Here is a 56,416-nt window from a genome sequence, read left to right on the forward strand (position 1 = left end):
CCGTCCAGCGAGTAACCGGAGGCGTTAAGGATACGTTTTAGGCCGGTTTGGCCTTTGAAAGGTGACATAGAGTGGGCAACTGACCAAAAAAGAGTGGGGAAGCTAGATCAACCAAAGTCAAAAAAGCGTGAATAAGCCAATACTCAGTGGCTTGAAATTGACTCAAGTTGTTGCAGAAGCAAGGCCGCCTGGGTGCGAGTCCGCACATTCAGCTTACGAAAAATCGCCGTGACATGCGCCTTGATCGTCGCTTCGGAAACGCTCAGCTCATAAGCAATCTGCTTGTTCAGCAAGCCCTCACAGACCATGGTCAACACCCGGAACTGTTGGGGCGTCAGGCTGGCGAGGCCTTCACTGGCGGCCTTGGCTTCAGCGGAAACGCTCACCGCTTCGAACGCTTGAGGTGGCCAGAATACATCGCCGTCGAGCACCGCGCGCACGGCTTTCTGGATGACACTGAGGTCACTGGACTTGGGAATGAAGCCACTGGCGCCAAATTCGCGGGACTTCACCATGATCGAGGCCTCTTCCTGGGCCGAGACCATGACCACCGGAATCTGCGGGTACTGGCCGCGCAACAACACCAGACCGGAAAAACCGTAAGCCCCCGGCATGTTGAGGTCCAGCAGCACCAGATCCCAATCGGCCTTTTCGTCCAGACGGGTTTCCAGCTCGGCAATACTCGCCACTTCCACCAGACGGACATCCGGGCCAAGGCCCAGGGTCAACGCTTGATGCAGCGCGCTACGAAAAAGAGGATGGTCATCGGCAATCAGGATTTCGTATGTGGCCATTTTTCAAATGATCCTGTTTTTCAAACAACTCCAGGTGCAGCCACGCAGATGCACCAACAGGGCACGTTCAACGCCAATCACATGGCTATTCACGTAAAAATACGGCGTATCAAACGATGGCCGCGCCCCAATCGGCGCCAAGCATGCCCAGCGAAACCGGGGTGGTCAAGATGCATAACCGGTACAGTTCTTTGCAGTATGGGCGACAATCAGGACATGGCGGGGACGTCGTTATGAATAAACGGCATCAGCTCGGCGTGGGCCGGTGTGGCGAGGTTCATGTCCAGCTGGTTTTTCGCGTCCAGATAATGCTGACTGAACACATCAAAATAAGCGTCCAGCGCTGACGCGGCCGCGGTATCACCGGCCAGATCGAGACACAGTGCAGCCACTTCAGCGGTGCATAAATGTTCGCTGCGGGTGGAACGGCGCAGTCGATAGCGTGACAGCTTCTCGGGCAGCAGGCTCAAGATCGGCAAGCGATCAAAATACGGGCTCTTGCGAAAGATCTTGCGGGCTTCGGTCCAGGTGGCGTCCAGCAGAATGAACAGCGGACGCTTGGCGCTATCGGTCTCGACGCTGTTGGTGACGCGTTCGGGCTCAACGTATTCGCCCGGAAAGACCAGATACGGCTGCCACTGCGGATCTGACAACAGCGCCAACAGTTGCTGATCGACTTCAGTACGCGACCAAATGAACGCATGGTTATCGCGCACCACATCGGCAATCAGCCAACCGGTGTTGCTCGGTTTGAAAACTTCCTTGTTGGTCATGATCAGGCACACACCCGAGCGGGCCTCGACCAACGGACGCCAGGCACATAGGCAGTGACTTTCAATCACGCGGCAATCACGGCATCGCGGCGCCCTCCAGCCACGGGCCTGAATCGGCTTGATGCCCTCCTCTTCACGCTGATCGCGCAAGCGGGCGACGGCGTTTGCGGCAAAGCGCGGGGTGGCAGGGTTCATCGCAGGCGGCACCACAGGGGATGGAAAATCGACACGCAAAACACTCGCAAGGGCAAAAAGTCGCGGCAGTTTATCAGAGCAACCGGTACAAGCCTGTACCGCCCAGACCTCCTCCCCTATAATTCTGCGCCACTGAACGCACAGTCATGTGACGGGTCGAACCACCAGTCACTGAACCAGGAGAGTTTCATGCTGCGCCTTATCGTTCCCACCGCTGCCATTTTGCTGGCGTCGTCCTTTAGCGCTCAGGCTGCATCCTTGAGTGAGCAGAATCTCAACAGAGAGCTGCAAAATGTCGCCGTACAAAGCAGTGTTGGCACTCCACGGGCGATCAACGAAGACATTCTTGATCAGGGCTACACCGTTGAAGGCAAGACGCTGATCAATCACTTGAGCGTGCAAAGCAGCCACGCCGATAAGATGCGTGCCGACCCCAAAGCGGTGTATTTCCAGCTTGGCGCCTCTGTGTGCAACAACCCCTCGTACCGCAAACTGATGGCCAAGGGCGCAGTCATGCGTTACGACTTCACCGAGGTGAAGACCAACCGCGCCGTTGGCTCCGCCAGTTATCAGGAATCGGATTGCCCGAAAGCAACCCCGGCCAAGAAGAAGTAATCATCGGGAATTGGCGCGCCGTTGTTCATCCTCGGCGCGCAGTTCTGCCAACAGCGCTTGCAGATAACGTGAACGCCGGTCGGCCCCCTCCAGACGCCGGCAGCACTCTTGCTCGAGACTCAAATGATTGGTCTCGGCGGATGCCTTCAACAATCGATACAGTTGCGTATCGATCTCCAGAATGACTCTGGCCATCGCTTCCAGCCTCCCTGCACCTCGCCCCTTCGAGCGAAAAATCCTTGAACTGCATCAACCGATGCGTCGCGCCTTTGACGCAAAGCTGTCGTGTCACGCCTGTAATTTAGTAAATCAGAGCGCCAGACGCTTGGCTTGCGTTCAGACGAACGGTGAAATCACCTTGCAAATCGTTAATAAGCGGTTGCCAGGAAAGACTTTGCGGCGCAATCATCAAGCCAGCGAGAATCTCTGCAAGGGTCTAGATTCAGAGTATTAACGATCATCTTTCGTGGCAGAAAAGGGGCTGCCCGGCCTACGTCTAAATTGTGCGAATGTTTCTTTCTCCAAGGGAACAACAAAGCCTGTATGGAAGGAGAAGTTGAATGCCTTACCAACCGAATGACCTCCTGAGCCGTCATTTTGAAGAAAGCGGCCACGACCTCATCAGCAAGGTCGAAGAACAACTCAACCTGGTTTCACCCAACAGCCCCAACACCCCGATTTACCGCGACATGATCCTGACCGTGCTGCGCATGGCCCAGGAAGATCACAACCGCTGGAATGCAAAAATCACCCTGCAAACCCTGCGCGAACTGGAACACGCCTTCCGGGTGCTCGAGCAGTTTCGGGGGCGACGCAAGGTCACCGTATTTGGCTCGGCCCGCACACCGATCGAACATCCACTGTATGGCTTGGCCCGAGAACTCGGTGCGGCACTCGCGCGCTCGGACCTGATGGTCATTACCGGTGCCGGGGGCGGCATCATGGCGGCTGCCCACGAAGGTGCGGGCCTGGAACACAGTCTGGGATTCAATATCACCCTGCCCTTCGAGCAACATGCCAATCCCACTGTCAAGGGCACCGCCAACCTGCTGCCGTTCCACTTTTTCTTTACCCGCAAGTTGTTCTTCGTCAAAGAGGCCGATGCGCTGGTCCTGTGCCCCGGTGGTTTTGGCACCCTGGATGAAGCGCTCGAAGTGTTGACGCTGATTCAGACCGGTAAAAGCCCGCTGGTGCCTGTGGTGCTGCTGGACTCGCCGGGCGGCACCTTCTGGCAAGGCGCGCTGGACTTCATTCACCATCAACTGGAGGAAAATCGCTACATTCTGCCAACCGACATGAAGCTGGTGAGTCTGGTCTACAGCGCTGAAGAAGCGGTGGAGCAGATCAATCAGTTCTACAGCAACTTCCACTCCAGCCGCTGGCTCAAGCATCAGTTCGTGATTCGCATGAACCACAAGCTCAGCGACCGGGCGCTCGAACACATGCAGGAAGCCTTTGCCGACCTGTGCCTGAGCGATCATTTCCATCAGCACGCTTATAGCGGCGAGGAGCATGACGAACCGCAGTTCAGTCATCTGGCGCGACTGGCCTTCAACTTCAACGCCCGGGATCATGGACGCCTGCGGGCACTGGTGGATTACATCAACCTGCCGGAAAACTGGGCCCATTCAAAACCCCAGCCGCAACAGCGCACGCGCGAACCGTCCAAGGTGACGTGAGGCACAAAAAAACGGCCCGCTATCGAAATAGCGGGCCGTTTTTATTAATCATCCATTCCTCGACCACTGAACAAGCGGCTGATCATTTCCATGGAGTATCCCCGATAACTGAGGAACCGCCCTTGCTTGGCGCGCTCCCGGACGTCTATAGGTAGATGCCCGGCAAATTTGCGCCGCCAGGTATCTTCCAGTTGCTCCTGCCAGTTGATACCGCTCTCGCGCAAAGCGAGTTCAATATCTGCACGTTGCAGGCCGCGTTGGCTGAGTTCTTCGCGAATACGCAAAGGCCCATAGCCGGAACGGGCGCGGTAGGAAACGAAACTTTCGAGGTAACGGGATTCGGACAGCAGACCCTCTTCCGTCAAACGATCAAGTGCGGTGTCGATCATTTCAGGGAGAGCGCCGCGCTGACGCAACTTACGCGTCAGCTCGACTCGACCGTGCTCGCGTCGCGCGAGCAGGTCCATTGCGGTTCGCCGCACCGCGACGAGTGTATCGAGTACGGCGGTCATCGGATCAATCAGATATCAGCGTCAGCCAGGTCATCAGCAGTCTCTTTGACTGGCGATGCTTTGACATCCGGCGCTGGGGTCAGCAACTTGTCACGCAGTTGCTTCTCGAGCTTGGCGGCGATTTCCGGATTGTCTGCCAGGAACTTGGCCGAGTTGGCCTTGCCCTGACCGATCTTGGTGCCTTCATAGGCATACCAGGCACCGGACTTCTCAACGAAACCGTGAAGCACACCCAGGTCGATCATCTCACCGTTGAGGTAGATGCCCTTGCCGTAGAGGATCTGGAACTCGGCCTGACGGAACGGCGAAGCCACCTTGTTCTTCACGACTTTAACGCGGGTTTCGCTACCGACGACTTCATCACCTTCTTTCACCGCGCCAGTACGACGGATGTCCAGACGTACCGAGGCGTAGAACTTCAGCGCGTTACCACCGGTGGTGGTTTCCGGGCTGCCGAACATCACGCCGATCTTCATACGGATCTGGTTGATGAAGATCACCAAGCAGTTGGCGTTCTTGATGTTACCGGTGATTTTACGCAGCGCCTGGGACATCAGACGGGCTTGCAGGCCCACGTGCATGTCGCCCATTTCGCCTTCGATTTCAGCCTTCGGAACCAGCGCGGCCACGGAGTCGACGATGATCACGTCAACCGCGTTGGAACGCACCAGCATGTCGGTGATTTCCAGGGCTTGCTCGCCGGTGTCCGGCTGGGAGACCAGCAGGTCGTCGACGTTGACGCCCAGTTTGCCGGCGTATTCAGGATCGAGTGCGTGTTCGGCGTCGACGAATGCGCAGGTCGCGCCGGCTTTTTGAGCCTGGGCGATCACCGACAGCGTCAGCGTGGTTTTACCGGAGGATTCAGGACCGTAGATTTCAACGATACGACCTTTTGGCAGACCGCCAATGCCGAGCGCGATGTCCAGACCCAGAGAGCCAGTGGAGATAGCCGGGATCGCCTGACGGTCCTGATCGCCCATACGCATTACGGCACCCTTGCCGAATTGACGTTCGATCTGACCCAGGGCCGCAGCCAAGGCTTTCTTCTTGTTGTCGTCCATTAAAGTCCTCACGTAATCAATAAGGCCTGACGGCCAACACCTGTATAAGTAGCCAGTATTATTCCACAGCGTTTCAGGATCGCCTACCCCTGATTTGAGATTTCTCCCGCGGCATGGCGCAGCAGCCCCTCTAGCGCGGCCTTAACCGTTTGTCGGCGGACCTCATCGCGGTTACCGACGAAGTGTTGCTCCTCGCTGAAGACCTGCTCGCCCACGCCCCAGGCCAGCCACACCGTGCCCACCGGTTTACTCGGAGAACCGCCATCCGGCCCTGCCACACCGCTGACCGCCACGGCAAAACGCGCGTGGCTTTTGTCCTGGGCACCGCGAACCATCGCCTCAACCACCTCGCGACTGACCGCACCGACCGTCGTGAACAACTCGACCGGCACATTCAACTGTTGGGTTTTCTGGCGATTGGAGTACGTCACATAACCGGCCTCGAACCACGCCGAGCTCCCCGGGATACGGGTGATCGCCTCGGCGATGCCGCCGCCGGTGCAGGACTCGGCTGTAGTGACGTGGGCATTGAGAACCTGCATGCGCCTGCCAAGCTCAGCGGCCAGCTGGGTGATTTCTTTCACGGGCTTCTCCTGATCGAGCGGAATGAGAACTACCGTACACGAGCAGATGGCGCTTGCAAGGCGCAGGATTGATCAAAATGTTAGCGAGTGACGGCTCTGATATAAGCCTGACACGCCTGCAAGGCAATCAATCCGCTGTCACCGGCGTCGGTGATGGCGATAATTCGTTGAGCATGCGCCGGGTCAAGTCGGGCTCGCGCAACTCCATGATCCACGCTGCTGGCGCTGGAGGTGGCTGGCATTGAACAGCCTGAGGCAGCGTCATCGGCGTCGAGGAGGACCGACAAGCGCACATCAGCAGTGGCAAGACGATCGCGCAAGCGACCTTGATCACGTTGGGCATCGCTAAGCGCTCGAAAATGGACTTGTTCACTGATTGAAAGGCGCTGTTCAAGCGCCTGACGCTTGTCCTGCTCGGCCTGTTGCTGCGTTGCTGCAGCCATTGCCAGCCGATTCAACGCTTCGGCATGCACGCGGGCCTGTTCCGCCAGTTGCCGGCCATACCGCCAATCCTGGAAGTGCCAGGCCAGCGCCGCCGAGCTTGCGGCCAACACAGCCAGAAACACAACAAGCCCAATTGCCCGGCAAGAAACCGGCATCAGACCGAAGACTGGCATAGCACCGCCCTCGCCCGTGCCCACAACAACAGACGATCTTGCAGACCGTTGAGCCCACCGTTGATACGACGTGTGATGCTGTTGAACTGGTCGCGGTCGGCCAGTTCGTTGAGGCCGTTTTTTTGCCAGAACCACGCGGCGGATTCGGCGGCCCATTGGGGTTTTTCCAGGAGTTCTGGCAGAAATAGCAAACGGTCATCGCCGAACAGTCCGAGACTGCATTCACGGTAATTGTCGCGGCCAGTAATCTGGATCAGGCCCCTGCCACGGTACTTTTGACCATCACCGTCGGGGGCGGGCGTATTGCCCAAACGGGCGGCCAACGCGCCGGTGTCGTACTTGCTCAGATATTGCTCGCTGCCAAGCTCACGCACGTACTGCAACTGCCCGGATTCATGGCCGACTTGCGCGAGGAAAGCGGCAATGCGTTTCGGGGTATTGATGTTGAAGCGAGCCATCGCGTTGTTGAGTGCGCAAATGAAAACGCCCGCTTGGGGGCGGGCGTTGGGCATGACGGTTTCCAGCAGTTGTTGCGTAACAGTCATGATGACCTCCATGGAAAGGATGGAAAGTTACTCGGCCGTCATCGGCACAAAGCACTCAATGCGCCAAGGACCGAGCGTCCAGGCAGGTCGCCTCGATGGAACAGCGATAGCTGTTCTGACGACTGCCACTGGCCGTAACCTTGTCGATTGACCAACGACCGCGCATGAAATCGGGCCACGTACTGTCCAGCAGCACCAGACCTTCGGCGGACAATCCTGGATTGCCGGGACACTCGATCTTCACCTTCAATGCTTCACGCATCATCCGGCGCACCTCGCCCTCAGCGGCGGCCCGGGCGTCGTTTGCACTTTGATAGCGTTGACGAAGGGTCTTGAACGGCGCGATGCCGCTTTCCTCGACACGCACTTTCCCGGCGGCTGCATCCCACCAACCGGTCTTGCAGCCCTGATATTTCGCCCGAGCGGTTTCTTCGAGGGTTGCCGCGATAAAAGCCTCCTCGCCCGGACGATTGTCAGTCGTCACGGAGAGCTTTATGTCCGGCATGACGTTGCCCGACAGCGACTTCGCCTGCCCACGTCGCGCCAGCACATACAAATCGTTGATCGGCTTGGCGACACCGTCATGGAGAGTGGCCAGGCGGGTCAGAAACCCCATGTCCGTCTCGTTGGACTGGTCGATGTGTTCAATCTGGATCTGCGCCAGTTCAGGGGCGACGCGCGGTGAAAATCCGTGCCGGGATGTCAACTGGCGAAACAGCGTCCCCACGGTGGTCGGACCATGGCTGACTGATCGGCGTTGCTTGAAGCCGGTTTCATCCGCAGCACTGAACGGTGCCGCCGTGGCCACCAGCGTCATACGCAAGGGAAACAGCGTCGGCGTGCGCCGGGTGATCACGAATTCACCTTTATCAACCAGGCCCGACTCCACATAGCCCACTCGCAAGCCGATTTTTCCGCCCAGGCTCGGTAAACCTTCGAGCCCATCCAGATTAATGGTCAGCGTCAGTTGATCGGACTCTATCCCCGCCGCATCGATGTGCTGCCATGAAATCAATCGCTCGTTGAGCAGCGCAGCATTCGCGCCGTAAATCTCCACCGAGGGTGTGAAACCAAGTGACATGCCGCCTCCTTAATCCCAGGCCGATGCCGGCTTGGGTGCAATGGGTTTTGAGTCCAACTCCGGCAGGAGCACCCGCACACCCGCCGGCAATACCGGACCATATTCGGCGAGCCCCGGATTGAGGCGCCAAAGCGCCTCTTCGGCGATATCGTCACAGCGCTGAAGCGCCCGGTAGAGCAACAGATTCACTGAGTCACCGGCGATACTTCGAACATTACGCATTGGCGTACTCCATCAAATCGATGAACCAATCGACCACCATCGCGGTGCCGTCATCAATCACGTTCGACTGGGTTTCTGACACCGTGACGATCTGCCATAGCCCCCAATTGCGGCCGGTGCCGTCAACCAATGGCACCGCGACGTGCCGCGCCTGCATAGCCCGCAATTCGTCAAGCCGTTCCATGGCCGTCGCGTACATCGATTTGCCCGTTATCTTCAGTTTTTGCAGGCCTTCGCCGGTCTGGCTGGAAAGGGGCTTACTGCTGGCAGTTTCGATAACCTTCCAGCCACCATCCGAATTACGTATCAAGTTGTGGTAAGCGAAGTTTCTGGACAGGCCGAAAATGAAAGTGCCCAACACCATTTGCTGACGCATCAGCTACCTCCATCGGTCAGGGCCGCGTCACTTCGCATGGCGAGTGAGTTGGGCATGGTCATAAGTCCGAATTGGCCCGTGATCTGTTGCACAACCAGATTCGCCAACTGACTGGCGCTGGCCTGATCCTGGCCATTGATGTAAATGTTCGCCGTCATCGAGTTCTGCTGATTGCTCGTTTGGGCGCTAGTCAGGTCTTTGCTGACCTGGTCCGGAGCGGCGAGTTGATCGGCAGGTGCGGCGAGTTTTTCGCCCAGCCAACTACCCCCCTCCCCACCTACCCAGCTCCCTGCCAGTCCGCCGACGACCCCGCCTACCGTTGCGCCAATGGCCGTGCCGAGGAGCGGACCGAACAAGGTACCCACAGCAGCGCCCATGGAAGCACCTGCAGAAGCCCCGGCCCAGCCGCCCGCGGCACCCAGGCCAGTGCCGAGCATCTTGGGGTCGCCGTTCATCGTGCCTTCAATCACATCGGGGGCAGCGCTTAACGCAAATGCTCCAGGTAAAAAGCGCTTAAATACGCCCAATGAAGCACTCAAGCCTTTCAGAGAATTGCCGGGGAGACGGGGAGCCTCGCCGCCCAATACTCGCTTGGCAGCCCGACTGGTCATCTCATCCATGACAGCTTTGAACAGCGCCCCCACCAGCGGTTTGATCGCGGCTGCAACGAGCACAATTGCAGCAGTGGCTTTCGGTGAGGTTTCAGCAGATTCGCTCAAGCTATCAACCAGGGATCCAAGCGAGTGAAGCAAGCTATTCGTCGCAGGTGCCAGCGCATTGCCCGTCGTCACCGACAGGCGATCATTGCGTGCGCTCATAACGTTCAGCTGGCCTTGCCGGGTTTTTGACAGCGCGAGTGCGTCTTGCCTTACCGAGCCGCTGTTACCCAATTCCGACGTCGCGTACTGAGCAGTGTCTTTCACCTGCCAGAAGGCGCCATTCACTTCGGCAAGGTTTTGCGCCATGCGCAGTGCCGCTTTATCACCATTGCCAAACAGGGTAAAGGCAAGCGTCGGGCGTTTCTCGGCAGGTTGCGCGTTCAAGGCCGCAAGCACCGACATCACCGTGCCAGGTGCTGTCTCCTTGTCACGCAAGCCGCTCGCCATCGCTTTCGGCTCAAGACCCAGCTGCTTCCACGCTGCCCGCTCGGTTTTGGAGGCTTGATCTCCCTTGCCCATGGCAGCGGCGATGTCTTTCAGCGCTACGCCGGCTTCAGCCATCTGCGTACCGGTATTCAACAATGCCGTCGTTAACGCGGCGGTATGCGCGGGTGCCAGGCCTGCTGCTGTAGCAGCACTACCATCACGCTGCAAAACGGCGCCGATGTCAGCCGCTTTCGCACCACCGGGTATCTTGCCCAGATGGTTGACTGTATCCGCCAGGTCAAAGGCTTGAGTACCATTGAGCTTCATGGAAGTGCGCCAGCCGAGCATCATCTCTGCGACATCCATGGCCGGCATTTTGAACGCCGACGCGGCGACGCCAGCATCACTGGCGAAGCGCAGCAGCTCAAACTGTCGGTCGGAAGCATTGGGCAGATCACCCGCAATTCCTGCATTGGCGGCCAGCGTTGCAATCCTCACCAAATCAGCCGCTTCGGTCCCTCCGGCCGCCACCAGCGGAGCGATAGCGATTTGCTGGGTTGACTGCACCATCTCTTCTCTCTGGCGCGGGGTAAACTGGCCTGCCTGCTTCAGATCGGCCCTGGCCAAATCCATCGCTATCGCGGGTTTAAGCAAGTCCGGCGGTTCGATACTGCTGCTCGACTTTCCCGCACTCTTTTGCTCGCAAGTCGACTCACACTTTTCACCGGCTCCCATTGCCTGCGGTAACAAACGTTGCGACGAAAGTTTGAGGGTCAACGACTCAATAGCCGCCGTCAGCAGCCCGAGCTTGATTCCGACATTTTCCAGCACCAGACCAAGGCCCAGCATTTGATCCCTGACGGAGGGGCCCGTACCTTGTGCTGACATAACGCTCGTGGCAGCGGTAGTCAGGCTGGTATTTGCGAACGCCAGCCCACTGTTATCGATGGCTGCGTATTTGAGTGAATATCTATCGTCCGCCATCCCGCTCTACTCCTTTTTCACGCCAAGGCGAGTGATCGCAATGTCGTATCGGCGCAATGCCTTGCCGGCGTCCCATTCCAGAATTTCCGCCTCACTTATCGAGTAAATGAGCGGCACGACATCGAGGATTACTTCGATGTCGCGCTCCGAAAGAAGTCCGCCGGTTTGTTTAAAAAATCGTCGATGCGTACCTGAAGCTGTGTCCAGTCGGGCACGGTCAACAGGTCCAGGTCGGGAAGCATCAAGCCGGTGCAATGGGCGGTGATGAACTCGGCGCGTTCCTTGGCCGTTTTCAGTTTTTTCATCGCTTTAGTGGCGCGTAGTACGGGCATTTCCAGCGTCAGGGAGGTCAGGCTGCGGCCGGCCACTTTGAGTGGTTGCAGCAGTTGCACTTGATCGGGATCGCCCACGGCTTCGGCTTCGGCTTCGATATCCGGCTGTAGAAAATATGACGCCGGACGGGTCGACATCTCATGCACGTACTGCGCGATGCTCACGTAGTCCGGGCGTTTGAGCTGGTCGAGTTCCTTGACCGAAAGACCGGTGGCCAATTTGGCCAGTTCGAAAAACTGGTCGTCCTCATCATCGCCAGCACGTGCCAGGGCATCTTTCTGTGCGGCGTAGTACAACGGCTTGAGTTGAATCTGTTCGATGGCCGACTGATCGTCGCCGGTGATTGGCGACAACAGGGCATGAACGGGAGGTGTCCAGGACATGGAATGAATTCCTTGGGTGTGCAACCTGTGGGAACCGGCTCGCTCGCCACAGGAACTGCGTTTAGCTGAGTTGTATTGAGGTAGTGCGAGGGGTTATGTGATCAGCACTGCGCGACGGGCATCACCGAGAATATCCACGCCGTTGAGCATGAACTTCTGGGTACGCACGTCGATGTCGATCACAGGAATGCCGTTTTCGAGACGGTTGTAGGTGCGGCAGGAGAGTTCGAGGGTGGTCTTGGGTTTATCGCCCATTTTCAGCGCAGCTTCTCCAAGAGATTTCAGCTTGCCGCCGACAGTGTGATAGGTGAACCAAGTGTTGCCGTCCTGATCCTGTCCCGCTTCACGCACGTTCAGCAGAATGTCGTCGCCCAGTTTCACGCCCAGGGCAAGCATGACTTCCGGACCGGCGCCTTGCAGAATGAGGGTGGCGCCCAGCACCTTGCCGCTCTTGGCCATTTCCTCGGCGATGAAGCGTCCGCCGGTCATCGGTTCCATATCGAACTCGATCTTCGGCGGGGTGAACTCTTCCACGGTCGCCGACAACGGCAGGCCTTGCAGGGTGGCCGCGATGGCCTGTCTTACACGGTTGGTAAACATTAGAGAACATCCTCCAGGAACTGCTCGATGATTTCATCGCGGGCATTGAGTTGATAAACCATGTGTTCGTTCGGCGCGTAGCGGCCGTAGTCGATGACAATGAACCAGGTGCCGTTTTTGTACTTCTCGACGCTGTTCAATTCCGGGTGCAGGTACACGCTGCCGCCAGGGATCGTTTCGTCGACAACCAGGGTTTGCAGCCAGTCGTTGATGCGCTTGACCTCCTGATCCATGAACGACTTGGTCAGGTTCTTCGCCATGGCTTTCTGGCCGGCCTTCACCAGCTTGCGGCTGATCGCATCTTCAAGGCCGACGTAGCTGATGAACTTGCCGGTGATGGACCGGTTACCCAGCAGCGAGAAGCCACCGAGGACGGTCCGGGCGTAGTAGCTGATGCCGTAGCGGTTGAGCAGATCGCCTTCGGTGGATGTGTCGAGGATGTTGTATTCCACGACTCGCGACACGTCTTCGGCGTAGGTCACCTGGTTGCCGGGGCTCTCCCATTGCTTGACCTTGGCGAGCGCGGCAATGGCCAGGCTCGATGGCGACAGGAAGACGTTTTTCTTCGCCGCCTTGGAGTAAACGGCCGGCATATTGTGCACGACCAGGCAGCGGTCGAAACCGAGGTCCGCGCCGCCCAGTTCCTGGCTGTAAGTCACTTGATCAGCGACCGCGGCATCCTTGCCGTCGAGCACTACACGAGCCTTGATGCGCTTGCCGAACGAGGCGAATTCGCTGGCCACGGCTTTGGTGCCGGTGAAGCCTGGCGCACCAATGATGGTCAGGTCTTCCGGCACACCGCTCAGTGCAGCCAGGCCGAGTTTGCGACCGGTCAACGGCTCGATGCCGCCGATCACGTTGTTGATGGTGTCCGCCGGGGCTGCACCCTCTTCGACAATAACCACGTAGACCGGCACCTTGACCACTTTCAGGATCTGGAACACCGCGTGGAACAAGGTGCCCGATTCAGTGCCGGTCGGATCGAGCAGCGCCTGGGTGGTGAAGCTGTTAATGCGGAACGGGGAGTTACGCGGAATCAGCGGATCGGCCTTCGGCGCCGTGCCGATCAGGCCAATGACGTTGTCACCGAGACCACCCATGGCCTCAGGGGATTCGGAAGCATTGACGGTAATGCCGTTGTGCTCGAAGTTCAAAACCTCAGCCATGGTTATTCAGCCTTCTTGGCAGCGGCCGATTCGGCCTGGGTGGATGTGGACTTCAGCGCCAGGCGACCGACGCTTAGCAGCGCGTTGGCTTCGACGTCGAGCAGGTCGAGCTCTTGGCCAGCGGTCGACCAGTGACCACGCCCGACAGGGAACGGGACGAGGACGGTGTAGGTTTGGCGTTCTGCCATTTTGCGTTTCTCCAGATATGAAAAAGCCCCATTCGTTTGGGGCTTTCGGTTGTCGTTGGGTGTTTGTGCAGATAAGAAAACGCCCCGGTTGAACGGGGCGTTATTGAGGTTGTTTCGAGACCCGGACAGATAGAGTCGGGCGGCTATCAGCCGAGGGAAACTCAGGAGATTGCGGCCAGTCGCGCAGATTTCGGATATAGGACAGAAGCTCGCTGAACTGCTCGGGAGTCAGCGTCGGCTCTTGGCCAATATCCAGTTGATCCCGATGGCGCTCCCGAAGCCATTTGACGCGCTCGATCTCTTCGTCGCGCCACACACGCTCCACCGTTGAACGTACGGCTAACGTCTGCGCGGGAGGGTCAATCAAAATAGGTAAGCCATCCGCATCGAGGCTTCTGACTTTTCCAGGTTTTGGGTTCGCTATAACTTCCAGATATCGCGCCTCAGTAAGCGGCACAACATCATTTGGCATTGCGCCGTGTACGCGATCCAAGTAAACGCTGTCTGTTGATTTGCTGTAATAACGCATCTTATGAACCTATGGCCAGATATCGAACATTTGTCGTAGCCAAGTTGCCGTACGCAGTGAAACTTGTCAGTGACAAGGGACTCACTCCAAGCGAGTGAGCTCCGCTGCCGGCATCCGTCGCAAGTATTTGGTAAATGGCGGTTTTGAACGCAATTGGATAGCTGAAGGTGCCTGTTGTGCCCGGCATGATTGCGACGCCCCACTGAATCATCAAACCGCCTAACCAGGAAGGGAAAACAATGTAGCCATTCGCAGCAAGGCTGACTGAAAACCCAAGGCATAGTTTTTTAGGCGTTACGATAGTAGCGTCATCCGTGCCTTCGTTAGCCTGGGCCTGAGTCGCGACTTTTGCAGTTCCCTGTCTTGTCTCTGTTGCCTGCACGATAGAAGCAGCAAGCGCGGCGACATCAATATTTCCCTGATTGATCGGCGCGTTCCAGGCCTTGATGCACCACATCACGGCGAGGTTGTTTGGTCGGGTAATGCCGTAGGTGCCTTCGGAATTTCCGGGTAACGGAACATTTGCCTGCAGGCTTACGCCCGCAAGTGTCACGCCAGAGTAGAGTGCTATGTCGCCACTGTCGTAACCTGTCCTTACTCTCGAAGCGCCATGATCAGCAAGGTTGGAAGCAATTGCCTGGGTAGCCGCCACGTTTGTATCGATTGCCGCGATGCTGCCTTTCTGCCAGCTGCCAATATCACGGGAGGGGTCAACCCCGCGTCCATGATCCCAACCCCGGAAGAACTCGCCACGTGATTCAGGCAATCGGGTGTAACCCGTCGCATCACCTGGCAAGTTGTACTTGCGGTTCAGATACGTCGCCAAATCAGGATAAAGAGTGTCTTTGAATAGGCTGTTATCTACTTCAAGGAACCCAGGCGGTACGCTTTGTGTAGGGAAAGGCACCATCGTCCCCACCGGCAACGCAGAAGCCTTCGCAATCATCGCCTCAATCTCGGCCTTGGTGTACGTGTCCTTGATGCCAAACCCCGCCAGCGTCTCCGGATTTGTACCGCCAGTGGCACGACCGTACTTATCGACCGTCAGGCTCTTGTAAGTCCCTGCCTGAATTCCCGTCCTGCCGGCGAGCATTTCAAAGCTCAGCGAAGTAGTACCCAGCGTTATCGGGCCGTTCGTGACCAAGTACCAAAGAGCCCCCCCATTAGCAGCGCCCTCTTCGACCATTACCGTCAGGCCCGGCGTTACCCTGGCGCTGGTGTTGGCATCGACCGAACGTACCCACGCGCCGTTAGCCGCGACATAAATACCGTTATCTTTCGCTGCCGTTTGCGCCACCGCCAGCACACGCTGTCCAGACAGCACCGCGACGCCGTCGATTTGCTGCGCGCCACTCAATACAATGTTTTCCGTGGTGGCCACGCGAACCGATTGCTTGCCGTCCAGCTTGGCCAACTCATCGGCGAGATAACCCATTACCCACGCACGCGTCGCCTTAACCACCGTGTCATCAATCAACAACGTCACCAACGACGCATTACTGGTCTCAAAAATCGAGCGAATGTAAAACTCCTTCCCCGATCCCGACGTCGCCAAAACCGGTTTGAACGATTCCGGGTATTTGACGATGGCATACAGAATCCCGGTATCCGTCCAGATTCCAGCCTCGCGCACATACCAGCCGCCAACATCTGGAGGGATGGTCACTTCAGCCAGCAACCAGCTCGGATTCTTCTCATCCTGGAACAGTGCATTGAGCGGCCCGCGCCAGACTTCGCGCTTGAGCGCAGTGTCGGTTGCCGCCGGGTTGTAAACTGCACCACCGCCGTCACCGACGGAAATCTGCGACAGCTTGATCGGTGTGCCCGCCGCCTTGCAGGCAGTTTCGTAGGCAATCCCCGCATTGGTAAGCAGGGTGTAATAGTCGGCCATTTAGGACCCCTGAGGATAAATAGTGGAGGTTTCGACGGCGTAGAGCCCGGCCGCCATAAAGGCCTGGCCCGAGGCTTCGAGCCCTTCGATGACAATCGGATAAATCGTGGCCAGCTCGCCGCACACGGTGGCGGCGCCGATGACGTGATGACCGAAGGCGCTCAGGCCGACGGAGATTTTCAAGGTGTCGCGTTCGCTTTTGGCGTCCGCCAGGCGTCGATCAAGACGCGCATCGATTTCTTCGCTGTAAGGCTGTTCGGTAAAAGCCCTGACGGAAAAGCTGTAAGGCTGACCGGGTGGCGATTGCTCGTACCAGGCGCGCACGTCGGGTTGCAGTTGCAAACCTTTGGCGGCGTTTTCCAGTGCTTTGCGAGTACCTGCCTGCCGCGCGGTGGCCCAGGCGAGCTCTACCGTTAAACGCTTTTCCGCTTCGGGTGCTTCGGAGCTCCACTCGCTGACACCGCGATCCGCGCCGAGGTACGGCAAGAACGCCAATGGTGTTTCGCCGGGGTTCATCAACGCTGGAAACGGCAGCGTAATGCGCTCAAGCAATCTGCCGAACCCGAGGTCTAGAGCCCTCTCCAGCGGTGAACTGTTGGCCGGGAGCAGACTCGGCCCAGGTGTGTCGTCACTCATAACGTATCCACCTCGACCTCGACCCCCGTACAAAAGGGCGCCTGGAAAGCTGTCGTCACAATTGGCGCCAGCGGTTCAAGGATTTGCAACTGAACCGCACCGGCGTTGTGCAGCGTGTAGTCGATCCAGCTCGGGTCGACTCGCCCTTCGAGGCGATGACAGGAATCGGCATACGCCTGCAGCTGCTGCTGCACGGCGGCCTTGGTCAGCCCGGAATCGGGACCGGCGTTGATTTTCGCCACCACGCGTATTTTGTAGGTCTTGATTTGCGCGCCCTGGACGGTCACCCGGTCGGTCTCGGGCCGCACATCAGGTCGGGCGAAATGCTGGCGAACACCGTTAAGCAGATCGCCGGACGGCGTGCCATCGCCCTCCCGCGCCAACACAGTGACCATCACTTCGCCAGGCGCAGTGCGACGCCCGTTGCCATCCTTGACCTGCGCGGCATAGCCGTCAGGGTTGAAGGTGTACGTGACCGTCACCACGCCCGCCTCCGCCGTTTCGACCGTCACCGCCGGTCGTTCACCCAGGGTGAAAACTTCCCGGCGATACTGCATTCGCGAACCGGCCGCCGGGGCATGGGGCGCCAGGTAATAACGCAACCGGGCATTGTCGTCACTTTCAAAAACCGCGGGGACGGGCGGGAACGCTGCAGGATCGCCCGGGTCCAGCAATTGACGCTCAAGGCCCATGTCTGCCAAGCGTGCATCGAGGTTGCTGCCGGTGGCCCACCACGCCAGCATTTGCTTGATTCGGGCGTTGTATTTGCGCTCGTGGGTTTGCAGTCGTACACAAAAGGCCTCGAGGGCCAGGGTCAGCAATTCGCTCTCATTTTCCAGACTGTCCTTGAGCTTCGCCGCGCTCTCGGGAGAGCGGGCGCCGACGTATTCAACGACGAAGATCTTGAACTCTGCGAGCAGGTCCTCAAACGCCTCGACGGTGACGATGGCCGGCTCGGCCAACTGATTCTGGCCGGGGATCAACATACTCATGTCACCACCTCGAAGGTTTGTTGACGGTTTTTCCAGGTGCCGGCGAAGCGCAGCAACAATCCCGCCCCCTGCCGGCTGGCGACAATGACTTGCGGTTGAAAATCACCGATGCCGTTCTGCTTGTTGTAAAACGCTTGCGCCGCATGGCTCTGGGCAAGCATCAGCACGTCGTCGCCGAGGTTTTGGCCCAAGAGATTCGGGATCAACGAGCCGTATAAAGGACGTTTCTGACGAGTGCCCAAAGGCGTGGTCAACGCTCGGGTCGCGCGCTGCACAAATTGCGGCCAGTCATCGACTGATGCGCCGGTGTTTCTATCGATTCCTATCATGGAAAACTCTTTAGGCAGTGCTAATGACTCGACCCTGGTGATCCACCAAGGGGCCGCTCAGGTGCACACCGGATGCGTCGAGCAGTAAACCGCTCGCGCCCAGTTGCAGTTGGATCGCCTTAGGCGTCATGACCAACCGGGCTGCGCCGATGCTCAGTTCGAGCGATTCGCGAGAGCCGGTGAACGTTGTTGGGCCGTTTTGCCAGTGCAGAGCGTGACTGGCGTCGTCGTAGCCACTTTCGGAGCCGTCCTGATAGCGGCGTCGCGTCAGCGAAGCCTGCGTTGAGGCCGGCGGAAACTGACCACCATTGAGACCGAACAGTGCAACGGACTGACCGCTGCTATCGCCGCCGCCATGGTTCAGCAGCACACACTGCTCACCAACCGAGGGAATGCGTGACTCGCTTTGTGCGCCGGCGCTCGGGTTAAAGAATCTGATAGCGGGGCTCAGTAGCTCACCGTGGCGAACCCTGCAGGTGTTGCTGGCCGCATCGACTTCCTCGCACACGCCAATCCGGCAGAGACTGTCGGTACGCCGATTCAGGTCTTCAATCTCGGTTTGCATCTGCGCCAGACGCTCGATGATCGGGCCAAGGTGCTGACTGATAAGGACATCGAACATGGATTACCCCTCCAGTGCCTGGTATTGGTCTGGATCGTCGATGTTCGACACCTCCCAGGTACGGGCAAATTTAGGCGTGCCCACGGGGTCGTCCTGCAGCAATGGCCCGAGGTACAAAGTCTGGGTAAATGAAACGGTCCAGGTGCTGTATTCCCGGGCGCCGCTGATGAACGTCGAGGCAATGCCATCGATGTTCAACGGCAGATCGCACTGATCGCCGGGCAGTTTCCAGCGGTTATCAGTGACCAGGTTTTTCAATTCGCTGCCCAGATCGCAGGCTGCCAGGCCGGAAACGGGCGACACGACGTGCAGCGAAACCGTCAGCACATGAGCAATGCGCCCGTCATTGGCGCAACTGCCCGGCGCATCGTGCTGGAGTGCAATCAAAACCCAATCGAGATTATCTGTGCTGTCGAAATCTTGAGGGCTCCCGACATTCAAACCGGGAACGGCGATGCGCAATGCCTCGGCAATGGCGGAAAACAGCTGTGAAGGTTTTTCGATGACGACCGGCATTAATGGCCTCCTGTCAAAGTTGAATGTGAGGGTTCGAGATGTCGCCTCACTGTTGATCAGGGCGAGAATCGCGCGGCGGCACGTCGCAAACACCAATCCGCTTGGCCGCCCAGCGCTCATAAAGGCCAATCGCGACGTCCGCCCCGGCCATCGCCGTCAGGCAACCAAACGCGCAGGCGGCCCAGATCGACACGCCGGCGGCGTACAGCAGCATGATTGCCGAGACCCCGCAGATCACGCAGGCCCCGGAACGCAGCGCCAGACGCCGCATCAGCGCCCAGCCTCGGGCGCCGTCCTTGTCGGCGCGCCACATTTCGCCGGACACCCCGCCCACCAGGGCGAGGACGATGACAAGCCAGATCGGCATGTCCAGCAACGCTTGTTGCTCGTTTGTCATGTCACGCCTCCTGGGGGTGATTGATGAGTGATGTACTTGTGTTTGAGCCGGTGCCGATTGAGAAATCGGCGACAGGTAGGCATTCCAAAAAGCCCGGTATTACTCCGGGCTTTTCAGTAATGCGGTCCTGCTGACTTTTCGGCGCTACTGGCGCGGTACGAGTCCATTCGAATTGTTCTTCCGACCGCGGTCCCTGCCCGCCGGATAACTGCTTCTGGTGCTTTACGCTGCACACCCGGGTCAGTTGCCAACCCTCTGAACCGTTGAGGCCGGTTCATCGCTGCCTTTGTGGTGGAACTAAAGAGCTTCGTTTCGAGCTGCTTTGTTGAGCGGCTTGAGACAAAGAATATGCATGAATGCATATACAGTCAATGCACAAATGCATTTATTTATGCATTTTAATTGCACTGATGCATGACAAGCCCACAAACAAAGGCGCTGATGGCTTTCGGAAGGCGAAAAAAAACCCGCTCGAGGGCGGGTTTTATCTGACGGAAATGAGGTTAACGGGCGTACATGCCCCACCAGAAGACGTGGCCGAGGATGACGATTTGCTCTTCCTGGATTTCCTGGAAGGTGTAGTCCTCGTCCGGGTGTTCATCGCGATTGAAGCTGCGCAGGCGAATGCCGGTCGGCAGGCGGTACAGTTGTTTCACCCGCAACTGGCCGTTGTGGTTGATGGCATAAAGATCGCCATCGACGATGTCGCCAATCGCACACTTACCGGCATTCACCCCGACAGTGGCACCATCGCGCAACACCGGCAGCATACTGTTGCCACGCACCGTCACGCATTTAGCCTGGTCGAACTGCACACCGTTGTGACGCAGACTGCGCTTGCCGAAGCGCAGGCTAGAGCGCTCGCTCTCTTCGATGACGAATCTTCCTGATCCAGCAGCCAATTCAACCTCGCGAAGAAAGGGGACAGACACTTCGTCGTCATCGACGGGCGTGTCGTCGTCCCACAGACTTATGTCCTTGAGTTCGGAATGCAATTGATCGCGCCCGGCATTGGCGGTGGTCGCGACATCCGCGCGCCCACGCAACTGATCGGTGCTCACAGCGAAGTACTCGGCGATTTTCGAGATGTGTTTATCCGAAGGATCGACGATCTTCCCGCTGAGGATCCGCGAGAGCGTGGATTGAGGCACGCCGGTGCGACGGTGAAGCTCCGTGGGGGAGATCCCGTGCTGATCGAGCAGCGCTCTTAAGACGGTAGAAACATTGCGTTTTTGCATAACGCGCATAGTGCTTGATCTTTTTTACGAAGACAAATGCTGTTTTGCATAAATCATGCATAGACAACCGAAAAGACCGGCGAGGCGTTCATGCCTGCGTCGAGCGGACTGCCCATGTTAATCTTGCGCCCATTGCGCAAAAGCCGGCCGACGCCCCTTCCTTTGCCCTACACCTTTGAACGAGTTTTCCTGAATTCCCGATGAATAAAGCCCTCTCCGACCTGTCCTCCCACACGCCAATGATGCAGCAGTACTGGCGCCTGAAGAACCAGCACCCCGACCAGCTGATGTTCTACCGCATGGGCGACTTCTACGAGATCTTCTACGAAGACGCGAAGAAGGCCGCCAAGTTGCTGGACATCACCCTGACGGCCCGTGGGCAATCGGCGGGTCAGGCGATTCCGATGTGTGGGATTCCTTACCACGCGGCTGAAGGTTACCTGGCGAAACTGGTCAAGCTGGGCGAATCGGTGGTGATCTGTGAGCAAGTCGGCGACCCGGCCACCAGCAAAGGTCCGGTGGATCGTCAGGTGGTGCGGATCATCACGCCGGGGACGGTCAGTGATGAAGCGCTGCTCGATGAGCGCCGGGACAACCTGATCGCGGCGGTGCTGGGTGACGAGCGTCTGTTCGGCCTGGCTGTGCTCGATATCACCAGCGGCAACTTCACGGTGCTGGAGATCAAAGGCTGGGAAAACCTGCTGGCGGAGCTGGAGCGGGTCAATCCGGTGGAGCTGATGATCCCGGATGACTGGCCGAAGGATTTGCCGGCGGAAAAACGTCGTGGAGTTCGTCGCCGTGCGCCGTGGGATTTCGAGCGCGACTCGGCGCTGAAAAGTCTTTGCCAGCAGTTCTCCACCCAGGACCTGAAAGGCTTCGGTTGCGAGAACCTGACCCTGGCCATCGGCGCGGCCGGCTGCCTGCTCAGTTACGCCAAGGAAACCCAGCGCACCGCCCTGCCCCATCTTCGCAGCCTGCGCCATGAACGGCTGGATGACACCGTGGTGCTGGACGGCGCAAGCCGCCGCAACCTGGAACTGGACACCAACCTGGCCGGCGGTCGCGACAATACGCTGCAATCGGTGGTCGATCGCTGCCAGACGGCCATGGGCAGTCGTTTGCTGACTCGCTGGCTGAACCGTCCGCTGCGCGATCTCACTGTATTGCTGGCGCGCCAGACATCGATCACTTGCTTGCTCGACGGTTATCGTTTCGAAAAACTGCAACCGCAACTCAAGGAAATAGGCGATATCGAGCGGATTCTGGCGCGGATCGGTTTGCGTAACGCCCGTCCGCGTGACCTGGCGCGTCTGCGCGATGCACTCGGTGCATTGCCAGAGCTGCAAGTGGCGATGACCGAACTCGAAGCGCCGCACATCATTCAACTGGCGAAGACCACCAGCACCTACCCGGAACTCGCGGCGCTGCTGGAAAAAGCCATCATCGACAACCCACCTGCGGTCATCCGTGACGGCGGCGTGTTGAAGACCGGCTACGACAGCGAACTCGATGATCTGCAATCGCTCAGCGAGAACGCCGGGCAGTTCCTGATTGATCTGGAAGCACGGGAAAAGGCTCGCACCGGCCTGTCGCATTTAAAGGTCGGTTACAACCGCATTCACGGCTACTTCATCGAACTGCCAAGCAAGCAGGCCGAGTCGGCTCCGGCCGATTACATTCGCCGCCAGACGCTCAAAGGTGCCGAACGCTTCATTACGCCGGAACTGAAAGCGTTCGAGGACAAGGCACTGTCAGCCAAAAGCCGTGCACTGGCCCGCGAGAAGATGCTGTACGAAGCGCTGCTCGAAGACCTGATCGCCCAACTGCCACCGTTGCAGGATACTGCCGCGGCGCTGGCCGAACTGGACGTGCTGAGCAACCTGGCCGAGCGTGCGCTGAACCTGGACCTGAACTGCCCGCGCTTCGTTGACGAGCCGTGCATGCGTATCACCCAGGGTCGTCACCCGGTGGTCGAGCAAGTACTGACCACGCCGTTTGTGGCCAACGACCTGAGCCTCGACGACAATACGCGCATGCTGGTGATTACCGGTCCGAACATGGGCGGTAAATCCACTTATATGCGCCAGACCGCTTTGATCGTGTTGCTGGCGCACATCGGCAGTTTCGTGCCGGCGGCCAGTTGCGAATTGTCCCTGGTGGACCGGATCTTTACCCGGATCGGTTCCAGCGATGACTTGGCGGGTGGCCGGTCGACCTTCATGGTCGAAATGAGCGAAACCGCGAACATTCTGCACAACGCCACCGAACGCAGTCTGGTGCTGATGGACGAAGTCGGACGCGGCACCAGCACCTTCGACGGCCTGTCGCTGGCCTGGGCCGCGGCGGAGCGTCTGGCGCATCTGCGCGCTTACACACTGTTCGCCACCCACTACTTCGAGCTGACGGTGCTACCAGAGGCGCAACCGCTGGTGGCCAACGTTCACCTCAATGCCACCGAGCACAACGAGCGCATCGTGTTCCTGCACCACGTTCTGCCCGGCCCTGCCAGCCAAAGCTACGGCCTGGCGGTTGCGCAGTTGGCAGGCGTGCCAAGCGAAGTGATTGTGCGCGCTCGTGAGCACTTGGGCCGCCTGGAAGCGACCGCACTGCCCCATGAAGCGCCGAAACCCGCCAAAGGCAAACCGGCCGCGCCGCAGCAGAGCGACATGTTCGCCAGTCTGCCGCATCCGGTGCTCGATGAGCTGGCTAAACTTGATCTGGACGACATGACGCCGCGTCGCGCACTAGAAATGCTCTATACACTAAAGACACGGGTCTAACGCACTTGCCTGCAAGCTGTTAGAATCTCGCGCGGTTTGGGATGCTGCTGGCTAATAGCCTGGCCTGCAGACTATCGCTCCCAAACCTGGCGACCCCAACGTGAAGGGGCTCCGCTGCCGCCGCCTGAGGAGAAAATTAGAATGACCTTCGTCGTCACCGACAACTGCATCAAGTGCAAGTACACCGACTGCGTAGAAGTCTGTCCGGTGGACTGCTTTTACGAAGGCCCGAACTTCCTGGTGATTCACCCGGATGAGTGCATCGACTGCGCACTGTGCGAACCAGAGTGCCCTGCCGTGGCCATCTTCTCCGAAGATGAAGTTCCGGAAAATATGCAGCAATTCATTCAGCTGAACGTTGAGTTGGCCGAAATCTGGCCCAACATCACCGAGAAGAAAGATCCGCTGCCGGACGCTGAAGAGTGGGATGGCAAGAAAGACAAGATCAAAGAACTCGAACGCTGATCTTCCCACGCGTTCTGGAAAAGGCCCCTCGTGGGCCTTTTTGCTTTTCTACAGGCAAAAAAAGGGGCGGTTTGACCCGCCCACATTTTTTCCCTATTCCCTGTATTCCTTTTCATCGTCCTGATGAATCGCTTCCTGCGATGTCCATTCCCCCCTTCCTTGAAGGGCGTGTCGATCCGTCGACACAGTTCAGATACTAGAGAAATCCCTACCAAGCGCAATTGACCCAGATCGCTAAAATCGTTTGTCACATGCTGTTAACACAATAATATATCTATATAAATCAATTAGATAAGTTGTAAGCCAGTAGGAATATGGGCGACTACCAACCTGTAAAAATAGTGAACACTTACGAAAGAGTAAGCGAAAACTTACAGCGAGATACTACAAAGCAGAGACGCTCCCCCTCACCGTCCAGGCAATAAAAAACCCCGAGCCAGTCGGGGCCTTTTATGACCGTATGAGCCAATTGCTTATTGAAACAGCGACTCGCTCGACAAGCCGTTCTTCTCAAGAATCTCACGAAGACGCTTGAGGCCTTCCACCTGAATCTGTCTGACCCGTTCCCGGGTCAGGCCAATCTCCAGGCCTACGTCTTCAAGTGTGCTGCTCTCGTGGCCACGCAAGCCGAAGCGACGTACCACCACTTCGCGTTGCTTGTCGGTGAGCTCCGAAAGCCATTGATCGATGCTCTGAGACAGGTCGTCGTCCTGCAGCAGTTCACATGGATCGGTTGGACGATCATCGGTAAGGGTGTCCAGCAGGGTTTTATCCGAATCCGGACCCAGCGAGACGTCGACCGAAGAAACCCGCTCGTTCAAGCCGAGCATGCGCTTGACCTCTGCCACTGGTTTTTCCAGCAGGTTGGCGATTTCTTCGGGTGAGGGTTCATGGTCGAGTTTTTGAGTCAGCTCCCGTGCAGCCCGCAGGTACACGTTGAGCTCTTTGACCACATGGATCGGCAACCGGATGGTCCGGGTCTGATTCATGATCGCGCGCTCGATGGTCTGACGAATCCACCAGGTTGCGTAGGTCGAAAAGCGGAAGCCTCGCTCGGGATCGAACTTCTCCACTGCGCGGATCAGACCGAGGTTGCCCTCTTCGATCAGGTCCAGCAGTGACAGCCCACGATTGACATAGCGCCGGGCGATTTTCACCACCAGTCGCAGGTTGCTTTCAATCATGCGCTTGCGCCCGGCAGGATCGCCACTTTGCGACAGGCGCGCAAAATGAACTTCTTCTTCCGGAGAGAGCAATGGGGAAAAGCCGATTTCGTTGAGGTACAGCTGCGTGGCATCGAGTGCCCGAGTGTAATCGATGTACTTGTGTTGCTTTAACGAAGCGGAGTGTTTGGATTTGGCACGAACGGAAGGTGGAGCAGCCCCTTCATCATTCGACATCGAATCCGTACCGATGCCGGTCTCCATAAGGAGAACCTCATCGTCGATGTCAAACTCCGGCACTTCTTTACTGAGAGCCATTGTTATAGTCCTTTGGTGAGTTCGACCCCAAGCTCAAGCGGCGCCTTTATCCTTGGCAACGCTGGAGCCTGTCCCCTCTACGTGACGGAACAGGCTGGCAACAAATCAACGGCGTGGCAGGAACTGCAGCGGATCTACAGGTTTACCTTGTCGGCGAATCTCAAAATGCAGCTTCACCCGGTCTGTACCCGTTGACCCCATTTCGGCAATTGTCTGTCCGACCTTGACCTGCTGCCCCTCCCGAACCAACAGCCTGCGGTTATGTCCGTAGGCACTGACGTAGGTGTCGCTGTGTTTGATGATGACTAATTCGCCGTAGCCCCTTAAGCCACTCCCGGCGTATACCACCGTCCCATCAGACGCAGCTAAAACAGGCTGTCCCAAATCTCCGGCGATATCAATTCCTTTATTCAAACTACCGTTTGAGGAGAACTTTCCAATCAGAATGCCATTAGATGGCCATCCCCAGCCGGTCGGGGCCGGGCCGGCAGGAGGCATCGGAGCGGGGGCCGGCTTGGTGGCGACGGACGGTGCAACCACCGCAGAACTGGTCGTCGTGCCATTCGCCTGACGTCGGATCACCGTGGTTTTCAACGACGATGAAGGCGTTGAATCGGTTGCACTCTCCACCGGTGCCGGGGTTGAACCGGTGCGACCATCAAAGCGAATTGTCTGACCTGGATGGATCGTATATGGCGTAGGAATGTTGTTCCGTGCGGCGAGGGCTTTGTAGTCCCAGCCGTAGCGAAAAGCGATCGAGAACAGCGTGTCTTTCGGTCGAACGACGTACTGCCCCGTGGTCACTACCGGACGCTGAGGAACGGCGTTGTTGCGATCGACCACGCGAACATCACTCGTTTTGGAACTGGAGCAACCGACCAGCAAGGTGCTCAAGACGAGGCCAGTCACCAGGCGCTGAAAGCTCTTTGTACCCATACGCTGCGCAATGACTGTGAGACTCACCCGCCGCTCCCTTTGTGGTGGCTGAAAATGTGGATTGCCGTGTTCCGGCACGAAATATCGCAAGTATAACGGGCCCGACAGGCTTTACCTTTAATGAAGCGAAATGGCTTCGCGCACACGTTTGCTGCCTGCCGTTGAATTCTGTTTAACACTTCGATGCCGCTGTAAGACCCGGGCAATCGAAGAGAATTCAGCGCTCCTGAATAAATGCTCAGGCCAGTGGCCCATTGAGCAACGGTACGAAGCGCACCGATCCCAAAACGCGTCGGGAAAAGCCGTTTTCTTCACGGATGATCAGCATCAATTGCTGCACCTCGCCCGAACCGACCGGTATGACCAGTCTTCCGCCCGGCGCCAATTGATCGAGCAAAGCCTGCGGAACATCAGTGGCAACCGCAGTGACAATAATGCCGTTATACGGTGCCAGCGCCGGCCAGCCTTCCCAACCGTCGCCCCAGCGAAAAACCACGTTGCGCAGGTTCAGCTCGACCAGGCGTTCCTTGGCCCGGTCCTGCAAAACCTTGATGCGCTCCACGGAGAACACCCGCTCGACCAGCTGCGACAGTACTGCTGTCTGGTAGCCGGAGCCGGTGCCGATTTCCATCACCTTGTCGAGTGGCCCCGCCTCGAGCAGCAACTCGCTCATGCGCGCCACCATATAAGGCTGGGAGATGGTCTGGTTGTGTCCGATCGGCAGTGCAGTGTCTTCATAAGCGCGGTGAGCCAGCGCCTCGTCGACGAACAGATGACGCGGTGTACGGCGGATGACTTCAAGCACCTTGGCGTTGGACACGCCTTCTTCATACAGGCGCTGAATAAGGCGCTCGCGAGTGCGTTGAGAGGTCATCCCGATGCCGCGACGCAAAATATCGTCTTGTTCACGCCCCATTAGCGCAACCCCTCCAGCCAGCCATCGAGACTTCTAAAGGCATCATTGAAGGTGCGATCCAGTTGCAGCGGCGTGATCGATACATAACCTTGCATCACCGCATGGAAGTCAGTGCCCGGGCCGCCGTCTTCAGCGTCGCCCGCTGCGGCGATCCAGTAGCCGGATTTGCCTCGCGGATCGACCACCTTCATCGGCGCCGCAGCGCGGGCGCGGTGCCCCAGGCGAGTCAGCTGTATGCCGCGAATGTGATCCAGCGGCAGATTGGGAATGTTCACGTTCAATACCGTGCGCGGCGGCAGATTGAGGTCAGCGTGGGCTTCGACCAGTTTGCGCGCAAAGTAAGCGGCTGTGGGAAGGTTCTCCACTTGCCGTGAGACCAACGAAAAGGCGAACGAAGGACGCTCAAGGAATCGCCCCTCGAGGGCTGCTGCGACGGTGCCGGAATACAGCACGTCGTCCCCCAGGTTCGCACCCAGGTTGATGCCGGAAACCACCATGTCCGGCTCGCACTCCAGCAAGCCGTTAAGGCCCAGGTGCACGCAATCGGTAGGTGTGCCGTTCAGGCTGATAAAGCCGTTGGCCAGGGTTTGCGGGTGCAACGGACGGTCGAGCGTCAGCGAGCTGCTGGCGCCGCTTTTGTCCTGGTCCGGGGCGATAACCACGCACTCGGTGTAATCCGCCAGCGCAGCATAAAGCGCGGCGAGACCGGGTGCCGCTACCCCATCGTCGTTAGAAATCAGAATACGCATGGGCTGTCCGTCTGCCCCACCGGCACCAGATCAACAAGCTCGCGCACCAATACGGTGGCAAAGCATCCGGCCGGGAGGACGAATTCCAGTTGCAGAATGTCAGGCTCGGGATAATGCCACGTCAACCCACCAATGGGCAGCCGCAGGATGCGACGTTCGTGGCTCATTCCGGCGTTAATCAACCAATCGCGCAAATCCGCTTCGCGCTCGGCGATTGCCTGCTCCAGTACATGGACAGCGCCGGTCGCCGGCGAGTCACCTTCGCCCCATTGAGGACCGGTCGGATGCAGGTCGAGAATCGCCAGGCGCGGGTCGCTGCATTCAGCTTCACCTGCTGGAAAAAAGCTGCGGCTGTCGGTGAACGCCAGCAGATCGCCGACCTGCGCACGCTGCCAGCTGCCATCGGCCACGCGCGCCGCCAACACTTGGTTGAACAGAAAACTGCGCGCGGTGGACAGCAGGCGCGAACGCACATTGCGCTGCTCCGGCAAGGCCTTACGGGCAGCCCAGGCGCGGGCATCGACGACGTTACCGCCATCAAAGCCAAAACGCTGGGCGCCGAAATAATTGGGAACACCTTGCTTGGCGATCAGTTGCATCCGCGCGTCGATCGCGGCCTTATCACCCGAAAATTGCGTCAGGCGCAACGTGAAGCCGTTGGCCGAGTGAGCACCGCGTTGCAACTTGCGCTTGTGTCGACCGGTCTTGAGGATTTTCAGTGTGTCGTTTTCCGCCGCCGACAGATCAGGATCGGCCTTGCCCGGCAGCTGTACGCTGAACCACTGGCGAGTCAGCGCCTGACGATCCTTCAAGCCCGCATAACTGACGGTGCGCAATGGCACGCCTGCGGCCTTGGCAATCCGCCGTGCTGCTTCTTCGGTATTCAGGCCACGCTTTTCCACCCAGATCCACAGGTGTTCGCCATCGCCGCTGAGGGGGATGTTAAGCACCTCATCGACCTGGAAATCTTCTGCCGTGGCTTTCAATACCGCGGTGCCGAGGGCATCACCGTAAGCCCGCGGGCCGAGCAATTGCGCTTCGTTCATGCGCGCAGCAACAAGGCAACGGAATGCACGGCGATGCCTTCTTCGCGACCGACAAAGCCGAGCTTTTCGGTGGTGGTAGCTTTCACGTTCACTTGATCCAACTCAACTTGAAGATCGGCGGCAATCAGCGCGCGCATCGATTCGATATGCGAGGCCATTTTCGGTGACTGGGCGACGATGGTGTTATCGACATTGCCGACCTTCCAGCCCTTGGCATGGATCAGTGCGACGACGTGACGCAACAGCACCCGGCTGTCGGCGCCCTTATAAGTCGGGTCGGTGTCCGGGAAGTGCTTGCCGATATCACCCAGCGCAGCCGCGCCGAGCAAGGCATCGCTCAAGGCGTGCAGCAGGACGTCACCGTCGGAGTGAGCGAGCAGCCCGAAGCCGTGTGCAATACGCACGCCGCCTAGAGTAATGAAATCGCCTTCAGCGAAACGATGCACATCATAGCCGTGGCCAATACGCATAAAAAAACGCCCCGATTTTTGTCAGGGCGTGATTCTACCTGCTTTGTCAGACATTAGGCGCTTAGCGCACGCCCATGATGCTGCAAGTGGTCGTCAATGAAGCTGGCAATGAAGAAATAGCTGTGGTCGTAGCCCGGTTGCAGGCGCAACGTCAGCGGATGACCGGCCAGTTTGGCCGCCTGTTGCAACGCCTCAGGCTTGAGCTGAGTGGCGAGGAAATCATCACGATCACCTTGGTCGACCAGCAGCGGCAATTTCTCACCAGCCTCGGCGATCAATGCACAGGCATCCCACTCGCGCCACTTCGATCGGTCTTCACCCAAGTAACGGGAAAAGGCCTTTTGGCCCCACGGGCAATCCATCGGATTATTGATCGGCGAGAACGCCGACACCGACTGATAGCGCCCAGGGTTGCGCAAGGCACAGACCAGCGCGCCGTGACCACCCATGGAGTGGCCGCTGATGCCGCGTTTGTCCGAAGCCGGGAAGTGAGCTTCGACCAATGCCGGCAGTTCCTGCACGACATAGTCATGCATCCGATAGTGCCGCGACCACGGTTCCTGCGTGGCATTCAGGTAAAACCCGGCGCCGAGGCCGAAGTCCCAGGCACCCTCTGGATCACCCGGTACATCGGGGCCGCGAGGGCTGGTGTCCGGAGCGACGATGATCAGCCCCAGCTCGGAGGCCATGCGCATGGCGCCAGCCTTGTGCATGAAGTTTTCATCGGTGCAGGTCAGGCCGGACAACCAATACAGCACTGGCAGCTTGCCGCCCTGCTCCGCTTGCGGCGGCAGGTACACGGCGAACACCATGTCGCAGCCGAGCACATCGGAGCGGTGCTTGTAGCGTTTGTGCCAGCCGCCGAAGCTTTTCTGGCAGGAGATATTTTCCAGGCTCATGAGCGACCTCAGAAATGAATGACGCTGCGGATGCTTTTGCCTTCATGCATCAGGTCGAAAGCCTTGTTGATATCTTCCAGACCCATGGTGTGGGTGATAAAGGTATCCAACGGGATCTCGCCGGTTTCGGCCATTTCGACGTAGCTTGGCAACTCGGTGCGACCACGTACGCCACCGAACGCCGAACCGCGCCAGACGCGACCGGTGACCAGCTGGAACGGACGGGTCGAAATTTCCTGCCCTGCACCGGCGACGCCGATGATGACCGACTCGCCCCAGCCCTTGTGGCAGCACTCAAGCGCGGCACGCATCAACTGGACGTTGCCGATGCACTCAAAGGAAAAGTCGACGCCGCCATCCGTCATGTCGACGATGACTTCCTGGATCGGACGATCGAAATCTTTCGGGTTCACACAGTCGGTTGCACCCAGCTGCTTGGCGATTTCGAATTTGGCCGGGTTGATGTCGATGGCGATGATGCGACCGGCCTTGGCCTTGACCGCACCGATGATGGCTGACAAACCGATGCCGCCGAGGCCGAAAATGGCGACGGTATCACCGGGTTTTACCTTGGCGGTATTGAGGACTGCACCGATGCCGGTGGTGACACCGCAGCCCAACAGGCAGACTTTTTCCAGTGGCGCTTCTTTAGGAATCTTCGCAACGGAGATTTCCGGCAACACGGTGTACTCGGAAAAGGTCGAGGTGCCCATGTAGTGGAAAATCGGCTGGCCCTTGTAGGAAAAACGCGTGGTGCCATCTGGCATCAGGCCTTTGCCTTGCGTCGCGCGAATGGCCTGGCACAAGTTGGTTTTGCCCGACAGGCAGAATTTGCACTGACGGCATTCCGGGGTGTACAGCGGAATCACATGGTCGCCAACGGCGACAGAGGTCACGCCTTCGCCGATCGCTTCGACCACCGCACCACCTTCGTGACCGAGGATCGACGGGAAGATGCCTTCCGGGTCAGCGCCCGACAGCGTGTAGGCATCGGTATGACAGACACCGGAGGCAACCACTCGCAACAACACTTCACCGGCCTTGGGCATGGCGACATCGACTTCAACGATCTCGAGGGGTTTCTTGGCCTCGAAGGCTACGGCAGCGCGCGACTTGATCATGTGGATTCTCCAGTGAATAAAAACGAGACAGGGAGTGTAATACACCGCTTGACGGTGAATAATCAGGACAAAAGCAAAACATTATTGCTGTATAGGGATAATCATCGATGTCCGAGAACCGCTGGGAAGGTATAGACGAATTCGTCGCCGTCGCCGAATGCAGCCAATTCACCGCCGCCGCGGAACGACTCGGGGTCTCGTCCTCCCATATCAGTCGACAAATCGTACGACTCGAAGAGCGACTTCAGACACGGCTGCTGTACCGCAGCACCCGCCGGGTCACGCTGACCGAAGCCGGGCAAACCTTTCTGCAACATTGCCAGCGTTTGCAGGATGGCCGCGAAGAAGCCTTGCGTGCGGTGGGCGACCTGACCAGCGAACCAAAAGGCATGTTGCGCATGACCTGCGCCGTGGCCTATGGCGAGCGCTTCATCGTGCCGCTGGTCACGCGGTTCATGGGGCTCTATCCGCAACTTCGCGTCGACATTGAACTGAGCAACCGCCCGCTCGATCTGGTGCATGAAGGCCTGGATCTGGCGATCCGTCTCGGTCGCTTGCAGGATTCAAGGTTGGTCGCCACACGCCTGGCACCACGCCGCATGTATCTGTGCGCATCTCCGTCCTACATCGAACGGTATGGTCGCCCACACAGTTTGTCGGAGTTGAGCCGCCACAACTGCCTCATCGGCAGTTCGGACATGTGGCAACTGGAACAGAACGGGCGGGAATTTTCCCAGCGGGTACAGGGAAACTGGCGCTGCAACAGCGGTCAAGCGGTGCTGGACGCGGCGTTGCAAGGTGTCGGTTTATGCCAACTGCCCGACTACTACGTGCTGGAGTATTTGAAAAATGGCGAGCTGATTTCGCTGCTGGAAGCCCATCAACCGCCGAACACAGCCGTGTGGGCGCTTTATCCACAACAGCGGCATCTGTCGCCCAAGGTGCGCAAGCTGGTGGATTATTTGAAGGAAGGATTGGCTAATCGGCCGGAGTACCGGAGTTAAGTTATGCGTTGTCTTTTCGGCTGCTATCGCGAGCAAGCTCGCTCCCACATGGCTCTGTGGCGAACACTGATATTGTGAGCAACGCAAAACACTGTGGGAGCGAGCTGGCTCGCGATAGCGGTTTAAGAAACAACGGACAACTCAGCAGCTCAGTGGCGGTTAGCCCAACGCTGGCGCAACCAATCGAGGTCTTCAGGGCGAGTGACCTTGAGGTTATCGGACCGGCCTTCGATCAAGCGTGGCGCAAGACCTGCCCACTCCATCGCCGATGCTTCGTCAGTGATGACGGCGTCAGCCACCAAGCTGTCAGCCAGCGCCCGATGCAGCGCGCCAAGGCGAAACATCTGCGGTGTATAGGCTTGCCAGATCACGCTGCGATCCACGGTTTCGACGACACGACCGTGCTTGTCGACCCGTTTGAGTGTATCGCGGGCAGGCACTGCCAGCAGTCCGCCAACAGGATCGTCTGCTAACTCAAGCAACAATTTATCCAGATCATCACGCGAAAGATTCGGCCGCGCCGCATCGTGCACCAGCACCCAATCTTCATCGTCAGCGCCCAAGGCATGCAAATGCAGCAACGCATTGAGTACCGACCCGGACCGTTCATCGCCGCCGTCGACACGCTGAATGCGCGAATCGGTGGCACACGCCAGGTTCGGCCAGTAAGGATCATCTGCAGCAAGACTGACCACCAAGCCCTTGAGGCAAGGATGATCAAGGAAACAGCCAAGGCTGTGTTCGAGAATAGTGCGCCCGCCCAGTTGCAAGTATTGCTTGGGACGGTCCGCGGCCATACGGGCACCAACACCCGCGGCAGGAATCACGGCCCAGAAGGCCGGTAACGAGTTGTTCATTGAGCCAACTGGTAAAGGGTTTCGCCGTCCTTGACCATGCCCAACTCATGACGGGCCCGCTCTTCAACGGTCTCCATGCCTTTTTTCAACTCACTGACTTCGGCGTCCATGACCCGATTGCGCTCCAGCAAGCCTTCGTTCTCAGCGTGTTGATCCGCGATCTGCTGAGTCAGCTCGGCCACTTGCGCCAGACTGCCATTACCCACCCACAGGCGGTATTGCAGGCCAGCCAGCAGCAGGAGCAAGACGAGGAACAACCAATTGGGACTGCGCATCGAATATCGGGTATCCAGTGAAAAAAGACAGCCATGCCAAAACTTTGAAGCGTCTGATAGCACGAAGCCTGGAAGAACCAGGCTTGTGCTCTTAAGGCATCAGATTAGTGGCAAATCCATCGCTGTCGCGATATTTCCGACACAATCCTTTGTCTTTTTACCATGTGGCAATTAACCGCGGAACTCGCTGCGGCCGTTGTACTTGGCTTTACCCTGCAACTGCTCTTCGATACGCAGCAGTTGGTTGTACTTGGAAACGCGGTCGGAACGGCACAGGGAGCCGGTCTTGATCTGGCCAGCCGAGGTGCCCACGGCCAGGTCGGCAATGGTCGAATCTTCGGTTTCGCCGGAGCGGTGCGAGATGACGGCAGTGTAACCAGCGGCCTTGGCCATCTGGATAGCTTCCAGGGTTTCGGTCAGGGTGCCGATCTGGTTGAACTTGATCAGGATCGAGTTGGCGATCTTTTTATCGATGCCTTCTTTCAGGATCTTGGTGTTGGTCACGAACAAGTCGTCGCCTACCAGCTGGGTTTTCTCGCCGATCTTGTCGGTGAGGATTTTCCAGCCAGCCCAGTCGGACTCGTCCAGGCCATCTTCGATGGAGATGATCGGGTAACGCTCGGTCAGGCCTTTGAGGTAGTCGGCGAAACCTTCAGCGGTGAACACCTGGCCTTCGCCGGACAGGTTGTATTTACCGTCTTCGTAGAACTCGCTCGCCGCGCAGTCCAGCGCCAGGGTCACGTCGGTGCCCAGCTTGTAACCAGCGTTGGCCACCGCTTCCGAAATCACTTTCAAAGCGTCTTCGTTGGAAGCCAGGTTCGGTGCGAAACCGCCTTCGTCGCCGACTGCAGTGCTCAGGCCACGGGCCTTCAGCACAGCTTTGAGGTGATGGAAAATCTCGGTGCCCATGCGCAGGCCTTCCGAGAAAGACTTGGCGCCAACCGGCTGAACCATGAATTCCTGGATGTCGACGTTGTTATCGGCGTGCTCGCCACCGTTGATGATGTTCATCATCGGAACCGGCATCGAGTAAACACCCGGGGTGCCGTTCAGGTTGGCGATGTGCGCGTACAGCGGCAGGTCCTGGTCCTGTGCTGCTGCCTTGGCCGCAGCCAGGGAAACGGCGAGGATCGCGTTGGCGCCCAGGGAACCTTTGTTTTCAGTACCGTCGAGCTTGATCATCGCGTGATCCAGCGCTTTCTGGTCGCTTGGGTCTGTACCTTTCAACAGGTCGCGGATCGGACCGTTGATGTTGGCGACGGCTTTGAGCACGCCCTTGCCCAGGTAACGGCTCTTGTCGCCATCACGCAGCTCGAGTGCTTCACGCGAGCCAGTGGAAGCACCGGACGGCGCGCAAGCGCTACCGATGATGCCGTTATCGAGAAGCACGTCCGCTTCCACGGTGGGATTGCCACGGGAGTCGAGAACTTCACGACCTTTGATGTCGACGATTTTTGCCATTGTTGTAAACACTCCAAAGTTGACGAAAACGACGCAGCTAGAGGAAATCTTTTACCGTCGGCAAGTGATGTGCAGCGGGCAGACTTGCGGACGATAAGGCTCAGGCCCGAGGGCCTGAGCAACAAATCGTGCGGTACTTTACCGGAGAAATGAGGTTTACGCGGTCTCTACCGTCGGAAAACTCTTCACCAGTTCGTCCAGGGCTTTGAGCTGGGCCAGGAATGGCTCCAGTTTGTCCAGGCGCAAGGCACAAGGGCCATCGCATTTGGCATTGTCCGGGTCCGGGTGGGCTTCGAGGAAGAGACCGGCCAGGGACTGGCTCATGCCCGCCTTGGCCAGGTCAGTGACCTGGGCGCGACGACCGCCGGCGGAATCGGAGCGACCACCGGGCATTTGCAGCGCGTGGGTCACGTCGAAAAACACCGGGTATTCGAACTGCTTCATGATGCCGAAGCCGAGCATGTCCACAACGAGGTTGTTGTAGCCGAAGCTCGAACCGCGTTCGCAGAGGATCAACTGATCGTTGCCCGCCTCCACGCACTTGCTCAGGATATGTTTCATCTCGTGCGGTGCAAGGAACTGGGCTTTCTTGATGTTGATCACCGCGCCGGTCTTGGCCATCGCGACGACGAGGTCGGTCTGGCGCGACAGGAAAGCCGGCAGCTGGATGATGTCGCAGACTTCAGCGACGACCGCGGCCTGGTAGGGCTCATGGACGTCGGTGATGATCGGCACGCCGAAGGCTTGCTTGATGTCCTGGAAGATCCGCATGCCCTCTTCCAGGCCGGGGCCACGGTAAGAGGTCACGGAGGAACGGTTGGCCTTGTCGAAGCTGGCCTTGAACACATAAGGGATACCGAGTTTCTCGGTAACCTTTACGTACTCTTCGCAGACCTGCATCGCCATGTCTCGGCTTTCCAGCACGTTCATGCCACCGAACAGCACCATTGGCTTGTCGTTGGCAATCTCGATATCGCCTACACGGATGATCTTCTGCGCCATCGTATTTACGCCTTCTTCTGGTGTTGAACCAAAGCTGCTTTAACGAAACCGCTGAACAACGGGTGACCGTCACGAGGTGTCGAAGTGAACTCCGGGTGGAACTGGCAAGCGACGAACCATGGATGATCCGGTGCTTCAACCACTTCAACCAACGCACCATCGCCGGAACGACCGGAGATCTTCAGACCGGCAGCCATGATCTGCGGCAGCAGTTTGTTGTTCACTTCGTAGCGGTGACGGTGACGTTCGACGATCACGTCCTTGGCGTAGCAATCGTGCACTAGAGAGCCCTGCTCAAGCAGGCAATCCTGTGCGCCGAGGCGCATGGTGCCGCCCAGGTCGGACGATTCGGTGCGGGTCTCGACAGCGCCGGTGGCATCTTCCCACTCGGTGATCAGGCCCACGACCGGGTGACCGCTGGCACGATCGAACTCGGTGGAGTTCGCGTCTTTCCAGCCCAGCACGTTACGAGCGAACTCGATCACGGCCACTTGCATGCCCAGGCAGATGCCCAGGTACGGAACCTTGTTTTCGCGAGCGTATTGAACGGCGGTGATCTTGCCTTCCACGCCACGCAGACCGAAGCCGCCCGGTACGAGGATCGCGTCAACACCTTCGAGCAGCGCGGTGCCCTGGTTTTCGATGTCTTCGGAATCGATGTAGCGCAGGTTGACCTTGGTGCGGTTGCTGATGCCGGCGTGACTCATCGCTTCGATCAGCGACTTGTAGGCGTCCAGCAGTTCCATGTACTTGCCGACCATCGCGATGGTGACTTCGTGTTCCGGGTTCAGCTTGGCGTCAACCACAGCTTCCCACTCGGACAGATCGGCGCTACCGCATTGCAGGCCGAAACGCTCGACGACGAAATCATCCAGGCCCTGGGAATGCAGGATGCCCGGGATCTTGTAGATGGTGTCGGCGTCTTCCAGCGCAATGACCGCACGTTCTTCAACGTTGGTGAATTGCGCGATCTTGCGACGCGACGAGATGTCGATCGGGTGATCGGAACGGCACACCAGTACGTCTGGCTGCAGGCCAATGGAACGCAGTTCCTTGACCGAATGCTGGGTCGGCTTGGTCTTGGTTTCGCCGGCAGTGGCGATGTACGGCACCAGTGTCAGGTGCATCAGCATCGCGCGCTTGGCGCCGACTTCGAAACGCAATTGGCGGATGGCTTCGAGGAACGGTTGCGACTCGATGTCACCTACGGTGCCACCGATCTCGACCATCGCTACGTCGGCATCGCCGGCGCCCTTGATGATCCGGCGCTTGATTTCGTCGGTAATGTGCGGGATCACCTGAATGGTGGCGCCCAGGTAATCACCACGGCGCTCTTTGCGCAGGACGTGTTCGTAGACACGGCCAGTGGTGAAGTTGTTGTTCTGGGTCATGGTCGTGCGGATGAACCGCTCGTAGTGGCCCAGGTCCAGGTCGGTCTCGGCGCCGTCGTGGGTGACGAACACTTCACCGTGCTGGAACGGGCTCATGGTGCCCGGGTCAACGTTGATGTACGGGTCCAGCTTCAGCATGGTGACCTTAAGTCCCCGCGCCTCCAGGATGGCCGCCAATGAAGCCGAGGCAATGCCTTTCCCCAATGAAGAAACAACACCGCCCGTGACGAATATGTAGCGCGTCATGAAAAACCCTAGAAGTCTGCGTTAAAGCGGTCCGAGCCGCCGGGGAAAGCGAAGGAAGGCCGAAGCCCCCGATCACCTGCATTAATCACAGTGCACCTTTCAAAAAAACCGCCGCGTTGGGACAGACCGGCAGATGAAACACCGGTACGTTGCTCGCTACACATTTTTTGGAATCGCCCAGCAAAGACTGCTTGGTAATCGGCAACTCCTGCAATTCAGGCGAATCCACAGAAGTTGTATCAAGAAGGGAGCGTAGTCTACCGGAAAGCCCCTTTCAGCTCAAACCTTGATCTTCGTGCGGTGGCTGCCAATGCAAATTCCACCCGCCGCGCACGCTGCCATTCAAGCCCGGCACGCCGGCCACGGCCAGCAATTGCCCGGCGCGAAAGACCAGCGGCAATCTGCCACGGACAAAGGCCGGAACACCTCGTTCGTTGAGCAAACGCTTGAGATCCCGGTGCCCGCGTTCGGGCAGGTGCATGACCTCACCTCCTTCACGATAGCGGATTTGCAGCGGGCCATCGGGGCTCTGACCGGTGAACCTCACCACGCCGTTATTCGGTAAATCCAGTGCTACTGAAGGATCAGTCCACTCGACCGCAGAGGACGGAGGGCCAAGCCAGCAGCCCGACAGCCACCAGATCCGCCCGCCGGACCGATGCAGCTCACCCTGCCCCAGACGCCAGATCGGACACGCATCGCCGGTTGCATCGCGCAAATTTTCCCAACCCGACCAATGGTCGCTATCCGGCATCGACGTGAACGCGGCGAGCCAGTGGCTCAGGGCATTGCGTTGACGCGCGGCGGACAGTGCGGCAAGCGCTTCCAACTCCAGAGACGGTAAACCCAGCCAATCGAAATCGCTGACCGAGCTGGCGCCGGCCAGGTCGATGCTTGCCAGCTCATCAAGCAAGCCTTGTGCTTCGCTCAAGTGCGCAGCGCTGCGCGCCATCGTCGTCACCGCTTGCGGCCAGCGCTCGGTCAATACCGGGAACACCTGATGCCGCAGGTAATTGCGCGAGAACTGCCGATCCTGATTCGAAGGGTCCTCGATCCAGCTCAGTCGATGCTCGGTCGCGTAAGCCTCAAGCTCGGCGCGCGTCACATCCAGCAACGGACGGACAAGATGCCCGCGACCCAGGACGCGCTCGCGAGGCATCCCCGACAAACCTCTCACCCCTGCCCCGCGTAACAGCCGGAACAGCAGGGTTTCCGCCTGATCGTCACGATGCTGAGCGGTCAGCAGCAGTTCATTGGCTTGAATCGCTTCCTTGAAGGCGCCGTAACGCGCCTCCCGGGCGGCGCGCTCAAGACTGGCGCCGTGTTGCACCTGAACACGAACCACCCGTAGCGGCACCCGCAGGGCATCGCAGACGGATTGGCAATGTTGCGGCCACGCATCAGCCGCAGCCTGAAGGCCGTGATGAACATGGAGGGCGCTCAGCGCTGGCAGGGATTGAGATTTTGCGAGATGGGCGAGCAGATGTAGCAGAACAGTAGAGTCGAGGCCGCCGGAGAAGGCAATGCGCCAGGCCGGGGCGTTGCGCCAAGGGGCTAGATTCAGCAGCAGCCGGGAAGGCAAATCATTTGAGGGCTGATCCATATCTATCCCTTTGCACAAATCAAATGTGGGAGTGAGCCTGCTCGCGATTGCGGTTTAACGACCAACTGACTCGTTGAATGTTAAACCCTCATCGCGAGCAAGCTCGCTCCCACATGGGTATTGCGCGCTCGGCTTAGAGACCGTAGCTCATCAGACGCTCGTAACGACGGGCCAGCAGCGCTTCGTTGTCGAACTTCTTCAGCATCGCCAGTTGCGAGCTCAGCTCGGCACGGATCGATGCAGCGGCGGCGGCCGGGTCGCGGTGCGCGCCACCCAGAGGTTCGCCGATCACTTTATCCACGATACCCAGGCCTTTCAGGCGCTCGGCGGTAATGCCCATCGCTTCCGCTGCATCCGGCGCCTTCTCCGCGGTTTTCCACAGAATGGAGGCGCAACCTTCCGGCGAAATCACCGCGTAGGTCGAATACTGCAGCATGTTCAGTTGATCGCAAACGCCGATCGCCAGAGCGCCACCGGAACCACCTTCACCGATCACGGTGGCGATGATTGGGGTTTTCAGACGAGCCATGACGCGCAGGTTCCAGGCAATCGCTTCGCTCTGGTTGCGCTCTTCAGCGTCGATACCAGGGTAGGCACCCGGGGTGTCGATGAAGGTCAGGATCGGCATTTTGAAGCGTTCAGCCATTTCCATCAGGCGGCATGCCTTGCGGTAGCCTTCCGGACGCGGCATGCCGAAGTTACGGCGAACCTTCTCGCGCACCTCACGGCCTTTCTGGTGACCGATGATCATCACCGGCTGGTCGTCCAGACGGGCAATGCCGCCCACGATTGCAGCGTCGTCGGAGAAGTGACGGTCGCCGTGCAATTCGTCGAACTCGGTGAAGATGTGTTCGATGTAGTCCAGGGTATATGGACGTTTCGGGTGACGCGCCAGACGTGCGATCTGCCAGCTGGTCAGCTTGCCGAAAATGTCTTCGGTCAGCGTGCTGCTTTTGTCCTGCAGGCGGGAGATCTCATCGCCGATATTCAGCGAATTGTCGTTACCGACCAAGCGCAACTCTTCGATCTTGGCTTGCAGGTCGGCGATCGGCTGTTCGAAATCTAGAAAATTCGGGTTCATAGGCGTCCGTCTTGGGTCGACGTCCAAGTGAGCTTGGGCCGGCCGGTTGTCTATTCGCGCCCTACCTTAAGGGACAGGCGCGTTCAGGTCGAGATTAAAAATTGGGTCGAGATCAGAGCGGCTCCTTTTTGTGAGAGCGGCACCTGACCGTCAACGGTATTGGAGGAAGACGTTGTCTCGCCCGAACTGGTCACGCAGGGCTTGAATCAACGCATCCGCCGGATCGATTCGCCAGGTCTCGCCGAACTGCAGCAAGGCCTTCGCATCGGGGCTCGTGTACTCCATGGTGATCGGGCACGCACCACGGTGACGCTTGAACAAGTCACCCAGCCAGCGTAGCTGATCGCCCTTCAAATCCTTGGTCTGCAGCTTCAGGCGCAGGCTTTCAGCGAGATTGGTGCGCGCATCTTCCATGCTCATCACGCGCTTGACTCGCAGGCGCAAGCCGCCGGAAAAGTCGTCGTTGCTGACCTCGCCCTCGACCACCACCATCGCATCGGTCTGCAACAGCGATTGCGCCGAATGGAACGCGTCGGCAAACAGCGAGGCTTCGATCCGCCCGGAGCGGTCATCAAGGGTGATGAAGCCCATCTTGTCGCCCTTTTTGTTCTTCATCACCCGCAGGGCGATGATCATCCCCGCGACGGTCTGTGTATCGCGAGCCGGCTTCAGGTCTATGATGCGCTGACGGGCGAAACGGCGGATTTCGCCTTCGTATTCGTCGATCGGGTGACCGGTCAGGTACAGGCCCAGGGTGTCTTTCTCCCCTTTCAGGCGCTCCTTGAGCGTCAACTCCTTGGCCTTGCGGTGACTGGCGTAGACGTCGGCATCTTCCTCTACAAACAGACCGCCAAACAGGTCGGCATGGCCGCTGTCGTGGGTGCGAGCGGTTTGTTCGGCAGCCTTGATCGCCCCTTCCATTGCGTTCAGCAGGATCGCGCGGTTCTGGTCGATACTGGCTTGATAGGCTTTGGGTTCGTCGTGGAAGCACGGGCCCAGACGATCCAGTGCGCCGCTGCGGATCAAACCGTCCAGGGTGCGTTTGTTGATCCGCTTGAGGTCGACACGGGCGCAGAAATCGAACAGGTCCTTGAACGGCCCGTCCTGACGCGCCTCGGTAATTGCCTCGACCGGCCCTTCACCCACACCCTTGATCGCACCGAGGCCGTAAATGATGCGCCCTTCGTCGTTCACCGTGAACTTGAACTCAGAGGTATTCACATCCGGCGCGTCGAGACGCAGCTTCATGGTGCGAATTTCTTCGATCAAGGTCACGACCTTGTCGGTGTTGTGCATATCCGCGGAAAGCACTGCGGCCATGAACGGCGCCGGATAGTGCGTTTTCAGCCATGCCGTCTGGTACGACACCAGGCCGTAAGCGGCGGAGTGGGACTTGTTGAAGCCGTAACCGGCGAATTTCTCTACCAGGTCGAAAATGTTACCGGCAAGGTCGGCATCGATGTTGTTGGTCGCGCAACCTTCAATGAAACCGCCGCGCTGCTTGGCCATTTCTTCCGGTTTTTTCTTACCCATGGCTCGACGCAGCATGTCCGCACCGCCGAGGGTGTAGCCGGCCATGACCTGGGCAATCTGCATCACCTGTTCCTGATACAGGATGATGCCGTAAGTCGGTGCCAGAACAGGCTTGAGGCCTTCGTACTGGTAGTCCGAGTGCGGGTACGCGAGTTCGGCGCGACCGTGCTTACGGTTGATGAAGTCGTCCACCATGCCCGATTGCAACGGGCCCGGACGGAACAGGGCCACCAGTGCGATCAAGTCTTCGAGGCAGTCGGGCTTGAGCTTTTTGATCAGCTCTTTCATCCCGCGCGACTCAAGCTGGAACACCGCAGTGGTTTCAGCTTTTTGCAGCAGTTGATAAGTCGGTTTGTCATCCAGCGGGATGAACGCGATGTCCAATGGCGGCTCATCCACCTTGGCGCGATCGCGGTTGATCGTTTTGAGTGCCCAGTCGATGACGGTCAAGGTCCGCAGACCCAGGAAGTCGAACTTCACCAGACCGGCAGCTTCAACGTCGTCCTTGTCGAACTGGGTCACCAGGCCGTCACCGGCCTCATCGCAATAAATCGGCGAGAAGTCTGTCAGCTTGGTCGGTGCGATAACCACGCCACCGGCGTGTTTGCCGACGTTACGCACCACGCCTTCCAGCTTGCGCGCCATTTCCCAGATTTCGGCGGCTTCTTCATCGACCTTGATGAAGTCACGCAGGATCTCTTCCTGCTCGTAGGCCTTTTCCAGGGTCATGCCGACTTCAAACGGGATCATCTTCGACAGACGATCCGCCAGCCCGTAGGACTTGCCCTGTACCCGCGCCACGTCACGGACCACAGCCTTGGCGGCCATGGAACCGAAGGTGATGATCTGGCTTACCGCGTTGCGACCGTATTTCTCGGCCACATAGTCGATCACGCGGTCACGACCGTCCATGCAGAAGTCGACGTCGAAGTCGGGCATGGATACCCGTTCAGGGTTAAGGAAACGTTCGAAGAGCAGGTCATATTCCAGCGGATCGAGGTCGGTGATCTTCTGTACATAGGCCACCAGCGAGCCGGCGCCCGAACCCCGGCCAGGCCCCACCGGCACGCCATTGCTCTTGGCCCACTGGATGAAGTCCATCACGATCAGGAAGTAACCGGGAAAACCCATCTGGATGATGATGTCCAGTTCGAAATTCAGCCGGTCAACGTAGACCTGACGCTTGGCTTCGTAGTCTTCGGTAGTGTCTTTGGGCAGCAAAACGCTGAGACGGTCTTCCAGACCATCGAACGAAACCTTGCGGAAATACTCGTCGATGGTCATTCCATCGGGGATCGGGAAGTTGGGCAAAAAGTGAGTGCCCAGCTTCACTTCGATGTTGCAGCGCTTGGCGATCTCGACGGTGTTTTCCAGCGCCTCGGGAATGTCGCTGAAAAGCTCCGCCATTTCCTCGGCGCTTTTGAGGTATTGCTGATCGCTGTAGTTCTTCGAACGCCGCGGATCGTCGAGGGCGCGGCCCTCACCGATGCACACGCGGGTTTCGTGAGCGGCAAAGTCTTCCTGCTTGATGAAGCGCACATCGTTGGTCGCCACCAGCGGCGCCCCAATCTTCGCGGCCAGGGCCACGGCACCGTGCAACTGTTCTTCATCGTTGGGGCGATTGGTGCGCTGGATTTCCAGGTAGAAACGATCCGGAAATACTGCCATCCATTCGCGCGCCAGGTTTTCCGCTTCCGCCGGATTGCCGCTGAGCATGGCCAGACCGATCTCGCCTTCCTTTGCCGCCGACAGCATGATCAAGCCTTCACTGGCTTCGGCCACCCACTCGCGCTCGATGATGACCGAGCCATTGCGCTGGCCATCGATGAAGCCACGGGAGATCAGTTCAGTGAGATTGCGGTAGCCGACCGCGTTCATCGCCAACAGGCTGATCCGGCTCAGGGCATTGTCCGGATCCTTGTTCGACAGCCACAGGTCGGCGCCGCAAATCGGCTTGATGCCGGCGCCCATGGCTGCTTTGTAGAATTTGACCAGGGAACACATGTTGTTCTGGTCGGTAACGGCCACGGCAGGCATGTTCATGCCGACCAGGGTCTTGACCAGCGGTTTGATCCGCACCAGACCGTCGACCAGGGAGTATTCAGTGTGCAGGCGTAGGTGAACGAATGAAGCCGGCATAGTGATCCTGTCTAGTAACGTGAAGACAACAAGGCCCGGATTGTACCGGGCCTTGGCAAAAACATCAGCCTTGCGACTAACTCTCGATCAGGTTTACACGAGCTTCGTACGCTAGGCGAACCGGGGCGAAAGATCGACGGTGAATCGGCGTCGGCCCCAGTCGGGCCAGCGCTTCCAGATGAACGGGCGTCGGGTAGCCTTTGTGGCCACCGATCCCGTAACCCGGGTAAATCAGTTCGAACGCCGCCATTTCACGGTCGCGGCTGACCTTGGCTAGAATCGAGGCTGCCGCAATGGCCGGCACCTTGCTATCACCCTGCACCACTGCTTCGGCGCGCATGGACAGTTTCGGGCAACGGTTGCCATCGATCATCGCCAGCTTCGGCTGAATGTGCAGGCCTTCGATTGCGCGCTGCATGGCCAGCATGGTGGCGTGGAGGATATTCAACTCGTCAATTTCTTCGACTTCAGCCCGGGCGATGCACCAGCTCAGGGCTTTTTCGCAGATTTCGTCGTAGAGCTTTTCGCGACGGGCTTCGGTGAGCTTCTTCGAATCGTTCAAGCCGAGGATCGGCCGATTCGGATCGAGAATCACCGCAGCCGTGACCACGGCACCGCAGAGCGGACCGCGACCGACTTCGTCGACACCGGCAACCAAATCTTCCACTTCAGCGACCAAGTTGAAATCCAGCCCCATCTGCATGCTTGTCTTACTCATTGTACTTGGCCGATCAGTTTCAGCACTGCATCCGCAGCCTGGTTGGAGGCATCCAGACGCAAGGTCCGGTGAATTTCGTCGAAGCCGCGCGTTTGCTCTTCACCGCCTTCGATCAATGGCGAAAGTGTTTGGGCCAACGCTTCGACCGTGGCGTCGTCCTGCAACAACTCGGGCACCAATAGACGCTGGGCCAGCAAGTTCGGCAAGGAAACATAAGGGCTTTTCACCATGCGCTTGAGAATCCAGAACGTCAGCGGCGCCAGTCGATAGGCAACCACCATCGGCCGCTTGTACAACAACGCTTCAAGGGTCGCGGTTCCGGAAGCGATCAGCACCGCATCGCACGCAGCCAGGGCCAGATGGGATTTGCCATCAAGCAAGGTCAACGGCAGATCGCGGCCAACCAGCAATGCTTCCAGCTGCGCGCGGCGCTCAGGACTGGAGCATGGCATGACGAACCGAACGCCAGGACGCATCGCACGCAGGCGCTGGGCGGTATCGAGGAACAACGCACCGAGACGGCCAACTTCGCCGCCACGGCTGCCCGGCATCAACGCGACCAGCGGCCCGTCCGGCAGACCGAGTTCTGCCCGTGCGGCGGCACGATCGGCTTGCAGCGGGATGGCGTCGGCGAGCGAATGCCCGACAAATCGCACCGGTACGCCCTTCTCTTCGTAGAATTTGGCTTCGAACGGGAACAGCGTCAGCATCAGGTCGCAACCTTCACGAATCTTCAGCACCCGCTTCTGTCGCCAGGCCCAGACCGACGGGCTGACGTAATGCACGGTCTTGATCCCGGCCTGACGCAGCTTGAGTTCGATATTGAGGTTGAAGTCCGGGGCATCGATACCGATGAACACGTCCGGTTTCTCGGCGATCAGGTCGGCGATCAGCTGCTTGCGACGCTTGAGCAACTCGCGAAGCCGACCCAGCACTTCCACCAGCCCCATGACCGAAAGCCGTTCCATCGGAAAATACGAGACCAGGCCTTCGGCCTGCATCAGCGGGCCACCGACACCGATGAATTCCACGGCCGGATGCTGAGTTTTGAGCGCGCGCATGAGACCGGCGCCCAGAATGTCACCGGAAGCCTCACCCGCCACCAGTGCAATACGCAGATTGGCCATGATTAACGAGTGATGCCGCGGGTCGAAGACTGGATGGAGTCACGGAACACCGCGACTTCCGGGAACTGATCCGAAGGCTCGGCCAACTCGGCGAGCGCCTGCTCAACCGTCAGGCCCTGGCGGTAAACCACCTTGTAGGCACGACGCAGGGCGTGGATCGCGTCTTCGCTGAACCCGCGACGGCGCATGCCTTCGAAGTTCATGCTGCGGGCTTCGGCGGGGTTGCCGAACACCGTGACGTAGGCGGGAACGTCCTTGCCGATGGCGGTGCCCATGCCGGAAAAGCTGTGGGCGCCAATGTGGCAATACTGGTGAACCAGAGTAAAACCGGACAGGATCGCCCAGTCTTCGACGTGCACATGACCTGCCAACGCAGTGTTGTTGACCAGGATGCAGTGATTGCCGATAACGCTGTCGTGACCGATGTGGGCATAGGCCATGATCAGGTTGTGATCACCCAGTGTCGTTTCCGAGCGGTCCTGAATGGTCCCGCGGTGAATCGTCACGCCTTCACGGATGACGTTGTGGTCACCGATGACCAGGCGGGTTTCTTCACCTTTGTATTTCAAATCGGGCGTGTCCTCACCTACCGAAGAAAACTGGTAGATGCGGTTATGCTTACCGATTCGGGTCGGGCCCTTGAGAATTACATGCGGCCCGATCACCGTCCCCTCGCCGATTTCCACACCTGCGCCGACGATCGACCAAGGGCCGACCTCAACGTCGTCGGCCAGAATGGCCGTCGGATCGATGATTGCGCGAGGGTCAATCAAACTCATAGTTTGCGTTCCGCGCAGATGATTTCAGCGGAGCAGACTGGCTTGCCATCGACCGAAGCCTGGCACTCGAACTTCCAGATCTGACGCTTGCAGCTGATGAAGCGGGCTTCGAGGATCAACTGATCGCCTGGGGTGACGGGCTGGCGAAAACGCAGCTTGTCAGAGCCGACGAAGTAGTAAAGCGTGCCGTCGGCAGGCTTCACGTCGAGCATTTTGAAGCCAAGGATACCGGCAGCCTGAGCCATCGCTTCGATGATCAACACGCCCGGCATGATTGGATGCGCAGGAAAGTGACCATTGAAGAACGGCTCGTTGATGCTGACATTCTTGTAGGCGCGAATGCGCTTGCCTTCCACATCCAGTTCCACGACTCGGTCCACCAGCAGGAACGGGTAACGGTGGGGCAGGTATTCGCGAATCTCGTTGATGTCCATCATTTCGGGGGGAAGCCTATGTAAAGATTGGAAGCGCGCGACTGACGCGCGCCCCTCTAGCAAATCAAGGAGGCAGTCTAGCGGCTGTGCACACTTGATATGGAAATGGTATCAGCCATCTGATGAAGCATTACCGTCAGGGGTCACTTCCCCCACACGCTTTTCCAGCTGTCGCAAACGTCGCGCGATGTCATCGAGCTGACGTATACGGGCCGCGCTTTTGCGCCATTCGGCCGCTGGTTGCATCGCCGTACCGGAAGAATAGGAACCCTTTTCGGTAATCGAGTGGGTCACCATGGTCATCCCGGTGATAAAAACGTTGTCGCAAATTTCGATATGCCCCACCAGCCCAACGCCACCGGCGAGCATGCAATGCTTGCCGATTTTGGTGCTGCCGGAAATCCCGACGCACGCAGCCATCGCGGTGTGATCACCCACCTGCACGTTGTGGGCGATCTGAATCTGGTTGTCGAGCTTAACGCCATTACCCAGAATGGTATCGGCCAGTGCGCCGCGGTCGACAGCGGTATTCACGCCAATCTCCACGTCATCACCAACCAGAACGCCGCCAATCTGCGCAATTTTCTGCCAGACACCCTTTTCGTTGGCAAAACCGAAGCCTTCGCCACCGAGTACGGCACCGGACTGAATCACGACCCGTTTGCCGATACGAACGTCGTGGTACAGCGTGACCCGCGGAGCCAGCCAGCCGCCTTCGCCAATTTCGCAACGGGCACCAATGAAGCAATGCGCTCCGATGGTCACACCCGCAGCAATACGCGCCTGGCTTTCGATTACGGCAAAAGCACCGATGCTCGCCGCCGGATCCACCACTGCGTCCAGCGCCACGACGGCTGTCGGGTGAATACCGGCAGGCGCCTTGGGCTTGGGATCGAACAGATGGGAAATTCGCGCGTAGGCCAGATACGGATCAGGCACCACCAGGGCATCACCGACAAAACCTTCTGCGTCAGCGGCCTTCAGCAACAGGGCTGCAGCCCGGCAGTCCACCAGGTATTTACGGTATTGGGGATTTGCGAGAAAGCTCAACTGAGCTGGGCCAGCCTCTTGCAAAGTGGCTAGCCCAGTAATTTCTTTCTCCGGGTCGCCACGTAGCGTGGCGCCAAGGAACTCGGCCAACTGGCCGAGCTTTATAGTCGCTGTCATGGATTACTTCAGCTGATTCATGCGCTCGATAACCTGGCGAGTGATGTCGTACTGAGGTTTGACATCAATCACTGCGCCACGCTCGAAGACCAGGTCAAAAGCACCTTTCTTGATGACTTCTTCCACAGCGCTGTCCAGTTTCGGCTTGAGCTGCTTCAGCATTTCACGGTCGGCAACGGCTTTGGCTTCGTTCAGTTCCTTGGACTGGAACTGGAAGTCACGGGCCTTTTGCTTGAACTCGAGTTCAAGGCGTTCACGCTCGCCTTGCTGCATCTTGTCGCCACCGGCCATCAGACGATCCTGAATGCCTTTGGCGCTGCTTTCCAACGTCTTGAGCTTGGTCAGTTGCGGACCAAATTTCTTCTCGGCATCCACGGCGTATTTCTTGGCAGCATCGGATTCCAGCAGCGCCATCTGATAGTTCAGAACGGCGATTTTCATGTCGGCAAAAGCCGGACCTGCTACCAATACGGTTGCCAAGAGAACCAATTGAGTCAACTTACGCACGATGCACTCCTACAAAATCCATTGTCGTTATCTTGGGTCAGACGCTTAGAACGTCTGGCCGAGGGAGAATTGGAACACTTGAGTCTCGGCATTGCTGTCCGGCTTCTTGACTGGCATCGCCAAGGCGAAGCTCAACGGACCAAGGGCGGTAACCCAAGTCACACCGACACCCACCGAACTGGCCATATTGCTCAAGCTGACGTCATTACACTGAGTGTTGGACTTCGAGCCATCGGCGTTGGTGCTCTGCTTGCAAGTCGAATCGAACACGTTACCTACGTCCCAGAATACCGAAGTGCGCAAGGAACGCTGATCTTTCACGAACGGCATCGGGAACAGAACTTCTACACCACCTTGAATCAGGACGTTGCCACCAAACGGCAGTGGTTTCTGGTCCGGGTCGACCGAGGTGCCCGGGTTCACACCACGGCTCGGCGTACTACGAGGCCCCAGGGTGCTGTCCTTGAAGCCACGAACCGAGTTGAAACCACCAGCATAGTAGTTTTCATAGAACGGCAAGCCGTCGGTATCACCATAACCATCGCCATAACCCAATTCGGTGTGCAGGCGCATGGTGTAATTTTCAGACAGCGGCTGGAACAACTGACCGCGGTAATCGAGCTTGAAGAACGACAAGTCGCTGCCCGGCGTCGTGGCTTCTGCAGTCAAGCTCTGGGAGTGACCACGGGTTGCCAGTACACCTTTGTTCAAGGTGGATTCAGACCAACCGGCCGATGCCTTGAAGTTGAGGTATTGATCGCCTTCCTTGTTAACGAAGTCGAAGATTTCGTCGACGGTGTAGAGACCGGTCTTGATCTTGTCTTGTTGTGCAGACAAACCAAACGTCAGACGCGACGTCTCGCTGATCGGATAACCAACGCTGACACCTGCACCCAGGCTGTCTACGGCGTAGCTCGCTACGTTGACATCGAGGTCTTTGTAGTCGGTGGTGCGATAGAAGGCGTTGTAACCCAGGCTGACGCCATCGGCTGTCCAGTACGGGTCGACATAACCGAAGTTATAACGGCTTTGGTATTGGCTGCGGGTCAAGCCGATACTGACCTTGTTACCCGTACCCAGGAAGTTGTTCTGGGTGATCGAACCGCCGAGGATCAGACCGGCGCTCTGGGCAAAACCGATACTGGCAGTGATCGAACCGGAAGCCTGTTCTTCAACGCTGTAGTTCACGTCAACCTGGTCATCGACGCCCGGTACGGCCGGGGTTTCGACGTTGACTTCCTTGAAGAAGCCCAGGCGTTCAAGACGAGTCTTGGATTGGTCGATCAGGTAGGTCGAAGCCCAGCCGCCTTCCATCTGACGCATTTCGCGGCGCAGCACTTCGTCTTCGGACTTGGTGTTGCCACGGAAGTTGATACGGTTGACGTAAGCACGCTTGCCCGGATCGACAGCGAAAGTGATGTCCACTGTGTGGTCTTCATCGTGCGGCTGAGGCACGCCGCTGACGTTGGCGAAGGTGTAGCCCTCGTTACCCAGACGACGGGTGATCAGTTCGGACGTGGTGGTCATCAGCTTGCGCGAGAACACCTGGCCTTTCTGAACCAGCAACAGCGACTTGACCTGGTCTTCAGGGACTTTCAGGTCGCCACTCAGCTTGACGTCACGAACGGTGTATTTCTCGCCTTCATTGACGTTGACCGTGATGTAGACGTGTTTCTTGTCCGGGGTGATGGACACCTGGGTCGAAGCGATATCCATGTTGATATAGCCACGGTCCAGGTAGTAGGAGCGCAGACGCTCCAGGTCACCGGAAAGTTTTTCACGAGCGTACTTGTCGTCGTTCTTGAAGAACGACAGCCAGTTGGTAGTCTTGAGCTCGAACAGGTCGATCAGGTCCTCATCAGGGAAGACCGTGTTACCCACCACGTTGATGTGCTGGATAGCGGCAACGGTGCCTTCGTTGATATTGACCTTCAGGGCAACGCGGTTACGCGGCTGCGGCACCACTTCGGTGTCGACGGTAGCCGAGTAGCGACCCTGGGCGACATATTGGCGCTGCAGCTCGTTGCGGACACCTTCGAGGGTGGCTCGCTGGAAGATCTCGCCTTCGGCCAGACCGGATTGTTTGAGGCCTTTCATCAGGTCTTCAGTGGAGATCGCCTTGTTACCCTCGATCTCGATACTGGCGACCGACGGACGCTCGACTACCGTGATGACAAGGACGTTGCCTTCACGGCCCAGTTGGATATCTTGAAAGAACCCGGTTTTGAACAGCGCACGAGTGGATTCCACCAGGCGACGATCGTCCGCCTGTTCACCGACGTTTAACGGCAAAGCACCAAAGACGCTACCCGCGGAGACCCGCTGGAGGCCATTGACGCGAATATCAGAGATAGTGAAGGACTCGGCGTGAACTTCGGCGATCATCAATACGGTGAGAACCGCAGTTAGCAGCAGACGTTTCATGAAGTCCTTTCTTATTCCAACTGGCAATAAACAAACTGCCGCAAAATGCGGCAGATTCGCAATTCAGCGAAGTGTTACAGACGGCCCAAATCATTGACCAGAGCAAGCAACATCACCCCGACCACTAAACTGATACCGATCTGTATCCCCCAACCCTGCACCCGATCCGACAAGGGACGACCACGCGCCCACTCGATCAGATAAAACAACAAATGCCCCCCATCCAGTACAGGAATAGGCAACAAATTCAGAACCCCCAAGCTAATACTCAGATAAGCAAGGAAATTCAGGAAATCAGCGACACCCGACTGGGCAGAAGCGCCCGCCACTTTAGCAATGGTTATCGGTCCACTCAAGTTTTTTACCGAGAGCTCACCGAACAACATTTTCTTGAGCGAATCGAGGGTCAGTACGCTCATGGTCCAGGTACGTTGAGCCCCCTCCCCAATCGCGGCCACAGGACCGTAACTGACTTCGCGGATCATCTCTGGTGGCCAATCGACTGCTTTCACCCCGGCACCCATATAACCGGTGGGTGCCTTGCTCTCGCCGCGAGCGGCCAGAGTCACTGGGACGTCGATTTGAGCACCATCGCGCTCGACGCGCAGCAGGATTTTGGTATCAGGATGCATACGCACCGTATCAACCACTTGTTGCCAGTCATCGAGCGCCTTGCCATCAAGGCTCAGCAGCCGATCACCGGTTTTCAGGCCCGCTGCCTGCGCAGGGCCTTTCGGATCCAGCTCGGCCAACACCGGCGGCAACGCCGGACGCCAAGGACGAATACCCAACGAGCGGATGGGATCCGGCTCGTCTGCGCCCTTGAGCCATTTGTTCAGCATCAGCTCGCGAGGCGAATCCGCCGTGGAACCCTGCTCGCGCACCAACAATTGAAGAGAACCGCTTTCGCCCAGACGCCGAACCAGTCGCAGATTCACCGCAGCCCAGCCGGAAGTCGGCTCACCGTCGATGGCAATGATTTCCTGACCCGCGCTCAAACCCGCCTGCGCGGCAATGCTGCCCGACTCGACCGCGCCGATAACCGGACGCACTTGCTGGCTGCCGACCATGGCCAGCACCCAAAAAAACACCATCGCCAACAGAAAGTTGGCAATCGGGCCCGCCGCCACGATAGCAATACGCTGACGGACGGATTTGCGATTGAAGGCTTGATCGAGCTGATCGGCCGGCACCTCGCCTTCGCGCTCGTCGAGCATTTTGACGTAGCCGCCCAAAGGAATGGCAGCCACCACGAACTCGGTGCCCTTCTTGTCGTGCCAACGCAGCAATGGCAGGCCAAAACCCACGGAGAAACGCAGCACTTTGACCCCACAGCGACGCGCGACCCAGAAATGGCCGAACTCGTGGAAGGTGACCAGCACGCCCAAGGCTACCAGGGTGCCGACAATCATATAGAGCGCGCTCATCTACTTTCTCCGCAATCCTATCCAGTGCTGCATGGGGCAACGTATTTCAGCACTTACCGCCCGTGACGACTCAACCACTGCCCGGCGAGTTCTCGCGCTTTCGCGTCCGCCGTGAACACTGCCTCTAGATCATTCACCGCCACAACAGGTTCGAGGTTTAACACTTCTTCGATGATACTCGCGATTTCCGGATAGCGAACCCGTCCGTCGAGAAACGCCGCCACAGCCACTTCATTGGCTGCATTCAGCATGGCCGGAGCGCTGTTGCCAGCCTCAGCCGCCTGACGCGCAAGGCGCAGGCAAGGGAAACGCTCTTCGTCGGGAGCCTGGAAGTCCAGGCGAGCGATGGCGAACAGATCCAGCGGCGCTACACCCGAATCAATCCGCTCAGGCCAGGCCAGGGCGTTGGCAATCGGTGTGCGCATGTCGGGGTTGCCCAACTGCGCCAGCACCGAACCATCGATATAGTCGACCAGCGAATGAATCACGCTTTGAGGGTGAATGACCACTTCGACCTGGGATGGCTTGGCATCAAACAACCAGCAGGCTTCGATCAATTCGAGCCCTTTGTTCATCATGCTGGCCGAATCGACCGAGATCTTGCGACCCATGGACCAGTTCGGGTGGGCGCACGCTTGCTCAGGGGTAACATGCGCCAGTTCGGCCAACGGCGTCTGTCGGAACGGACCGCCAGAGGCTGTCAGCAGAATCCGACGCACACCGACCGCGCCAAGCCCTCGGGCGAAATCCTGCGGCATGCACTGGAAAATCGCGTTGTGCTCGCTGTCGATCGGCAGCAGCACCGAACCGCTTTTGCGCACAGCCTGCATGAACAGAGCACCGGACATCACCAGCGCTTCTTTGTTGGCTAGCAGGATCTTCTTGCCAGCCTCAACCGCCGCCAACGTCGGACGCAAGCCTGCCGCACCGACGATAGCTGCCATGACCGCATCGACCTCGGGATCGGCGGCGACCTGACACAGCCCCTCCTCCCCTACCAGCACGCGGGTCGACAGGCCGGCAGCGCGCAAGTCGTCCTGCAGGGTTCGGGCAGTGGCCGCTTGCGGCACGACCGCAAATCGCGGCGTATGACGCACGCACAAGGCCAGCAGCTCACTCAAGCGGGAGAACCCGCTCAAGGCGAAAACCTGAAAGCGCTCCGGATGGCGAGCGATCACATCGAGCGTGCTCAGACCAATCGACCCGGTAGCCCCCAGAACGGTTATCTGTTGAGGGCGGCTCATGGTGCAGCCATCCACAACAGCACAGCGAACACCGGGATCGCAGCCGTCAGGCTGTCAATCCGGTCCAGCACGCCGCCGTGCCCTGGCAGCAGGTTACTGCTGTCCTTGATCCCCGATTGACGCTTGAACATGCTCTCGGTGAGGTCGCCCACCACAGAGATAAACACGATCACCGCCGATCCCAAAAGGCCCATCAATATCTGTACGAAACTCCAGTCACGCGCCACGCCTACGATTGCCGCCAGCACCAGACTCAGCAGCAAGCCACCGTACACACCTTCCCAGCTCTTGCCGGGACTGACCTTCGGCGCCAGCTTGCGCTTGCCGAAGGCCCGACCGGAGAAGTACGCGCCGATATCGGCCCCCCAGACGAGCACCATCACCGCCATGATCAGCCAGTTACCCAAAGGCTCCTGCTTGATCTGGACCAGACCTTGCCAAGCCGGCAACAGAATCAACAAACCGATCACCAGTTTGCAGGCGGCACTGGCCCAGTGTTCGCTGGAACGCGGGTAAGTCAGCACCAGATACGTCGCCACGCCCCACCAAAGCACCGAAGCGCCCAGGACCCAAGGCGCGAGCCCCGGGAGGATGTGCATGATAAACAGGAAGAATGCGACCACGGCCGCGTAGGCGATGCGAATCGGCTGGGCGGTGAAGCCTGCCAGGCGAGCCCACTCCCACGCGCCGAGGGTCACGACCAGCCCGATGAACAGCGCAAAGCCTGTGCCTTCGAGCAGGAAAAACCCGCACAAAGCGATCGGCAGCAGGATCAGCGCGGTGATGATTCGTTGTTTAAGCATTAAACGCGGGCCCCAGCCTCGATCTGCTCGCTCGTTTTACCGAAGCGGCGCTGACGAGAAGCGTAATCGGCCAGTGCGTTACGCATGGCTTCGTGTTTGAAGTCCGGCCAGAACAGGTCGGAGAAATACAACTCGGCGTAGGCCAGTTGCCACAGCAGGAAGTTACTGATGCGGTGCTCGCCCCCGGTGCGGATGCACAAGTCCGGCAACGGCAGGTCGCCGGTGGCCAGGCAGGTCTGCAACAACTCGGGAGTGATGTCCTCCGGACGCAGATGCCCGGCCTGAACCTCGCGCGCCAGACGCTGCGCGGCTTGCGCAATATCCCACTGACCACCGTAGTTGGCGGCGATCTGCAAGACAAAGCGGTTGGTTCCGGCGGTCATCGCTTCGGCTTCACGCATCGCAGCCTGAAGCTCGGGATGGAAGCGCGAACGATCACCGATGATGCGCAAACTGATGTTGTTGTCGTTGAGGCGCTTGGCCTCGCGACGCAACGCCTTGAAGAACAGATCCATCAAGGCACTGACTTCATCGGCGGGGCGCTGCCAGTTCTCGCTGGAGAAAGCGAACAGCGTCAACACCTCGACCTTGGCCTCGGCGCATACCTCAATCACTGCACGAACGGCATCCACGCCCGCTTTATGACCGGCGACACCGGGCATAAAGCGTTTTTTCGCCCAGCGATTGTTCCCATCCATGATGATCGCGACATGGCGCGGCACCGCGGACGGTGCAGTCTGCTTAGTCTTTTCCATGAAAACGCGACCCTTATACGGCCATCAGGTCTTTTTCTTTCTGCGCCAGATTCGCATCGATTTCAGCCACATACTTCTTGGTCAAATCGTCGATCTCGCCAGTTGCACGACGTTCTTCGTCTTCGCTGATTTCCTTTTCCTTGACCAGATCCTTCAGCGAGCTGTTTGCATCGCGACGGATGTTGCGCACAGCAACACGGGCGTCTTCTGCAACATCACGCGCCTGCTTGGTGAAGCCCTTGCGGGTTTCTTCAGTCAGGGCTGGCATGGAGATCAGCAACAACTCGCCCAGGTTGGTCGGGTTGAGGTTCAGACCGGCACTACCAATGGCCTTGTCGACGGCGCCCAGCATGTTGCGCTCAAAGGCAACGACTTGCAGGGTACGGGCGTCCTTGACGGTGATGTTCGCCACTTGCTTGATCGGGGTGTCGGAACCGTAATACGGCACCATCACGCCTTCAAGAATGCTTGGGTGCGCCTGGCCGGTACGAATGCGGCCGAAGTTGTGCAGCAGCGACTCGACGGATTTCTTCATACGCTCTTGAGCGTCTTTCTTGATTTCATTGATCATTGTTGGCCTTCCTCGATCAGGGTCCCTTCAGCGCCGCCATGCACGATGTTCAGCAGGGCGCC

60 protein-coding genes (2 of these 60 running past the window's edge) are annotated in these 56,416 nt (G+C 58.4%); 5 read left to right on the forward strand and 55 right to left on the reverse strand.

The features are described 5' to 3' along the window. From QRN31_RS03790 to QRN31_RS03800, 3 genes are all read right to left on the reverse strand, one after another. On the reverse strand, window positions 1-68 hold the 5' portion of the coding sequence (locus QRN31_RS03790; RefSeq protein WP_008153979.1) for a diacylglycerol kinase. Its footprint begins 295 nt before the window's first position; only the first 68 of its 363 coding nucleotides appear in the window; its start codon is at window positions 66-68; its stop codon lies off the left edge, out of view. A gap of 75 nt (window positions 69-143) precedes the next feature. After that, the gene (erdR, locus tag QRN31_RS03795; protein WP_052966391.1) at window positions 144-794 is read right to left on the reverse strand and encodes a response regulator transcription factor ErdR; all 651 of its coding nucleotides are present in this window, start codon (window positions 792-794) and stop codon (window positions 144-146) included. A gap of 209 nt (window positions 795-1,003) precedes the next feature. Further along, on the reverse strand, window positions 1,004-1,762 hold the full coding sequence (locus QRN31_RS03800) for a tRNA-uridine aminocarboxypropyltransferase (protein ID WP_285430292.1): 759 nt from the start codon (window positions 1,760-1,762) through the stop codon (window positions 1,004-1,006). A 189-nt stretch (window positions 1,763-1,951) separates the two neighbouring features. Between QRN31_RS03800 and QRN31_RS03805 the strand changes: the two genes are divergently transcribed. After that, window positions 1,952-2,377 (forward strand): PA3611 family quorum-sensing-regulated virulence factor, encoded by a 426-nt coding sequence (locus tag QRN31_RS03805; RefSeq protein WP_259151663.1) that lies wholly within the window; start codon window positions 1,952-1,954, stop codon window positions 2,375-2,377. On the opposite strand, the gene QRN31_RS03810 is transcribed toward QRN31_RS03805, so the two are convergent. Continuing rightward, the gene (locus QRN31_RS03810; protein ID WP_285430294.1) at window positions 2,378-2,572 is read right to left on the reverse strand and encodes a hypothetical protein; all 195 of its coding nucleotides are present in this window, start codon (window positions 2,570-2,572) and stop codon (window positions 2,378-2,380) included. A 365-nt stretch (window positions 2,573-2,937) separates the two neighbouring features. Here QRN31_RS03810 and QRN31_RS03815 point away from each other — a divergent pair, with 365 nt between their 5' ends. Further along, window positions 2,938-4,056, forward strand: a complete 1,119-nt coding sequence (locus QRN31_RS03815; protein ID WP_285430296.1) for an LOG family protein — start codon at window positions 2,938-2,940, stop codon at window positions 4,054-4,056. Window positions 4,057-4,100: 44 nt separating this feature from the next. Here QRN31_RS03815 and recX read toward each other — a convergent pair whose 3' ends face one another. The 22 genes from recX to QRN31_RS03925 all read right to left on the reverse strand — a co-directional run bounded on the left by recX (window position 4,101) and on the right by QRN31_RS03925 (window position 20,943). After that, a complete protein-coding gene (recX, locus tag QRN31_RS03820; RefSeq protein ID WP_285430298.1) occupies window positions 4,101-4,568 on the reverse strand; it encodes a recombination regulator RecX in 468 nt (155 codons plus the stop codon). Between the two features lie 8 nt (window positions 4,569-4,576). Then, window positions 4,577-5,629, reverse strand: a complete 1,053-nt coding sequence (gene recA, locus QRN31_RS03825; protein ID WP_007907270.1) for a recombinase RecA — start codon at window positions 5,627-5,629, stop codon at window positions 4,577-4,579. An 83-nt stretch (window positions 5,630-5,712) separates the two neighbouring features. Next, window positions 5,713-6,213 carry a CinA family protein gene (locus QRN31_RS03830; RefSeq protein ID WP_285430300.1) on the reverse strand — a complete coding sequence of 167 codons (501 nt, stop codon included), beginning with the start codon at window positions 6,211-6,213 and terminating at the stop codon, window positions 5,713-5,715. A gap of 80 nt (window positions 6,214-6,293) precedes the next feature. Continuing rightward, window positions 6,294-6,830: a lysis system spanin subunit gene (locus QRN31_RS03835; RefSeq protein WP_285430302.1), complete on the reverse strand. Its 537-nt coding sequence runs from the start codon at window positions 6,828-6,830 to the stop codon at window positions 6,294-6,296. Beyond that, entirely contained in the window at window positions 6,812-7,375 is a 564-nt protein-coding gene (locus QRN31_RS03840) for a glycoside hydrolase family 19 protein (protein WP_285430303.1), read from the reverse strand. Before QRN31_RS03840 ends, QRN31_RS03835 begins: the two co-directional genes overlap by 19 nt. A 55-nt stretch (window positions 7,376-7,430) precedes the next feature. Beyond that, window positions 7,431-8,456: a contractile injection system protein, VgrG/Pvc8 family gene (locus QRN31_RS03845; RefSeq protein ID WP_285430305.1), complete on the reverse strand. Its 1,026-nt coding sequence runs from the start codon at window positions 8,454-8,456 to the stop codon at window positions 7,431-7,433. 9 nt (window positions 8,457-8,465) lie between these two features. Then, window positions 8,466-8,678, reverse strand: a complete 213-nt coding sequence (locus tag QRN31_RS03850; RefSeq protein WP_285430307.1) for a tail protein X — start codon at window positions 8,676-8,678, stop codon at window positions 8,466-8,468. Then, the gene (locus QRN31_RS03855; RefSeq protein WP_285430308.1) at window positions 8,671-9,054 is read right to left on the reverse strand and encodes a phage tail protein; all 384 of its coding nucleotides are present in this window, start codon (window positions 9,052-9,054) and stop codon (window positions 8,671-8,673) included. Before QRN31_RS03855 ends, QRN31_RS03850 begins: the two co-directional genes overlap by 8 nt. Then, on the reverse strand, window positions 9,054-11,123 hold the full coding sequence (locus QRN31_RS03860) for a phage tail tape measure protein (protein WP_285430309.1): 2,070 nt from the start codon (window positions 11,121-11,123) through the stop codon (window positions 9,054-9,056). The genes QRN31_RS03855 and QRN31_RS03860 overlap by 1 nt, the downstream gene beginning before the upstream one ends. Before the next feature lie 128 nt (window positions 11,124-11,251). Next, window positions 11,252-11,839: a phage tail assembly protein gene (locus QRN31_RS03865; protein WP_285430312.1), complete on the reverse strand. Its 588-nt coding sequence runs from the start codon at window positions 11,837-11,839 to the stop codon at window positions 11,252-11,254. A gap of 93 nt (window positions 11,840-11,932) precedes the next feature. Further along, complete coding sequence (locus QRN31_RS03870; protein WP_285430314.1) at window positions 11,933-12,439, reverse strand: phage major tail tube protein; 507 nt, start codon at window positions 12,437-12,439, stop codon at window positions 11,933-11,935. Beyond that, a complete protein-coding gene (locus tag QRN31_RS03875; RefSeq protein ID WP_285430316.1) occupies window positions 12,439-13,605 on the reverse strand; it encodes a phage tail sheath protein in 1,167 nt (388 codons plus the stop codon). The genes QRN31_RS03870 and QRN31_RS03875 overlap by 1 nt, the downstream gene beginning before the upstream one ends. 2 nt (window positions 13,606-13,607) lie before the next feature. Continuing rightward, complete coding sequence (locus tag QRN31_RS03880; RefSeq protein WP_285430318.1) at window positions 13,608-13,793, reverse strand: hypothetical protein; 186 nt, start codon at window positions 13,791-13,793, stop codon at window positions 13,608-13,610. 100 nt (window positions 13,794-13,893) lie between these two features. Beyond that, window positions 13,894-14,322 carry a phage tail protein gene (locus QRN31_RS03885; protein ID WP_285430321.1) on the reverse strand — a complete coding sequence of 143 codons (429 nt, stop codon included), beginning with the start codon at window positions 14,320-14,322 and terminating at the stop codon, window positions 13,894-13,896. 1 nt (window position 14,323) lies between these two features. Beyond that, window positions 14,324-16,213, reverse strand: a complete 1,890-nt coding sequence (locus QRN31_RS03890) for a phage tail-collar fiber domain-containing protein (RefSeq protein WP_285430323.1) — start codon at window positions 16,211-16,213, stop codon at window positions 14,324-14,326. Further along, a complete protein-coding gene (locus QRN31_RS03895; protein ID WP_285430324.1) occupies window positions 16,214-16,849 on the reverse strand; it encodes a phage tail protein I in 636 nt (211 codons plus the stop codon). Beyond that, window positions 16,846-17,841, reverse strand: a complete 996-nt coding sequence (locus QRN31_RS03900) for a baseplate J/gp47 family protein (RefSeq protein WP_285430326.1) — start codon at window positions 17,839-17,841, stop codon at window positions 16,846-16,848. The genes QRN31_RS03895 and QRN31_RS03900 overlap by 4 nt, the downstream gene beginning before the upstream one ends. Continuing rightward, entirely contained in the window at window positions 17,838-18,170 is a 333-nt protein-coding gene (locus tag QRN31_RS03905) for a phage baseplate protein (RefSeq protein WP_222589993.1), read from the reverse strand. Before QRN31_RS03905 ends, QRN31_RS03900 begins: the two co-directional genes overlap by 4 nt. Before the next feature lie 10 nt (window positions 18,171-18,180). Then, the gene (locus tag QRN31_RS03910) at window positions 18,181-18,792 is read right to left on the reverse strand and encodes a phage baseplate assembly protein V (RefSeq protein ID WP_285430328.1); all 612 of its coding nucleotides are present in this window, start codon (window positions 18,790-18,792) and stop codon (window positions 18,181-18,183) included. Window positions 18,793-18,795: 3 nt separating this feature from the next. Beyond that, on the reverse strand, window positions 18,796-19,308 hold the full coding sequence (locus QRN31_RS03915) for a hypothetical protein (protein WP_285430330.1): 513 nt from the start codon (window positions 19,306-19,308) through the stop codon (window positions 18,796-18,798). Between the two features lie 46 nt (window positions 19,309-19,354). Then, complete coding sequence (locus QRN31_RS03920) at window positions 19,355-19,705, reverse strand: phage holin family protein (protein WP_285430331.1); 351 nt, start codon at window positions 19,703-19,705, stop codon at window positions 19,355-19,357. Window positions 19,706-20,208: 503 nt separating this feature from the next. After that, on the reverse strand, window positions 20,209-20,943 hold the full coding sequence (locus tag QRN31_RS03925; protein ID WP_222590345.1) for a LexA family transcriptional regulator: 735 nt from the start codon (window positions 20,941-20,943) through the stop codon (window positions 20,209-20,211). 200 nt (window positions 20,944-21,143) lie between these two features. On the opposite strand from QRN31_RS03925, the gene mutS reads away from it, so the two are divergent. After that, window positions 21,144-23,723 (forward strand): DNA mismatch repair protein MutS, encoded by a 2,580-nt coding sequence (gene mutS, locus QRN31_RS03930; protein ID WP_285430332.1) that lies wholly within the window; start codon window positions 21,144-21,146, stop codon window positions 23,721-23,723. A 141-nt stretch (window positions 23,724-23,864) separates the two neighbouring features. Continuing rightward, the gene (gene fdxA / locus QRN31_RS03935; RefSeq protein WP_285430333.1) at window positions 23,865-24,188 is read left to right on the forward strand and encodes a ferredoxin FdxA; all 324 of its coding nucleotides are present in this window, start codon (window positions 23,865-23,867) and stop codon (window positions 24,186-24,188) included. A 473-nt stretch (window positions 24,189-24,661) separates the two neighbouring features. On the opposite strand, the gene rpoS is transcribed toward fdxA, so the two are convergent. From rpoS to QRN31_RS03975, 8 genes are all read right to left on the reverse strand, one after another. Beyond that, a complete protein-coding gene (gene rpoS / locus QRN31_RS03940) occupies window positions 24,662-25,669 on the reverse strand; it encodes an RNA polymerase sigma factor RpoS (RefSeq protein ID WP_056856224.1) in 1,008 nt (335 codons plus the stop codon). Between the two features lie 105 nt (window positions 25,670-25,774). Next, window positions 25,775-26,632, reverse strand: coding sequence for a peptidoglycan DD-metalloendopeptidase family protein (locus tag QRN31_RS03945; protein ID WP_285430337.1), 858 nt, complete (start codon window positions 26,630-26,632; stop codon window positions 25,775-25,777). A gap of 211 nt (window positions 26,633-26,843) precedes the next feature. Next, window positions 26,844-27,479, reverse strand: coding sequence for a protein-L-isoaspartate(D-aspartate) O-methyltransferase (locus QRN31_RS03950; protein WP_197678969.1), 636 nt, complete (start codon window positions 27,477-27,479; stop codon window positions 26,844-26,846). Window positions 27,480-27,520: 41 nt separating this feature from the next. Continuing rightward, entirely contained in the window at window positions 27,521-28,270 is a 750-nt protein-coding gene (surE, locus tag QRN31_RS03955; protein WP_285430339.1) for a 5'/3'-nucleotidase SurE, read from the reverse strand. Beyond that, window positions 28,258-29,316 (reverse strand): tRNA pseudouridine(13) synthase TruD, encoded by a 1,059-nt coding sequence (gene truD, locus QRN31_RS03960; protein WP_285430341.1) that lies wholly within the window; start codon window positions 29,314-29,316, stop codon window positions 28,258-28,260. The genes surE and truD overlap by 13 nt, the downstream gene beginning before the upstream one ends. Continuing rightward, complete coding sequence (gene ispF / locus QRN31_RS03965; protein WP_285430344.1) at window positions 29,313-29,786, reverse strand: 2-C-methyl-D-erythritol 2,4-cyclodiphosphate synthase; 474 nt, start codon at window positions 29,784-29,786, stop codon at window positions 29,313-29,315. The genes truD and ispF overlap by 4 nt, the downstream gene beginning before the upstream one ends. A 53-nt stretch (window positions 29,787-29,839) precedes the next feature. Further along, a complete protein-coding gene (gene fghA / locus QRN31_RS03970) occupies window positions 29,840-30,685 on the reverse strand; it encodes an S-formylglutathione hydrolase (protein ID WP_285430345.1) in 846 nt (281 codons plus the stop codon). Window positions 30,686-30,693: 8 nt separating this feature from the next. Next, complete coding sequence (locus QRN31_RS03975) at window positions 30,694-31,806, reverse strand: S-(hydroxymethyl)glutathione dehydrogenase/class III alcohol dehydrogenase (protein WP_285430347.1); 1,113 nt, start codon at window positions 31,804-31,806, stop codon at window positions 30,694-30,696. Between the two features lie 107 nt (window positions 31,807-31,913). On the opposite strand from QRN31_RS03975, the gene QRN31_RS03980 reads away from it, so the two are divergent. After that, window positions 31,914-32,810: a LysR substrate-binding domain-containing protein gene (locus QRN31_RS03980; protein ID WP_285430349.1), complete on the forward strand. Its 897-nt coding sequence runs from the start codon at window positions 31,914-31,916 to the stop codon at window positions 32,808-32,810. A gap of 149 nt (window positions 32,811-32,959) precedes the next feature. On the opposite strand, the gene ispD is transcribed toward QRN31_RS03980, so the two are convergent. The 21 genes from ispD to pyrH all read right to left on the reverse strand — a co-directional run. Continuing rightward, the gene (gene ispD / locus QRN31_RS03985; protein WP_285430350.1) at window positions 32,960-33,667 is read right to left on the reverse strand and encodes a 2-C-methyl-D-erythritol 4-phosphate cytidylyltransferase; all 708 of its coding nucleotides are present in this window, start codon (window positions 33,665-33,667) and stop codon (window positions 32,960-32,962) included. Further along, window positions 33,664-33,942: a cell division protein FtsB gene (gene ftsB, locus QRN31_RS03990; RefSeq protein ID WP_008028992.1), complete on the reverse strand. Its 279-nt coding sequence runs from the start codon at window positions 33,940-33,942 to the stop codon at window positions 33,664-33,666. Before ftsB ends, ispD begins: the two co-directional genes overlap by 4 nt. Window positions 33,943-34,113: 171 nt before the next feature. Then, complete coding sequence (gene eno, locus QRN31_RS03995) at window positions 34,114-35,403, reverse strand: phosphopyruvate hydratase (RefSeq protein ID WP_090187791.1); 1,290 nt, start codon at window positions 35,401-35,403, stop codon at window positions 34,114-34,116. A 156-nt stretch (window positions 35,404-35,559) separates the two neighbouring features. Further along, window positions 35,560-36,405, reverse strand: coding sequence for a 3-deoxy-8-phosphooctulonate synthase (gene kdsA, locus QRN31_RS04000; RefSeq protein WP_285430351.1), 846 nt, complete (start codon window positions 36,403-36,405; stop codon window positions 35,560-35,562). A 5-nt stretch (window positions 36,406-36,410) separates the two neighbouring features. After that, a complete protein-coding gene (gene pyrG, locus QRN31_RS04005; RefSeq protein ID WP_285430353.1) occupies window positions 36,411-38,042 on the reverse strand; it encodes a CTP synthase in 1,632 nt (543 codons plus the stop codon). Between the two features lie 274 nt (window positions 38,043-38,316). After that, window positions 38,317-39,645, reverse strand: a complete 1,329-nt coding sequence (gene tilS / locus QRN31_RS04010) for a tRNA lysidine(34) synthetase TilS (RefSeq protein ID WP_285430355.1) — start codon at window positions 39,643-39,645, stop codon at window positions 38,317-38,319. 133 nt (window positions 39,646-39,778) lie between these two features. Further along, on the reverse strand, window positions 39,779-40,726 hold the full coding sequence (locus QRN31_RS04015; RefSeq protein WP_010462799.1) for an acetyl-CoA carboxylase carboxyltransferase subunit alpha: 948 nt from the start codon (window positions 40,724-40,726) through the stop codon (window positions 39,779-39,781). Window positions 40,727-40,876: 150 nt separating this feature from the next. Then, window positions 40,877-44,398 carry a DNA polymerase III subunit alpha gene (gene dnaE / locus QRN31_RS04020; RefSeq protein ID WP_285430358.1) on the reverse strand — a complete coding sequence of 1,174 codons (3,522 nt, stop codon included), beginning with the start codon at window positions 44,396-44,398 and terminating at the stop codon, window positions 40,877-40,879. A 76-nt stretch (window positions 44,399-44,474) separates the two neighbouring features. Further along, window positions 44,475-45,101, reverse strand: coding sequence for a ribonuclease HII (rnhB, locus tag QRN31_RS04025; RefSeq protein ID WP_285430390.1), 627 nt, complete (start codon window positions 45,099-45,101; stop codon window positions 44,475-44,477). Window positions 45,102-45,112: 11 nt separating this feature from the next. After that, entirely contained in the window at window positions 45,113-46,243 is a 1,131-nt protein-coding gene (gene lpxB, locus QRN31_RS04030) for a lipid-A-disaccharide synthase (protein WP_285430360.1), read from the reverse strand. 2 nt (window positions 46,244-46,245) lie between these two features. Next, the gene (gene lpxA / locus QRN31_RS04035) at window positions 46,246-47,022 is read right to left on the reverse strand and encodes an acyl-ACP--UDP-N-acetylglucosamine O-acyltransferase (RefSeq protein ID WP_090187807.1); all 777 of its coding nucleotides are present in this window, start codon (window positions 47,020-47,022) and stop codon (window positions 46,246-46,248) included. Beyond that, on the reverse strand, window positions 47,019-47,459 hold the full coding sequence (gene fabZ, locus QRN31_RS04040) for a 3-hydroxyacyl-ACP dehydratase FabZ (RefSeq protein WP_017336708.1): 441 nt from the start codon (window positions 47,457-47,459) through the stop codon (window positions 47,019-47,021). Before fabZ ends, lpxA begins: the two co-directional genes overlap by 4 nt. A gap of 108 nt (window positions 47,460-47,567) precedes the next feature. Further along, the gene (gene lpxD, locus QRN31_RS04045) at window positions 47,568-48,623 is read right to left on the reverse strand and encodes a UDP-3-O-(3-hydroxymyristoyl)glucosamine N-acyltransferase (RefSeq protein ID WP_285430361.1); all 1,056 of its coding nucleotides are present in this window, start codon (window positions 48,621-48,623) and stop codon (window positions 47,568-47,570) included. Window positions 48,624-48,626: 3 nt separating this feature from the next. After that, the gene (locus QRN31_RS04050) at window positions 48,627-49,130 is read right to left on the reverse strand and encodes an OmpH/Skp family outer membrane protein (RefSeq protein WP_008028980.1); all 504 of its coding nucleotides are present in this window, start codon (window positions 49,128-49,130) and stop codon (window positions 48,627-48,629) included. A 45-nt stretch (window positions 49,131-49,175) separates the two neighbouring features. Next, the gene (gene bamA, locus QRN31_RS04055) at window positions 49,176-51,554 is read right to left on the reverse strand and encodes an outer membrane protein assembly factor BamA (protein ID WP_285430362.1); all 2,379 of its coding nucleotides are present in this window, start codon (window positions 51,552-51,554) and stop codon (window positions 49,176-49,178) included. A gap of 74 nt (window positions 51,555-51,628) precedes the next feature. Continuing rightward, a complete protein-coding gene (rseP, locus tag QRN31_RS04060; RefSeq protein WP_285430363.1) occupies window positions 51,629-52,981 on the reverse strand; it encodes a sigma E protease regulator RseP in 1,353 nt (450 codons plus the stop codon). A 53-nt stretch (window positions 52,982-53,034) separates the two neighbouring features. Then, window positions 53,035-54,225: a 1-deoxy-D-xylulose-5-phosphate reductoisomerase gene (ispC, locus tag QRN31_RS04065; protein ID WP_285430365.1), complete on the reverse strand. Its 1,191-nt coding sequence runs from the start codon at window positions 54,223-54,225 to the stop codon at window positions 53,035-53,037. Beyond that, window positions 54,222-55,028 (reverse strand): phosphatidate cytidylyltransferase, encoded by an 807-nt coding sequence (locus QRN31_RS04070; protein WP_285430367.1) that lies wholly within the window; start codon window positions 55,026-55,028, stop codon window positions 54,222-54,224. Before QRN31_RS04070 ends, ispC begins: the two co-directional genes overlap by 4 nt. Next, on the reverse strand, window positions 55,028-55,783 hold the full coding sequence (gene uppS, locus QRN31_RS04075) for a polyprenyl diphosphate synthase (RefSeq protein WP_222589971.1): 756 nt from the start codon (window positions 55,781-55,783) through the stop codon (window positions 55,028-55,030). Before uppS ends, QRN31_RS04070 begins: the two co-directional genes overlap by 1 nt. A gap of 13 nt (window positions 55,784-55,796) precedes the next feature. Further along, window positions 55,797-56,354 (reverse strand): ribosome recycling factor, encoded by a 558-nt coding sequence (gene frr, locus QRN31_RS04080; protein ID WP_208669802.1) that lies wholly within the window; start codon window positions 56,352-56,354, stop codon window positions 55,797-55,799. Beyond that, window positions 56,351-56,416, reverse strand: the 3' portion of a protein-coding gene (pyrH, locus tag QRN31_RS04085; RefSeq protein WP_003172271.1) for a UMP kinase. 678 nt of this gene lie beyond the right edge of the window; only the last 66 of its 744 coding nucleotides appear in the window; its start codon lies beyond the right edge, outside the window; the stop codon is at window positions 56,351-56,353. Before pyrH ends, frr begins: the two co-directional genes overlap by 4 nt.

Origin of the sequence: Pseudomonas sp. fls2-241-R2A-110, assembly GCF_030209165.1 — a bacterium.
Classification (GTDB): domain Bacteria; phylum Pseudomonadota; class Gammaproteobacteria; order Pseudomonadales; family Pseudomonadaceae; genus Aquipseudomonas.

Coding starts and splice junctions, on each gene's coding strand:
- QRN31_RS03880 (WP_285430318.1), bottom strand. CDS start 13,793: ATGGCAGAACGCCAAACCTACACCGTCCTCGTCCCGTTCCCTGTCGGG.
- lpxD (WP_285430361.1), bottom strand. CDS start 48,623: ATGACAGCGACTATAAAGCTCGGCCAGTTGGCCGAGTTCCTTGGCGCC.
- ispC (WP_285430365.1), bottom strand. CDS start 54,225: ATGAGCCGCCCTCAACAGATAACCGTTCTGGGGGCTACCGGGTCGATT.
- lpxA (WP_090187807.1), bottom strand. CDS start 47,022: ATGAGTTTGATTGACCCTCGCGCAATCATCGATCCGACGGCCATTCTG.
- QRN31_RS03865 (WP_285430312.1), bottom strand. CDS start 11,839: ATGTCCTGGACACCTCCCGTTCATGCCCTGTTGTCGCCAATCACCGGC.
- lpxB (WP_285430360.1), bottom strand. CDS start 46,243: ATGGCCAATCTGCGTATTGCACTGGTGGCGGGTGAGGCTTCCGGTGAC.
- QRN31_RS03950 (WP_197678969.1), bottom strand. CDS start 27,479: ATGACCTCTCAACGCACTCGCGAGCGCCTTATTCAGCGCCTGTATGAA.
- QRN31_RS03920 (WP_285430331.1), bottom strand. CDS start 19,705: ATGACAAACGAGCAACAAGCGTTGCTGGACATGCCGATCTGGCTTGTC.
- fghA (WP_285430345.1), bottom strand. CDS start 30,685: ATGAGCCTGGAAAATATCTCCTGCCAGAAAAGCTTCGGCGGCTGGCAC.
- QRN31_RS03840 (WP_285430303.1), bottom strand. CDS start 7,375: ATGACTGTTACGCAACAACTGCTGGAAACCGTCATGCCCAACGCCCGC.
- QRN31_RS04015 (WP_010462799.1), bottom strand. CDS start 40,726: ATGAACCCGAATTTTCTAGATTTCGAACAGCCGATCGCCGACCTGCAA.
- QRN31_RS03975 (WP_285430347.1), bottom strand. CDS start 31,806: ATGATCAAGTCGCGCGCTGCCGTAGCCTTCGAGGCCAAGAAACCCCTC.
- QRN31_RS03915 (WP_285430330.1), bottom strand. CDS start 19,308: ATGCCGGTCGTCATCGAAAAACCTTCACAGCTGTTTTCCGCCATTGCC.
- QRN31_RS03885 (WP_285430321.1), bottom strand. CDS start 14,322: ATGCGTTATTACAGCAAATCAACAGACAGCGTTTACTTGGATCGCGTA.
- kdsA (WP_285430351.1), bottom strand. CDS start 36,405: ATGGCGCAGAAGATCATCCGTGTAGGCGATATCGAGATTGCCAACGAC.
- tilS (WP_285430355.1), bottom strand. CDS start 39,645: ATGGATCAGCCCTCAAATGATTTGCCTTCCCGGCTGCTGCTGAATCTA.
- dnaE (WP_285430358.1), bottom strand. CDS start 44,398: ATGCCGGCTTCATTCGTTCACCTACGCCTGCACACTGAATACTCCCTG.
- QRN31_RS03855 (WP_285430308.1), bottom strand. CDS start 9,054: ATGCGTCAGCAAATGGTGTTGGGCACTTTCATTTTCGGCCTGTCCAGA.
- fdxA (WP_285430333.1), top strand. CDS start 23,865: ATGACCTTCGTCGTCACCGACAACTGCATCAAGTGCAAGTACACCGAC.
- rseP (WP_285430363.1), bottom strand. CDS start 52,981: ATGAGCGCGCTCTATATGATTGTCGGCACCCTGGTAGCCTTGGGCGTG.
- rpoS (WP_056856224.1), bottom strand. CDS start 25,669: ATGGCTCTCAGTAAAGAAGTGCCGGAGTTTGACATCGACGATGAGGTT.
- pyrG (WP_285430353.1), bottom strand. CDS start 38,042: ATGACGCGCTACATATTCGTCACGGGCGGTGTTGTTTCTTCATTGGGG.
- QRN31_RS03805 (WP_259151663.1), top strand. CDS start 1,952: ATGCTGCGCCTTATCGTTCCCACCGCTGCCATTTTGCTGGCGTCGTCC.
- QRN31_RS03980 (WP_285430349.1), top strand. CDS start 31,914: ATGTCCGAGAACCGCTGGGAAGGTATAGACGAATTCGTCGCCGTCGCC.
- fabZ (WP_017336708.1), bottom strand. CDS start 47,459: ATGATGGACATCAACGAGATTCGCGAATACCTGCCCCACCGTTACCCG.
- QRN31_RS03925 (WP_222590345.1), bottom strand. CDS start 20,943: ATGCAAAAACGCAATGTTTCTACCGTCTTAAGAGCGCTGCTCGATCAG.
- uppS (WP_222589971.1), bottom strand. CDS start 55,783: ATGGAAAAGACTAAGCAGACTGCACCGTCCGCGGTGCCGCGCCATGTC.
- QRN31_RS03850 (WP_285430307.1), bottom strand. CDS start 8,678: ATGCGTAATGTTCGAAGTATCGCCGGTGACTCAGTGAATCTGTTGCTC.
- QRN31_RS03875 (WP_285430316.1), bottom strand. CDS start 13,605: ATGGCTGAGGTTTTGAACTTCGAGCACAACGGCATTACCGTCAATGCT.
- rnhB (WP_285430390.1), bottom strand. CDS start 45,101: ATGCAGATGGGGCTGGATTTCAACTTGGTCGCTGAAGTGGAAGATTTG.
- QRN31_RS03815 (WP_285430296.1), top strand. CDS start 2,938: ATGCCTTACCAACCGAATGACCTCCTGAGCCGTCATTTTGAAGAAAGC.
- QRN31_RS03905 (WP_222589993.1), bottom strand. CDS start 18,170: ATGATAGGAATCGATAGAAACACCGGCGCATCAGTCGATGACTGGCCG.
- QRN31_RS04070 (WP_285430367.1), bottom strand. CDS start 55,028: ATGCTTAAACAACGAATCATCACCGCGCTGATCCTGCTGCCGATCGCT.
- QRN31_RS03890 (WP_285430323.1), bottom strand. CDS start 16,213: ATGGCCGACTATTACACCCTGCTTACCAATGCGGGGATTGCCTACGAA.
- bamA (WP_285430362.1), bottom strand. CDS start 51,554: ATGAAACGTCTGCTGCTAACTGCGGTTCTCACCGTATTGATGATCGCC.
- surE (WP_285430339.1), bottom strand. CDS start 28,270: ATGCGTATTCTGATTTCTAACGACGATGGGGTAGCGGCACCCGGTCTC.
- eno (WP_090187791.1), bottom strand. CDS start 35,403: ATGGCAAAAATCGTCGACATCAAAGGTCGTGAAGTTCTCGACTCCCGT.
- QRN31_RS03800 (WP_285430292.1), bottom strand. CDS start 1,762: ATGAACCCTGCCACCCCGCGCTTTGCCGCAAACGCCGTCGCCCGCTTG.
- QRN31_RS03860 (WP_285430309.1), bottom strand. CDS start 11,123: ATGGCGGACGATAGATATTCACTCAAATACGCAGCCATCGATAACAGT.
- QRN31_RS03910 (WP_285430328.1), bottom strand. CDS start 18,792: ATGTTCGATGTCCTTATCAGTCAGCACCTTGGCCCGATCATCGAGCGT.
- truD (WP_285430341.1), bottom strand. CDS start 29,316: ATGAACGAAGCGCAATTGCTCGGCCCGCGGGCTTACGGTGATGCCCTC.
- ftsB (WP_008028992.1), bottom strand. CDS start 33,942: ATGCGCAGTCCCAATTGGTTGTTCCTCGTCTTGCTCCTGCTGCTGGCT.
- QRN31_RS03810 (WP_285430294.1), bottom strand. CDS start 2,572: ATGGCCAGAGTCATTCTGGAGATCGATACGCAACTGTATCGATTGTTG.
- frr (WP_208669802.1), bottom strand. CDS start 56,354: ATGATCAATGAAATCAAGAAAGACGCTCAAGAGCGTATGAAGAAATCC.
- ispD (WP_285430350.1), bottom strand. CDS start 33,667: ATGAACAACTCGTTACCGGCCTTCTGGGCCGTGATTCCTGCCGCGGGT.
- QRN31_RS03895 (WP_285430324.1), bottom strand. CDS start 16,849: ATGAGTGACGACACACCTGGGCCGAGTCTGCTCCCGGCCAACAGTTCA.
- QRN31_RS03835 (WP_285430302.1), bottom strand. CDS start 6,830: ATGCCAGTCTTCGGTCTGATGCCGGTTTCTTGCCGGGCAATTGGGCTT.
- erdR (WP_052966391.1), bottom strand. CDS start 794: ATGGCCACATACGAAATCCTGATTGCCGATGACCATCCTCTTTTTCGT.
- ispF (WP_285430344.1), bottom strand. CDS start 29,786: ATGCGTATTGGCCACGGCTATGATGTGCATCGTTTCGCTGAAGGCGAT.
- mutS (WP_285430332.1), top strand. CDS start 21,144: ATGAATAAAGCCCTCTCCGACCTGTCCTCCCACACGCCAATGATGCAG.
- QRN31_RS03900 (WP_285430326.1), bottom strand. CDS start 17,841: ATGAGTATGTTGATCCCCGGCCAGAATCAGTTGGCCGAGCCGGCCATC.
- recX (WP_285430298.1), bottom strand. CDS start 4,568: ATGACCGCCGTACTCGATACACTCGTCGCGGTGCGGCGAACCGCAATG.
- QRN31_RS03870 (WP_285430314.1), bottom strand. CDS start 12,439: ATGTTTACCAACCGTGTAAGACAGGCCATCGCGGCCACCCTGCAAGGC.
- QRN31_RS03845 (WP_285430305.1), bottom strand. CDS start 8,456: ATGTCACTTGGTTTCACACCCTCGGTGGAGATTTACGGCGCGAATGCT.
- recA (WP_007907270.1), bottom strand. CDS start 5,629: ATGGACGACAACAAGAAGAAAGCCTTGGCTGCGGCCCTGGGTCAGATC.